53 protein-coding genes (1 of these 53 running past the window's edge) are annotated in these 57140 nt (G+C 68.7%); 33 read left to right on the top strand and 20 right to left on the bottom strand.

What is annotated here, in order from left to right; all coding sequences use genetic code 11:
• The 4 genes in view from A5727_RS05085 to A5727_RS05070 are tightly spaced (at most 34 nt apart) and all read left to right on the top strand, a layout consistent with a single transcriptional unit that may run on beyond the window.
• Positions 1 to 1752, top strand: the 3' portion of a protein-coding gene (locus A5727_RS05085; RefSeq protein WP_068245530.1) for a GAP1-N2 domain-containing protein. 774 nt of this gene lie to the left of the window's left edge; only the last 1752 of its 2526 coding nucleotides appear in the window; its start codon lies beyond the left edge, outside the window; the stop codon is at positions 1750 to 1752.
• Positions 1752 to 2696, top strand: a complete 945-nt coding sequence (locus tag A5727_RS05080) for a vWA domain-containing protein (RefSeq protein ID WP_068245525.1) — start codon at positions 1752 to 1754, stop codon at positions 2694 to 2696. Before A5727_RS05085 ends, A5727_RS05080 begins: the two co-directional genes overlap by 1 nt.
• Complete coding sequence (locus A5727_RS05075) at positions 2693 to 3850, top strand: hypothetical protein (protein ID WP_068245524.1); 1158 nt, start codon at positions 2693 to 2695, stop codon at positions 3848 to 3850. The genes A5727_RS05080 and A5727_RS05075 overlap by 4 nt, the downstream gene beginning before the upstream one ends.
• Before the next feature lie 34 nt (positions 3851 to 3884).
• Positions 3885 to 4802 (top strand): sensor domain-containing protein, encoded by a 918-nt coding sequence (locus A5727_RS05070; RefSeq protein ID WP_082949607.1) that lies wholly within the window; start codon positions 3885 to 3887, stop codon positions 4800 to 4802.
• A gap of 3 nt (positions 4803 to 4805) precedes the next feature.
• Here A5727_RS05070 and A5727_RS05065 read toward each other — a convergent pair whose 3' ends face one another.
• Entirely contained in the window at positions 4806 to 5852 is a 1047-nt protein-coding gene (locus A5727_RS05065) for a DUF8017 domain-containing protein (protein WP_157521226.1), read from the bottom strand.
• Between the two features lie 298 nt (positions 5853 to 6150).
• On the opposite strand from A5727_RS05065, the gene A5727_RS05060 reads away from it, so the two are divergent.
• Together A5727_RS05060 and A5727_RS05055 are read left to right on the top strand one after the other, a co-directional pair.
• Positions 6151 to 7884 (top strand): serine/threonine-protein kinase PknH/PknJ, encoded by a 1734-nt coding sequence (locus tag A5727_RS05060; protein WP_068245574.1) that lies wholly within the window; start codon positions 6151 to 6153, stop codon positions 7882 to 7884.
• A gap of 27 nt (positions 7885 to 7911) precedes the next feature.
• On the top strand, positions 7912 to 8382 hold the full coding sequence (locus A5727_RS05055) for an Rv0361 family membrane protein (RefSeq protein WP_068245523.1): 471 nt from the start codon (positions 7912 to 7914) through the stop codon (positions 8380 to 8382).
• 8 nt (positions 8383 to 8390) lie between these two features.
• Here A5727_RS05055 and A5727_RS05050 read toward each other — a convergent pair whose 3' ends face one another.
• Positions 8391 to 8861 carry an SRPBCC family protein gene (locus A5727_RS05050; RefSeq protein ID WP_068245521.1) on the bottom strand — a complete coding sequence of 157 codons (471 nt, stop codon included), beginning with the start codon at positions 8859 to 8861 and terminating at the stop codon, positions 8391 to 8393.
• A gap of 49 nt (positions 8862 to 8910) precedes the next feature.
• Here A5727_RS05050 and A5727_RS05045 point away from each other — a divergent pair, with 49 nt between their 5' ends.
• Positions 8911 to 9288 carry a DUF427 domain-containing protein gene (locus tag A5727_RS05045; RefSeq protein ID WP_068245519.1) on the top strand — a complete coding sequence of 126 codons (378 nt, stop codon included), beginning with the start codon at positions 8911 to 8913 and terminating at the stop codon, positions 9286 to 9288.
• Here the strand turns inward: A5727_RS05045 and A5727_RS05040 are convergent.
• Positions 9275 to 9673 (bottom strand): nuclear transport factor 2 family protein, encoded by a 399-nt coding sequence (locus tag A5727_RS05040; protein ID WP_068245515.1) that lies wholly within the window; start codon positions 9671 to 9673, stop codon positions 9275 to 9277. The two genes, A5727_RS05045 and A5727_RS05040, sit on opposite strands and share 14 nt — an antisense overlap.
• 50 nt (positions 9674 to 9723) lie before the next feature.
• On the opposite strand from A5727_RS05040, the gene A5727_RS05035 reads away from it, so the two are divergent.
• The gene (locus tag A5727_RS05035; RefSeq protein ID WP_502687656.1) at positions 9724 to 10671 is read left to right on the top strand and encodes a DNA-3-methyladenine glycosylase family protein; all 948 of its coding nucleotides are present in this window, start codon (positions 9724 to 9726) and stop codon (positions 10669 to 10671) included.
• Between the two features lie 95 nt (positions 10672 to 10766).
• Positions 10767 to 11318, top strand: coding sequence for a Dps family protein (locus A5727_RS05030; RefSeq protein WP_068245513.1), 552 nt, complete (start codon positions 10767 to 10769; stop codon positions 11316 to 11318).
• 23 nt (positions 11319 to 11341) lie between these two features.
• Here A5727_RS05030 and aqpZ read toward each other — a convergent pair whose 3' ends face one another.
• From aqpZ to A5727_RS05015, 3 genes are all read right to left on the bottom strand, one after another.
• Entirely contained in the window at positions 11342 to 12112 is a 771-nt protein-coding gene (gene aqpZ, locus A5727_RS05025; RefSeq protein WP_068245510.1) for an aquaporin Z, read from the bottom strand.
• 96 nt (positions 12113 to 12208) lie between these two features.
• Positions 12209 to 13615: a chloride channel protein gene (locus A5727_RS05020; protein ID WP_068245507.1), complete on the bottom strand. Its 1407-nt coding sequence runs from the start codon at positions 13613 to 13615 to the stop codon at positions 12209 to 12211.
• A gap of 28 nt (positions 13616 to 13643) precedes the next feature.
• Positions 13644 to 14546, bottom strand: coding sequence for a fumarylacetoacetate hydrolase family protein (locus A5727_RS05015; protein WP_068245504.1), 903 nt, complete (start codon positions 14544 to 14546; stop codon positions 13644 to 13646).
• A 34-nt stretch (positions 14547 to 14580) separates the two neighbouring features.
• On the opposite strand from A5727_RS05015, the gene A5727_RS05010 reads away from it, so the two are divergent.
• On the top strand, positions 14581 to 15024 hold the full coding sequence (locus A5727_RS05010; RefSeq protein ID WP_068245501.1) for a nitroreductase/quinone reductase family protein: 444 nt from the start codon (positions 14581 to 14583) through the stop codon (positions 15022 to 15024).
• Here A5727_RS05010 and A5727_RS05005 read toward each other — a convergent pair whose 3' ends face one another.
• From A5727_RS05005 to A5727_RS04990, 4 genes are read right to left on the bottom strand one after another with little or no spacing between them, the layout of a single operon-like run.
• Positions 15025 to 15285: an HPr family phosphocarrier protein gene (locus A5727_RS05005; RefSeq protein ID WP_068245498.1), complete on the bottom strand. Its 261-nt coding sequence runs from the start codon at positions 15283 to 15285 to the stop codon at positions 15025 to 15027.
• Positions 15286 to 15313: 28 nt separating this feature from the next.
• Positions 15314 to 17434, bottom strand: a complete 2121-nt coding sequence (locus A5727_RS05000) for a PTS fructose transporter subunit IIABC (RefSeq protein WP_068245494.1) — start codon at positions 17432 to 17434, stop codon at positions 15314 to 15316.
• Between the two features lie 41 nt (positions 17435 to 17475).
• Complete coding sequence (locus tag A5727_RS04995) at positions 17476 to 18468, bottom strand: 1-phosphofructokinase family hexose kinase (protein ID WP_068245484.1); 993 nt, start codon at positions 18466 to 18468, stop codon at positions 17476 to 17478.
• Positions 18465 to 19232, bottom strand: a complete 768-nt coding sequence (locus A5727_RS04990; protein ID WP_068245483.1) for a DeoR/GlpR family DNA-binding transcription regulator — start codon at positions 19230 to 19232, stop codon at positions 18465 to 18467. The genes A5727_RS04995 and A5727_RS04990 overlap by 4 nt, the downstream gene beginning before the upstream one ends.
• A 117-nt stretch (positions 19233 to 19349) precedes the next feature.
• On the opposite strand from A5727_RS04990, the gene ptsP reads away from it, so the two are divergent.
• Positions 19350 to 21038, top strand: coding sequence for a phosphoenolpyruvate--protein phosphotransferase (gene ptsP, locus A5727_RS04985; RefSeq protein WP_157521225.1), 1689 nt, complete (start codon positions 19350 to 19352; stop codon positions 21036 to 21038).
• Between the two features lie 169 nt (positions 21039 to 21207).
• On the top strand, positions 21208 to 22179 hold the full coding sequence (locus A5727_RS04980; RefSeq protein WP_068245472.1) for a pirin family protein: 972 nt from the start codon (positions 21208 to 21210) through the stop codon (positions 22177 to 22179).
• Here the strand turns inward: A5727_RS04980 and A5727_RS04975 are convergent, their stop codons facing one another.
• The gene (locus A5727_RS04975; protein WP_068245468.1) at positions 22180 to 24300 is read right to left on the bottom strand and encodes an FUSC family protein; all 2121 of its coding nucleotides are present in this window, start codon (positions 24298 to 24300) and stop codon (positions 22180 to 22182) included.
• 12 nt (positions 24301 to 24312) lie between these two features.
• Positions 24313 to 24873: a TetR/AcrR family transcriptional regulator gene (locus A5727_RS04970; protein WP_068245464.1), complete on the bottom strand. Its 561-nt coding sequence runs from the start codon at positions 24871 to 24873 to the stop codon at positions 24313 to 24315.
• Between the two features lie 266 nt (positions 24874 to 25139).
• Here A5727_RS04970 and A5727_RS04965 point away from each other — a divergent pair, with 266 nt between their 5' ends.
• From A5727_RS04965 to A5727_RS04925, 9 genes are all read left to right on the top strand, one after another.
• Positions 25140 to 25793, top strand: coding sequence for a TetR/AcrR family transcriptional regulator (locus A5727_RS04965; protein ID WP_068245461.1), 654 nt, complete (start codon positions 25140 to 25142; stop codon positions 25791 to 25793).
• Positions 25794 to 25884: 91 nt separating this feature from the next.
• On the top strand, positions 25885 to 26823 hold the full coding sequence (locus tag A5727_RS04960; protein ID WP_068245458.1) for a class I SAM-dependent methyltransferase: 939 nt from the start codon (positions 25885 to 25887) through the stop codon (positions 26821 to 26823).
• Positions 26824 to 27016: 193 nt separating this feature from the next.
• Complete coding sequence (locus tag A5727_RS04955) at positions 27017 to 28426, top strand: aldehyde dehydrogenase family protein (protein ID WP_068245454.1); 1410 nt, start codon at positions 27017 to 27019, stop codon at positions 28424 to 28426.
• Between the two features lie 49 nt (positions 28427 to 28475).
• On the top strand, positions 28476 to 29339 hold the full coding sequence (locus A5727_RS04950) for an SDR family oxidoreductase (RefSeq protein ID WP_068245453.1): 864 nt from the start codon (positions 28476 to 28478) through the stop codon (positions 29337 to 29339).
• Positions 29340 to 29346: 7 nt separating this feature from the next.
• The gene (locus A5727_RS04945) at positions 29347 to 30312 is read left to right on the top strand and encodes an NADPH:quinone oxidoreductase family protein (protein WP_068245452.1); all 966 of its coding nucleotides are present in this window, start codon (positions 29347 to 29349) and stop codon (positions 30310 to 30312) included.
• Positions 30313 to 30798, top strand: a complete 486-nt coding sequence (locus tag A5727_RS04940) for a DUF456 domain-containing protein (RefSeq protein WP_068245451.1) — start codon at positions 30313 to 30315, stop codon at positions 30796 to 30798.
• A 119-nt stretch (positions 30799 to 30917) separates the two neighbouring features.
• On the top strand, positions 30918 to 31460 hold the full coding sequence (locus A5727_RS26805) for a hypothetical protein (RefSeq protein WP_082949606.1): 543 nt from the start codon (positions 30918 to 30920) through the stop codon (positions 31458 to 31460).
• Entirely contained in the window at positions 31457 to 35920 is a 4464-nt protein-coding gene (locus A5727_RS04930) for a cation-translocating P-type ATPase (RefSeq protein ID WP_157521224.1), read from the top strand. Before A5727_RS26805 ends, A5727_RS04930 begins: the two co-directional genes overlap by 4 nt.
• Positions 35921 to 35934: 14 nt before the next feature.
• Positions 35935 to 36207, top strand: a complete 273-nt coding sequence (locus tag A5727_RS04925; protein WP_068245436.1) for a hypothetical protein — start codon at positions 35935 to 35937, stop codon at positions 36205 to 36207.
• A gap of 55 nt (positions 36208 to 36262) precedes the next feature.
• Here A5727_RS04925 and A5727_RS04920 read toward each other — a convergent pair whose 3' ends face one another.
• From A5727_RS04920 to A5727_RS04905, 4 genes are all read right to left on the bottom strand, one after another.
• Positions 36263 to 37069 (bottom strand): tyrosine-protein phosphatase, encoded by an 807-nt coding sequence (locus A5727_RS04920; protein ID WP_068245431.1) that lies wholly within the window; start codon positions 37067 to 37069, stop codon positions 36263 to 36265.
• A complete protein-coding gene (locus tag A5727_RS04915; RefSeq protein ID WP_068245566.1) occupies positions 37066 to 38283 on the bottom strand; it encodes an acyl-CoA dehydrogenase family protein in 1218 nt (405 codons plus the stop codon). Before A5727_RS04915 ends, A5727_RS04920 begins: the two co-directional genes overlap by 4 nt.
• A 124-nt stretch (positions 38284 to 38407) precedes the next feature.
• Positions 38408 to 39829, bottom strand: coding sequence for a Re/Si-specific NAD(P)(+) transhydrogenase subunit beta (gene pntB, locus A5727_RS04910; protein WP_068245428.1), 1422 nt, complete (start codon positions 39827 to 39829; stop codon positions 38408 to 38410).
• 51 nt (positions 39830 to 39880) lie between these two features.
• Positions 39881 to 41428, bottom strand: a complete 1548-nt coding sequence (locus A5727_RS04905; protein ID WP_068245425.1) for a Re/Si-specific NAD(P)(+) transhydrogenase subunit alpha — start codon at positions 41426 to 41428, stop codon at positions 39881 to 39883.
• A 234-nt stretch (positions 41429 to 41662) separates the two neighbouring features.
• On the opposite strand from A5727_RS04905, the gene A5727_RS04900 reads away from it, so the two are divergent.
• Positions 41663 to 42943 carry an MFS transporter gene (locus tag A5727_RS04900; RefSeq protein ID WP_082949605.1) on the top strand — a complete coding sequence of 427 codons (1281 nt, stop codon included), beginning with the start codon at positions 41663 to 41665 and terminating at the stop codon, positions 42941 to 42943.
• Here A5727_RS04900 and A5727_RS04895 read toward each other — a convergent pair.
• On the bottom strand, positions 42906 to 43865 hold the full coding sequence (locus tag A5727_RS04895) for an oxygenase MpaB family protein (RefSeq protein WP_068245417.1): 960 nt from the start codon (positions 43863 to 43865) through the stop codon (positions 42906 to 42908). The two genes, A5727_RS04900 and A5727_RS04895, sit on opposite strands and share 38 nt — an antisense overlap.
• Positions 43866 to 44099: 234 nt before the next feature.
• Here A5727_RS04895 and A5727_RS04890 point away from each other — a divergent pair, with 234 nt between their 5' ends.
• Genes A5727_RS04890 through A5727_RS04880 form a run of 3 tightly spaced genes read left to right on the top strand, consistent with a single transcriptional unit; the run spans position 44100 to position 46765 of the window.
• Positions 44100 to 44963: an ABC transporter permease gene (locus A5727_RS04890; protein WP_068245411.1), complete on the top strand. Its 864-nt coding sequence runs from the start codon at positions 44100 to 44102 to the stop codon at positions 44961 to 44963.
• Positions 44964 to 44970: 7 nt separating this feature from the next.
• A complete protein-coding gene (locus A5727_RS04885; protein WP_068245409.1) occupies positions 44971 to 46008 on the top strand; it encodes a taurine ABC transporter substrate-binding protein in 1038 nt (345 codons plus the stop codon).
• The gene (locus tag A5727_RS04880; protein WP_068245407.1) at positions 45992 to 46765 is read left to right on the top strand and encodes an ABC transporter ATP-binding protein; all 774 of its coding nucleotides are present in this window, start codon (positions 45992 to 45994) and stop codon (positions 46763 to 46765) included. The genes A5727_RS04885 and A5727_RS04880 overlap by 17 nt, the downstream gene beginning before the upstream one ends.
• A gap of 76 nt (positions 46766 to 46841) precedes the next feature.
• Here A5727_RS04880 and A5727_RS04875 read toward each other — a convergent pair whose 3' ends face one another.
• Both A5727_RS04875 and A5727_RS28045 read right to left on the bottom strand, forming a co-directional pair.
• Positions 46842 to 47615: an HAD-IIA family hydrolase gene (locus A5727_RS04875; RefSeq protein WP_068245405.1), complete on the bottom strand. Its 774-nt coding sequence runs from the start codon at positions 47613 to 47615 to the stop codon at positions 46842 to 46844.
• A 9-nt stretch (positions 47616 to 47624) separates the two neighbouring features.
• Positions 47625 to 47738, bottom strand: coding sequence for a hypothetical protein (locus A5727_RS28045; RefSeq protein WP_502687657.1), 114 nt, complete (start codon positions 47736 to 47738; stop codon positions 47625 to 47627).
• A 134-nt stretch (positions 47739 to 47872) separates the two neighbouring features.
• Here A5727_RS28045 and A5727_RS04870 point away from each other — a divergent pair, with 134 nt between their 5' ends.
• Both A5727_RS04870 and A5727_RS04865 read left to right on the top strand, forming a co-directional pair.
• Complete coding sequence (locus A5727_RS04870; protein ID WP_068245401.1) at positions 47873 to 48514, top strand: TetR-type transcription factor C-terminal domain-containing protein; 642 nt, start codon at positions 47873 to 47875, stop codon at positions 48512 to 48514.
• Between the two features lie 27 nt (positions 48515 to 48541).
• Positions 48542 to 48979, top strand: a complete 438-nt coding sequence (locus tag A5727_RS04865) for an SRPBCC family protein (RefSeq protein WP_068245397.1) — start codon at positions 48542 to 48544, stop codon at positions 48977 to 48979.
• A 19-nt stretch (positions 48980 to 48998) separates the two neighbouring features.
• Here A5727_RS04865 and A5727_RS04860 read toward each other — a convergent pair whose 3' ends face one another.
• Positions 48999 to 49697 carry a GntR family transcriptional regulator gene (locus A5727_RS04860; RefSeq protein ID WP_068245394.1) on the bottom strand — a complete coding sequence of 233 codons (699 nt, stop codon included), beginning with the start codon at positions 49695 to 49697 and terminating at the stop codon, positions 48999 to 49001.
• Between the two features lie 127 nt (positions 49698 to 49824).
• Between A5727_RS04860 and fadD5 the strand changes: the two genes are divergently transcribed.
• The 6 genes from fadD5 to A5727_RS04830 all read left to right on the top strand — a co-directional run.
• The gene (gene fadD5, locus A5727_RS04855; RefSeq protein WP_068245561.1) at positions 49825 to 51420 is read left to right on the top strand and encodes a fatty-acid--CoA ligase FadD5; all 1596 of its coding nucleotides are present in this window, start codon (positions 49825 to 49827) and stop codon (positions 51418 to 51420) included.
• Positions 51421 to 51702: 282 nt separating this feature from the next.
• Complete coding sequence (locus A5727_RS04850) at positions 51703 to 52500, top strand: MlaE family ABC transporter permease (RefSeq protein ID WP_068245391.1); 798 nt, start codon at positions 51703 to 51705, stop codon at positions 52498 to 52500.
• A gap of 1 nt (position 52501) precedes the next feature.
• The gene (locus A5727_RS04845) at positions 52502 to 53371 is read left to right on the top strand and encodes an MlaE family ABC transporter permease (RefSeq protein ID WP_068245558.1); all 870 of its coding nucleotides are present in this window, start codon (positions 52502 to 52504) and stop codon (positions 53369 to 53371) included.
• 4 nt (positions 53372 to 53375) lie between these two features.
• Positions 53376 to 54608 carry an MCE family protein gene (locus tag A5727_RS04840; RefSeq protein ID WP_286150023.1) on the top strand — a complete coding sequence of 411 codons (1233 nt, stop codon included), beginning with the start codon at positions 53376 to 53378 and terminating at the stop codon, positions 54606 to 54608.
• The gene (locus tag A5727_RS04835; protein WP_068245388.1) at positions 54605 to 55645 is read left to right on the top strand and encodes a virulence factor Mce family protein; all 1041 of its coding nucleotides are present in this window, start codon (positions 54605 to 54607) and stop codon (positions 55643 to 55645) included. Before A5727_RS04840 ends, A5727_RS04835 begins: the two co-directional genes overlap by 4 nt.
• Positions 55642 to 57140 (top strand): MCE family protein (locus A5727_RS04830; protein ID WP_068245551.1); only part of this gene is annotated, 1499 nt, incomplete at its 3' end. The genes A5727_RS04835 and A5727_RS04830, both read left to right, overlap by 4 nt.

The raw sequence follows: 57140 nt of genomic DNA, 5'->3' as shown, positions 1-57140 counted from the left end.
GCGGCCACCATGTCGCTGGGCGAACTCGGTGTGGAACCGCACCGGACGGCAGGCGGCCAACACATCGAGGTCACCGCGTGGTCGGCGATGGCTCAAGTGGCGCTTCTGGATTCGTCCTCGGCCCGACGACTGTTCCACGACATCGACCACTACGCCGCGGCGGCGGGCGACGAGGGCCTGCATCCGGCGTGGCCGATGGCGATGGCCGTGGTCGCACGCGCGGAGTTCGCCGACGCCGCGGAGGAGGCCGCAGTGGTCATCGCGGCGCATTCGCCGCGCGGGGCGGCACTGGATTCGCCGGTGGGTCGCACGCTGTCGGCGGTGGTGGCCGACCGCGTCGGGGTCAGCACCGCTGATGCGTGGCGTGCGGTGCAGCAGGAGGTGGGCGGTGCCGCCGGCGAGATGATCGCTCGGATCTACCTGGCCCGAGCCGTCACCGATCCGGTCTGGCTCGATCAGATGATCCGAATACCGCATGCGCCGTACACCTTCCATGGTCGTGCGGTGCCCCCGGAGCTGTCGAGCGCACTCGAGCAGGGCCTCGCTCAGGCGCGCGACGCCGGTCCCGTGAGGGTGCTGCGACTGGCGGACCTGACCATCCGCGCGGGCATCGCCGACGACGCGATCCGGCGCAGCCTGGCCCACGAGGTGGTCCCAGCACTCATCGACGGGGACGTCGGCGCGGGGGTGGCGCGTCGTCTCGGCGATCGGATCGACGTGCAGACCAGGCTCCTGCTGGCCGAACAGCTGTTGCGGAGCAGGACCGCGCCCGACGGAGAGGTCGCGGTGCCCTCGGACGTCGTGGACTGGTTGGCGTTCGGCATCGAGGCGCCCACAGCGTCGCAACTGTGGACCGCCCAGGCGTGGGACGGTGTGTGGCTGCGCGCCGCCGTCAGAGGCGTGTGGTCCCTGCAACAGGGCGTGGAGTCATCGCGCCAGACAGCCGGTGATCGCCGGGCTGCGTTGTGGTGGCTGCGGATCCATGATTCACCGAAGTTCGATGCGCTGGCCGGGGCCCGGGTGTGGGACCCCAGAGACCTCCTCATGGTCGCAGGGGACCATCGGCTGACGCGACGCGTGGTGCTTCCGACCCTGATGGGCACCGCGGACTCGGCGGGGCTGTCCGAACTGTCCGCCGCGGTGATCGAGGCGCACCGTGACGACACGGCGGTGGCCTGGGCAGCGCTGCGGGGCACCGACCTCACGACCTGGGTGCAGCAGGGGTATGTCGAGACTCACCAGCGTGCGTACTGCCCGCTGTGGGAGGCCGAACTCACGGCGCAACGTCCGGGCGCGCTGCATGAGGATGCCGCGGTGCGACTGTTGGCGCTGTCGATGGTGGCGCTGGTGGGGCATCAACCCCACCCGGCAGGCTGCGATCGCCTGGCGGCGCTGCCCGCGTGTGCGGTCGCCGCGGTCTCCCGGGTCTGCGCGTTGGTGGACTCCGGGGTGGTCAGTGCCCCGGTGCTGGTGGCGGTGAGCCTCATGCAGGACGATCCAGCGCCGACCGACGGAGTCGGCACCGCGTCGGTGGCAGCGCTGCTTCGGCAGGCTGCCGCGCATATCGTGACCACTGACGAATTCACCGACACCGAAGTCGATTCCGCGGCTGCGCTGATGGCGCAGTGGACGGGTCAGGACTCCGGCGGCGCGCTGCGCCGCCACCGCAAGATGATCGGCAGGCTGGTGCACGACGTCGAGCGCACCGCGCCGCTTGCCGTCGACACCGCCGTGACACCCCGGAGCCGTTGATGCCCATCTACGTTGTCGGCGCGCGCAATCAGCGCGTGCACATACCCCACCAGCCGATCTCGGTGTCGATCACCGGTGCGGTCTCCGGTGTTGAGCTCGAGATACGCTGTGCCGCAGAACAGCCCGTGATCCGTAACTCCGCCCACCACGCGGTCCTGCCGCGCCTGATCTCCGGGTTGTCGGTCGCGGTGCGACCCGTCGGTGCGCCCAGGTTCGCGCCCGGCACCGCGATCCACCTCACGATCGCCCCCGACAACCCAGCCGAGGTCGATCCCGTGCAGGTGGTGTTCGACCCCGTCGACGTCAGCGGCGACGCGAGCGTGGTCTTCGCGACGTTGACTCCGCGTGGTCAGCAGATCGAAGTCGGGGTCAGCGCGGTCGCCGATCGTCCGCTGGGCCCGCTGGCCGCCGCGGCACGCAGTGCCGCCCGCAACGCGATCGGCCGCGGTCAGGCCGCGTCATCCGGGAAAGGACTGGTGCTGGCGATGGACGCGTCGGCGTCGATGCGGACCTGGTTCACCGACGGCACGGTGGCCGCGGTCGCCGACATCGTCGTGGGAGTGGCCGACGCCGTCGGAGCCGGCGAGGTCTCGGCGGTCTACGTCGGCGCTGACGTCGCGGGCGTGCCACCGGTTCCCGGCGCCGAACTGTCGGCGGCGGTGCGCGCCGCGCAGCCTCGATGGTGTGCCGGTGCGCGGTGGTCCCGGTTGTCTCCTGGCCCCGCCCGCACCGTGGTGTGCACGGACTTCGCCACCGAGGCTGTGCGACAGTCGTTTCCCACGATCACCCTGTCCAATGACCACCGACAGGACGCCGCGGGTGGCCCCCGGTTGCCGTCGCCGCCGCCCGGTCATGACGCCGCGGCCGCGATGCTGGCGAATCCGGGCGTGATCGAACGCGTGGTGGTGCCGTTGGCGTTGGCGCTGCAGGCGAGGCCGATGTGACGAAGTGTCCCCGCTGCTTCAGCGTCCTCAGCCCGGTCGAGCATCTGTGGACGTTGCCCGCGCAGGCCGGCGGACAGCGCTACCACGACGATGTCGGTTCGGCCTACGCCGGCGCACCCGTCGACTGCGGCCCGTTCTACACCTGGACCCGACCGCCGGGCTACAACGGTCCTCCGCCACCGGCCTTCGAGGCGAGTCGGGCCCTGCAGGGCCCTGCCGTCGAGGTGTGCCCGGTGTGTCATTTCGAACTGCCCGAGGGATGGCGGGAGGGGCACGCGATCTGCATCGCGATGGCGGGTGCCCGCGCCACTGGGAAGAGCCTCTACATCGCCGTGCTGGTGAAACAGCTTGAACTGCTGTGCGAGCGGCTCGGGGTCGCGATGAGCCCGGTGACCCGAGCCACTGCGGCGGCCTACGCGGTCAACTACGAGAATCCCCTGTACGTCCAGCGCGGCCTGATCGCGCCGACGCCCACTGTGGCGACCCAGTCGAGCCATCAGCGCGAGCCGCTGATGTTCTCCCTCGGGATGTGGGGTGGGGTTCGCCGGTACCTCGTGCTGCGTGACGTCGCGGGGGAGGACATGGAGTCCGGTGACCTGCGGACGCCTGCGTTCCGGTTCTTCGCCAACGCCGACGGCGTCTTCTTCATGTTCGATCCGCTGCGGGTCAAGGCGATTCGTGATCAGTTGCAGGACCTGCTGCCCGCGCAGATGTTCGGCGGCGGCGATCCGCGGGCGGTGCTGAACAACGTCCTGATGGCCATCGGGCCCGGGCAGCCCAGGCTTGCGGTGATCCTGTCGAAGTTCGACGCCCTGCGGGTGTTGCGCGGCGTGGAGGGCTCCGACTGGAGTCTGATCATGTCCAATTCCGGTGCGGCATATCTGCGGGACACCTCCGACCAGCCTCGCTACGACATGGCTGACGGCGCGCTGCTGCATGAAGAGGTGCGCAGTCTGCTGACCCGGCTGCACGGGGGATCGATCGTCGCCGCCGTCGAGAACCCGTCGACCGGACGACCTCTGGCACATCGGTATTTCGTGGTGTCGGCGCTTGGGCAGCCGCCGAGCGGCAACCGGCTGCACTCGCGCGGAATCGCGCCGTTCCGCTGCGCCGATCCGGTGCGGTGGATCACGTCGAGCTTCGGAGTGCTGTGACCGGCCGGACCGGGAGTCGTCAGGGAGGACGGGCATGACGGGTGTGGGGGGCGGCGCGGACACGCCACGTGATCCGTTCGGGGGCGCACCGTTTGCCGGTGATCCGTTCGCGCCGCCGCCGAATCCTCCGCAGGGTCAGCGCCCGCCCGGGCCGACACAGGAACCGCCGCGGCGTGGTCGGCCCCGGAAGCTGTTCGGGGTGCTGATCGCGGTCGTGGTGGCCGCCGTCCTGGCGTTGGTCGCCTGGCTGGTGTTCGGCCGCGGCGGTGGTCCGGCCACCGGCACAGCCGAACCCGATACGACGTCCGCCCCGTCGACTGAGATCACGGCCACCACAACCACCGCCACGCGGCCTCCGGCACACACGACCGTCCGCACCGCGGCCCTTCCGCCGCTGCTGCTCGGTCTTGAGGAGATCAAGGAGATCACCGGAAACACCGGACTGGTGGATGCCGGTGTCACGACCCGCGTCGAGGCGCCGCCGGCCACTGTGGCCACGTTCGACCCGCCGGAGTGCATGAGCTCGTTCGGGGCGCACCTGCCCCCCGCCTACGAGAACAGCGGGTATGTGTCGGTCTACGCCAAGAACCACATGCAGCAGCCCACCCCGTCGATGCAGGTCGCCGAGGGAGTCACGGACTTCGCCGACCCGGCGGCCGCGCAGCGGGCGCTCACCGGCTATGTCGATCTGTGGCGGGGGTGTGCCGGCAAGAGGTTCCAGTGGACGCATGTGGCCCAGGGCGAGTTCTCGATGTGGACCCTGGGCGCACCGGAGGACGCGGGAGACGGGGTGACCACCCTGCGGTCGAACAACGACGCCTCGCCGGTGTCGGTGACCAGGGCGGTCGCGGCGAAGAACAATGTGCTGGTGGATGTCTGGATCATCGGCAGCGCGGTCTCCGGGGAAGCGGCCACGATCGCGAAGAGAATCGTGGCGCGCATCCCCGCGTGACGGTCAGGCGGGTTCGGCGGCGCGCAGCGTTCCGACCATCTGGTCCAGCAGGCCGGCGTCCGGTGAGCCGGGCGCATCCTGGCTGAGCGCCACGATGAACAGCACGCTGCCCTCCTGGCCCGGCACGGTCGTGGCGAGCATCGAATGCAGGACCTTGGGTGCATGGCAGCTGTCGGCCTCAATTCCGGTCACCGTGGCGACGATCTGCACGGCGGGCGCCCCGGCGACCGTCAGGTTGCGGGGCGGGCTCAGCGAGACCTGCGGAACCACACCGTTCTTCGAGGTGTAGATGTCGGAGACGAGCGTGGCCTCCGAGCGCACGGCCTCGTTGATGTCGGTGATGTTCTTGGACCCCGGCACGCCCGCGTCCGCCCAGGTGACGTCGCAGTTGAGGTCCGCGGTCGGCAGTGTCGCCGCTCCACTCATCATGCGGATCGGGCAGTATCCGAAAGGCCCGTCCGGGCAGGGCTTCTCCCAGCCGATCAGCGCGCCGCACTCGTGCACGGTCCAACCCGGGGGCACGTCGTAGAGCAGACCCCGTGGGCTCACCACCGTGGACCAACCCGCCGGTGTGCTGGGCCCCGGCCTGCCCTTGAATCCTTCGCAGGCGCCTGCGGGTGCGACCGTCTTCGTCGGGGTGGGAGACGGTGTGGTGGTCGTCGTCGTGGTGGTGGTGGGCGCTGTGGTGGTCGGCGCCGTCGTCGTGGTGGCCGCGGTCGTGACGGCGTCGTTGTCGCCCGAGTTCAACTGCCACAGCAGGGTCGACACCAGCACCGTGATCACCGCGACGACCGCGATGGTGCCCACGATCCACGGGGTGTTGCTGCGCCGCGGAGGAGGTCCGCCCAGGGGCGGGGCCTCGCCGTACTGCCCCCAGCCCGGTTGCGGATACCCCTGCGGCGGATACCCCTGCGGTGGTGGTCCCTGCGGTGGTTGGCCGGGTGTACCGAACGGGTTGTGGCCGTAGGGCGGCGGCGGACCTCCATGCTGGAATGGATCCCCGCCCTGAGGCGGGCCGCCCGGCGGATTCCACTGCGGGGGATAGGTCATGGAAGTCCTCTCTTGCTGCTGCCGAACCTAGCCGTAGTCCTCGGGTCCCACGCGGTTCCGCAGAAACTGTAGCATCTGCTACGGTTTAATGGAGCGGATGCGGGTGAATCGCTACAGTTTTTGACGCTGCCGAAGATCGGGGAGGCGTGCACGAGCCGGAAAGCGGGCGAGGAGACCGTGCGCCGAGTGTGTTCCACCCACGCTGCCTGCCGGTGCGCTCGAGATGGCCCGGATACTCTCATCCCGACGGCGTGGCCCCCGTCGGGGACATGCCGGGCAGCGAACGCTGAGGGGGATGATGCTGACCGAAGGCTCCGAGGTCGCCGGGTACCGGATCGAACGCATCCTGGGGACCGGAGGCATGGGCGCGGTGTACCTGGCCGCCCATCCGACCCTGCCGCGGCGCGACGCGCTGAAAGTGCTGTCCGCGGAACTGTCCCGGGATCCCGATTTCCGCACGAGGTTCACGCGTGAGGCGGACGTCGCGGCCTCGCTGGACCTGCCGCAGATCGTGGCGGTCTACGACCGGGGGCAGACCGACGATGCCCAACTGTGGATCGCCATGCAGTACGTCGACGGCACCGACGCCGACGCCGCGCTGCGGGCCGGGCAGATGACTCCCGAGCGTGCGGTCCACATCATCGGCGAAGTGGCCAAGGCGCTCGATTACGCGCACGCGCGCGGCATCGTGCACCGCGACATCAAGCCCGCCAATTTCCTGCTGTCCGGTCAGGCCGGCCCGGATGAGCGGGTTCTGTTGGGAGACTTCGGGATCGCGCGAGCCTTCGACGATGTCGGTCTCACCGCGACTGGGCTGGTGATGGCCACCATCGCCTACGCCGCGCCCGAGGTCATCTCCGGGGAGGCCTTCGACGGCCGTGCCGACATCTACTCCCTGGGCTGCACACTGTTCCGGCTTCTGACCGGCCAGGCGCCGTTCGCGGCCACCAACGGACCCGCCGCGGTGATGAAGGCGCACCTGATGAACGAGCCTCCCAGGGTCACCGACGTGGTGCCGACTCTGCCCGGGGCCTTCGACGACGTCATCGCCGTCGCGATGGCCAAGGACCCGTCGGCCCGGTTTCCGACGGCGGCGGCCCTGGCCGCCGCCGCGACCGAGGCGCTGCGGAATCCGGCCACGGCCCGCCGGCTCCCGTCCCCGCCCGCAGCACCCGCGCCGGGTCCCGAAATCATCTCCTACCCGCACACCACCGGCGGTGCACCACCGGTGTTCACCGCGCCGCCGGTCTACACCGCCCCCGGCGTGCCCTTGCCGCCGCGGCGGACTCGCCGGGGAGTCGTCATCGGCGCGCTGGCGGGTGTGGTGGTGCTGGTCGCGGGCATCGGCACCGCGGTGGCGGTGTGGCCCGACTCCGGTGGTGCCGACGCGGATGCGCCGCTTGGCTCAGAAGAGACTGCCGCCGTGGCGAATTCAGCTCCACTGGCCGAGGTGGCACCCGATCAGCTGCGCCCGCTGCTGTTGACCGCCAGCGAGATTCCGGGCAACACCGGTGAGCAGGCCGTCGTGCTCGAGACCGACGGCGACCAGCTGCTCGACGATTCCGCGATGATCGACAATCAGGCCTGCCTCGGAGCGTGGGCCCCGGCCCAGCAGTCCGTCTACGGCGGCAGCGGGTACTCCGGTGTCGCGGTCCAGAGCCTGCGGGCACTCTACGAGAAGCCGTGGCGCAACGGTGTGGTGCAGGCCGTGATCGCCTTCCCGACGGCCGACGCGGCCGGGGTTTCGCTGCAGCTGCAGCGCCAGAAATGGGAGCGACAGTGTGCTGGCACCACGGTGACCGTCACCCCGGCGGGCGAACCGGGGCAACCCTGGCAGTTCGGTCAGCCCGTCAACCGGACCGGGTCCTACACCATCGACGCCACCCCGCCCGGATCCGACGTCACCTGCCAGCACGCCCTGTCGACGCGCGCCAACGTGCTCATCGACGTCAAGCGATGTGGGCCGATGGGCAGCACCGACGTCAGCGCGCTGGTCGCCGCGATCGCGGCGAAGATGCCTCGGCAGCAGTGAGATCGGTGGACACAGGAGGTTCTGCACATGCTTGGCGCTCGTGACTTCGCGGTGGCGCTCATGGTGGGCGCAGCCGCGCTCGCCGGATGCAGCAGGGAGGTCGCCCCAGACCCGGTGCCGGCCGAGGCGACCACGACGACGGCGCCCGACGAATCGTCGACCACCGCCGCACCCACGACGGTCGCCGCTGCATCGGACTCCGACCTGATCACCAAGGCCGTGATGGATTTTCAGGACGCCTACAACACGAAGAAGTGGGACACCTATCTGAGCCTGATGTGCACGGCGATGCGCGATCAGTTCGTGGGCCCGGTGATCGACACCCTCAAGACCACTCGCGATGCGCAGGGCTTGACCAACGTCACCGTCACCGACGTGCAGATCGACGGCGACACCGGCACGGCCACCCTGGACGCTCAGAACGAGATGCTGGGCCGCAGGACCATCGAACTGCGCGTCGCACGGGAGAACGGCTGGAAGGTCTGCATGCCGTACTGAGCCGGGGGTCAGCCCCGTTCGGCGTATGCCTTGAGCCGCTCCAGGGTGGCCTTGATGTGATCGGCATTCGCCGAGACCCGGTCGCGCACGCCGGTCGCGAGCTCCCCGATGCCCTTGAACCAGCCCGGGCGACGGTCCCATGTGCTTTCGGTGACGGTGCAGCCCTGTTCCGTCGGGGTGATCTCGTAGCGCCAGTGCGCGATCGGAATGACCAGACTTTTCACGTCGAAGGCGAAGACCCGGCCCGGCTCGGCGTCGGTGACCGTGCACGTCGTGGTCCAGGACCGGTTGCCGCTGCGGTTGGTGCCCTTGAACACGGCACCGGGCTGGGCGGAGTCACCCTTGTGCCACTTCATCGCGACGGTCTCCTCGGCCAGTTCGGCCATGGTGGACAGGTCGGTGATGACGCTGTAGACGGCGGCCGGGGGAGCGTCGATGGTGACATCGGCCGACGCTGCCGGCAATCCCTGTGATGCCATGACCTGAAGTCTAGGGAATCACGGAGGTGACGAGGTGTTGTCTGTGAACATGACCGAACGAACCATGCGCGAGCCCAGCGCGCAGCACCCCATCACCATCACCCCGACCGCCGGCCACGTGGTCGTGCGGGTGGGGGCAGCGGTCGTCGCCGACTCCCATGCGGCCCTGACCCTGCAGGAGTCCACCTATCCGCCGGTGCAGTACATCCCGCTGGCCGACGTCGACCGGACCCACCTGACGAGCTCGGAGACCACAACCTACTGCCCGTACAAGGGCGAGGCGGGATACCTGAGCTTCACCGGGCCCGATGGCGTGCAGCCAGACCTCGTCTGGTTCTACGAGCGCCCGTATCCCGCGGTGGCCGCGATCGCCGGGCATGTGGCCTTCTACCCGGATCGGGCCGACATCACCGTCACTGGGGAATGACGCCGAAGGCCTCCGCGATCTGACGGGTGTCGCTGTACTCGCGCAGCGACGTGATGAGGCCGTCGCGCGTTTCGAAGATGAACACGCACGGGCTGTCGTAACGCACCCCGGTGGCCGAGACGGCGTCGGGTTGAGCTTCGATGACCACGTTCTCGCCCTCGTTGAGGCAACTGATCAGGTCGAACGAGATGGGACCGACCGTCCTGGCCCATTCGGCGATGCGGCGCAGTCGAGCCTTGTCACACGTCTCCCGGGTGCTGTTGCTCCAGTAGGTGAACTCATCGCTGAGCAGTGCGAAACCCTCATCGAGGTCGCCGTCGCCGGAGAGGATCTGGACGAACGTCCACGCGAGTTCGGCCTGCGGATCATCGAACGGCGTGGTCACGGGAGACCATCCTGTCGCCTGTGCGCGGGTGCCGTCAACGCCGGACTACCGTGTGCCGGGTAGACATCGATGCGACTGGACCCAGCGGGGACGCCGAGACCACCGTCGAATTCGCCGGTCCGGTGAGCCCGGGGTCGACGTTGTCGCCATGGCGGCGAGGCCCGCTGGACCCCACGTTCCAGATCACCCCCGATCGGGCGATCTGGCGCACCAGCCTGTTGGCCTCGGGTCCCGTCACGGCACGCGTCGCCCGCAGAGGGGTGACGGCCGTCAGGGTTCAGGCGTGGGGCCCGGGCGCGGTTCAGTTCGTCGCGGAGGCGGCCGCCCTGCTCGGGGCCGACGACGACTGGTCGGATTTCGTCCCCACCCACCCGGTCGTCGCCGAGGCGGCGCACCGGGCCGCGCATCTGCGGCTGGGCCGCACCGGACGGGTGCTCGAGGCGCTGATTCCCGCGATCATCGAACAGCGCGTGCCGGGGGCCGACGCGTTTCGGGCGTGGCGGGTGCTGCTGAACCGGTACGGCACCCCCGCACCCGGTCCCGCGCCCCACCGGATGCGGGTCTTCCCGCCACCGCAGGTGTGGCGGCGGGTGCCGTCGTGGGAGTTCCATCGGGCCAACGTCGATCCCGGGCGTGCGCGCACGATTGTGGCGGCGGCGCAGCGCGCCGACTCCCTGGAACGGCTGGCAACCCGCTCCGCCGAGGACGCGCGGGCGGCTCTGACGTCGCTGCCCGGCATAGGCGTGTGGACCGCCGCTGAGGTGGCTCAGCGCGCGTTCGGCGACGCCGATGCCGTGTCGATCGGCGACTACCACGTTCCCAAGATGATCGGCTGGACGTTGGCCGGCCATCCCGTCGACGACGACGGCATGGTCCGACTGCTGGAGCCCATGCGTCCGCACCGTCATCGTGTCGTGCGCCTGCTCTACGAAAGCGGGCTGGCGTCAGAACCCAGGCGCGGTCCGCGGCTCCCGGTGCAGGACATCCGGTCCCTGTAGCCCACGTCATGGTTGGCCCCTCGGTGAGGTGGGTATGCGGCTGACGACCACCGCGACGTACCGCGGCGTACCGCGACGTCTGAGAAGGAGTGACAATGACGAGCCAGTTCACCGTCCCCGGCATGACCGACAAGCAGGGTGCTCAGGTGGCAGAGTTGCTGCAGCACCAGCTCTCCACCTACAACGATCTGCACCTGACGCTCAAACATGTGCACTGGAATGTGGTGGGGCCCAACTTCATCGGTGTTCACGAGATGATCGATCCACAGGTCGAACTGGTGCGCGGATACGCCGACGAAGTCGCCGAGCGCATCGCCACCCTGGGCTTCGCGCCGGAGGGCACGCCCGGCGCCATCATCCGCGACCGCTCGTGGGATGACTACTCCGTGGGCCGCGACACCGTGCAGGCGCACCTGGCCGCGCTGGACCTGGTGTACAACGGCGTCATCGAGGACCTGCGCAAGGCCATCGCGGAGACCGAGGACCCCGACCCGGTCACCCAGGACATGCTGATCGGGCACGCCGCCGAACTCGAGAAATTCCAGTGGTTCGTTCGCGCGCACCTCGAGAACGCCGGCGGCAAACTGACCCATGAGGGTAAGTCGACGGAGAAGGGTGCCGCCAGCAAGGCGCGGTCGGCCAAGTAGCTCACCGGCTGTTCAGCGCCCGGTCAGCGCGGCCCCTCTTCGAGGAGGTCGTCGCGGACTGGGCGCTGAGCCAGTTGGTCGGTGCGCCCGAACAGCAGTGGATAGGCGACGCCGGCGATGGCGGCCCCCACCAGCGGCGCCAGCCAGAACACCCACAGCTGCGCGGGGGCGCCGTCGCCGTTGAAGAACGCGACGCCCGTGCTCCGGGCGGGGTTCACCGAGGTGTTGGAGATCGGGATCGAGATCAGGTGGATCAGGGTCAGCGTCAGGCCGATCGACAGACCCGCGAATCCCTTGGGCGCCCGGTCGTCGGTGGACCCGAGGATCACCAGCAGGAAGATCGCCGTCAACACGATCTCGGCGATCAGCACCGCGCCCAGCGAGTAGCCACCAGGGGAGTGGGCGCCGTACCCGTTGGCGGCCATGTTGCCGGTGGCCTCAAAGCCGTCCCGGCCGCTGGCGATCACCCAGATGATCAGGCCGCCCACCAGGCCGCCGAGCACCTGCACCACCCAGTACCCGGGTACCGCACGCCATTCCACGCGTCCGGCCAGCGCCGCACCCAGGGTCACCGCAGGGTTGAAATGCCCACCGGAAATGGTCCCGAACGCGTATACGCCGGTCAGCACGGTCAGACCGAAGGCCAGGGCGACCCCCAGGAAACCGATTCCGACGGAGATGTCGTCGGAGAGGAATTTAGCCGCGAACACCGCGCTGCCGCAGCCGCCGAGCACCAGCCAGAGCGTGCCGATGAACTCCGCGCTGAGTCGATGGAACATATTGGGTGTGGTCATGAAAGCTCCTTTGTTTTCGGAGGTGCCCTCATGCCCACGGTGGTAAACCCCGGGCCCCGAACCCGTCATCGTTGGTTCGTGTCCGGATCGGGACGCTCAGCCGGTGGAGTCGGACGGAACCGGACGCAGGCCGGCGCGTTCGGCCGCGGCGGCCTCGCGATCGGCGCGCTGCGCCCGATAGATCGACACGTCGGTCCGGGAGATCAGCAGATAGGCGACCCCCACCGCGATCATCGCGCCCGGCAGCACTGAGAACGAGGCTGTCATCTCGGCGACCATGATCATCACCGCCAGTGGGGCGTGCGCCACGCTGCCGAAGCACGCCATCATCGCCACCACGATGAACACCGCGGGCCCGGCCGGCAGGGCGGGAGCGCCCGCCAGATCGGCCACTCGCCAGATCGCCGCCCCGACAAAGCATCCGATGACGATGCCGGGGCCGAAGATGCCGCCGGAACCGCCGGTGCCGATCGACAGCGAGGTGGCCACGATCTTCGCGACGGGCAGCACGAGCACGATCCACAGCGGAATGGACCGCAGGGTGTCCTCGGCGGCGGCCATCTGCACCCAGCCGTACCCGCTCGACAGAATCTGCGGGATGGCCAGCGCCAGGAGGCCGACCAGCAGCCCGCCGATCGCCGGACGCAGCACCGCTGCGCCGCGGAACCGGAAGCGCGACGAGAGCGCCGCCGTGCCGTAGAAGACCCGCGCATACAGGTACCCGATTGCGGCGGAGGCGATTCCGATCAACAGGAACCACGGGATCTGCGCGGGATCGAAGACGTGGTCGTCGACCAGGCTGCCGAACAGGGGATCGAAGCCCAGGATCGCCCCGCTGACCGCGTAGGCCACGCCGGAGGCGATGAAACCGGGTACCAGCGCGCGGTAGTCGAAGTCGCGCCGGTAGATGATCGAGGCGGCCAGCACGGCGCCGCCCAGCGGGGCGCCGAAGATGGCGCCGATACCGGCCCCGATGCCCAGCGACACCGCGACACGGCCGTCCTCGTCGCTCAGGTTCAACCAACGGGTCAGCAGCGACCCGAACCCCGCGGAGATGTGGGCCGTCGGCCCCTCGCGGCCGCCGGAACCGCCCGAACCGATGGTCAACGCGCTGGCCACCATCTTCACCAGGACGACCCGGCCGCGGATCGCCCGCGGATCGGTGTGCACGGCCTCGATCGCGTCATCGGTGCCGTGGCCCTGGGCCTCGGGGGCGAAACGCGCGACGATCGAGGCCGAGGCCACCGCGCCGAGCGTCGTCACCAGCGGAATCGCCCACGGTCGGGTGAACCCTCCCGACCCGGCGCTGCCGCCGTCGCCGAGGGCGGTGGGCGGGTCATAGTCGGCGAGCCCGCCGAGCAGAAGGTCGGTCGTGTACTTCAGCGCGAGGTAGAACACCACCGCGCCGAGTCCCGCGATCACACCGATGATGACCCCGAGGATCAGCCACTTGCGCAGGGGCCCCGAGTTGCGGACGAAGGCGCCGAACTCGGCTTTGGGCATGGTGCGGAATGTTACTGCGTGCAGGCCGTCAGCGAATCACGTGCCGGACGTCACCGATGCCGTCGAGCACCAGATGGAGCTCGTCGCCGGGTTTGACCCAGTGACCGGTCTCCATGCCGGATCCGCCCGGCAGCGTGCCCAGTGCGAACAGTTCGCCGGGCAGAAGCTGTTCGTCGCGGCTGGCATGCGCGAGCACATCCCCGACGCTCCACTGCAGTCCTGCGCTGCTGACGGTGCTCACCGGGGCGCCGTTGATGTGCACCGAGCCGGTGAGCTCGGTCAGGCGGGGCAGCACGTCCTGCGCCGTCACCGCGGTCTGCGACATCGACGACAGGAAGTGCTTGGACTTCTGCGGACCCATTCCGCTGTCCATCTCGGCGCGCTGCACGTCACGCGCACTGAAATCATTGACCAGCACGAAGGCCCCGATCGCCGAGACCGCATCGGCAGGGGTGGCGTTGTACAGCGGCGCCTTGAGCACGAAGCCGACCTCAAGCTCGAAATCCAGCCCCCGGGTGTAGCTCGGGATGGTCACCGGGGTGCCGGTCGGCACGATCGTCATGGCATTCGACATGTAGTAGATCGGCTGGCGGTAGAACAGCCGGCGTGGCCGGAACGCGGGAAATGTTGCCCTGGTGATCTTTTCGTAGGTGTTGGTGATTCGGGCGGTTCCGGGGTAGAACCGGTTGACCATGCCGCGCGCGGCGTCGATGTTGTGACGTTCGGAGAGCAGGAAGTCGCGGAAGGACAGTGGGGAGAACGGCAACACTGCGTCGGTGTCGAGCAGGTGCCGGTCAGCGGTGGCCATCTCCCACTCGGCACTGAACGGTGAGGGGCCAAGGGGTGAGGGTCCGGCCAGGGCGCGCCAGGTGCCCGCGTCCTCGTACTGGAGCTCCAGACCAGTGGTGGTGCGAACCCTGCGCAGCCTCATTTACGCATTCTCGCAAGCGCGCTAGCGTCGTGTGATGCCGAATTCTGATCGCGTCGCCGAGACCGGCGCCTGGGTGCTGGAGCATGGCCACCGTCTGCTGCTCAAACTCACCGGGGGCAGGTTCCCCCGGACTGTCATGGGGATGCTCACCCTCGAACTTCACACCGTGGGCCGGAAGTCGGGAAAGCCCTACGCGAACCTTCTGACCAGCCCGATCCACGATGCCGACCGCATCGTGGTGGTGGCGTCGAAGGGCGGGCACAGCGACCATCCGGACTGGTACAAGAACGCGCTGGCCCATCCGGACGTCCGCGTCACGGTCAACGGCGCCGACGAGGCCATGCACGCCCGAGCGGCGACCCCGCAGGAACGCGCCGAGATCTGGCCGCAGGTGGTCAAGACCTATAAGGGCTACGAGGCCTACCAGCGCAACACCGAACGCGAGATCCCGCTGCTGATCCTCGAACGGTCGCGCTGACTACTCGGCGTCGAGGTCCTTCTCGACCAGAGCCGCGATGGCGTCGACCGCCGCGGCGTCCTCCGACTCGACCGTGACCTGGGCGCCCTTGGCCGCGCCCAGCGTCATGATCATCAGGGCCGAACCGGCGTCCACCGGTTCGCCGCCGTCGGACGCGAGCGTCACGGGCACACCGGCGTTGACGACGGCTTCGGCGATGATCGCGGCGGGGCGGGCGTGCAGGCCGACGGCGGATCCGACGGTGACGGTCTTGCTGGGCATCAGTAGCTCCTCCTGTGCTGGGTGAACGTCAGACGGTGGCCACGGCGGCCGAGTCGGACCTGGTTGCGGTGAACTGTTTTGCCGCGATGACGGCGACTGCGGCGACCACCGTGCCCGCGGCAAGGGCCAGCAGGAACCACAGTAGGTGTCCGATCGCGAAGAACACGAAGATTCCGCCATGTGGGGCCCGCAGCGTGACACCGAAGGCCATGATCAGCGCCCCGGTCACCGCGCCACCGGCCATCATCGACGGGATCACCCGCAGTGGATCGGCCGCGGCGAACGGAATCGCCCCTTCGGAGATGAAGGACGCGCCGAGAAGCCAAGCGGCCCGGCCGTTCTCGCGTTCGGGTTCGGTGAAAAGCGCCGGCCGCAGAGTGGATGCCAGGGCCATTGCCAGCGGCGGCACCATGCCGGCGGCCATCACGGCCGCCATCACCTGATATGACCCCGTGGTCGCGGCCGCCAGGCCGGCGGTGGCGAATGCGTAGGCCGCCTTGTTGACCGGACCGCCGAGGTCGAAGCACATCATCAGGCCCAGGATGACACCGAGCAGCACCGCCGACGTGCCCGTCAGGCCGTTGAGCCAGTTGGTCAGGCTGGTGTTGACCCAGGCCAGCGGACGGCCCAGCAGCAGGAACATCGCCAGACCGACGATCAGCGAGGCGAACAGCGGGATGATCACCACGGGCATCAGGCCGCGGAACCACTGCGGCACACTGAACCGGCTGATCCACAGCGCCGCGAAGCCCGCGATCACACCGCCCACGATGCCGCCGATGAAGCCGCCGCCCACGAATCCCGCCACCGCGCCCGCGGTGAAACCGGGCGCCAGGCCAGGGCGGTCGGCGATTGCGAACGCGATGTAGCCCGCGAGCGCGGGCACCAGGAACCCGAAGGCCAGGCCGCCCAGGCTGTACAGCACCGCGCCCAGATACGTCATGAGCGGGTTCAGCGGGTCAAGCCAGGAGGGCAGTTCACGCAACGGATCCGGAAGGTTGGTCAGTGAGTTGGTGGTGGCGATCAGGTTTCCGAATGACGTGCTCCCGCCGTCGGGCGTGTTGGCCACCTCGTAGCCGGCCAACAGGAAACCCAACGCGATCAGCAGGCCGCCTGCGGCGACGAACGGAATCATGTAGCTGACGCCGGTGAGCAGGATCTGCCGCGTGCGGGTGCCCCAACCGACGTCGGATGAGCCCTCGGTGGCGGCGGCCCCCACGCCCGTGCCCTCGACCCGCGCGGCGTTCGGGTTGCCTGCGGCCGCAACGGCTTCGGCGATCATCGCATCCGGTTCGTTGATCGCGCGTTTGACACCGGACGCGACGACGGGCTTGCCCGCGAACCGTCCCCGGTCCTTGACCCCGACGTCGGTGGCGAAGATGACGGCGTCCGCGCCGGCGATGGTTGCGGCGGGCAGCGGTGTGCTGCCCGACGAACCCTGCGTCTCGACCACGAGGTCGACGTCGGCCCGTTCTGCGGCGAGTTTCAGCGCGTCGGCGGCCATGTAGGTGTGGGCGATGCCGGTCGGGCAGGCGGTGATGGCGACGATGGTCCTTTTGGCCAGCTTCGCCGGCGTGGTCCTCTCGTCCGGCTTCGCCGGCGTGGTCCTCTCGTCCGGCGTCGCCGGCGTGGTCTGCTCGGCCGGCTTCGCCGTGGGCTCTGGGGCGGTCACCGGTGCGGCGGGGGCCGGGTTGATCACACCGTCGACCAGGTCCACCACGTCATCGGCCGAACCGGCTTCGCGCAGTGACGCGACGAACTCGGGTCGCACCAGCGCACGCGCCAGGCTGGAGAGCAGCTTCATGTGCTCGGCCCCACCGGATTCGGGGGCGGCGATCAGGAAGACCAGGTCAGCGGGACCATCCGGCGCGCCGAAGTCGACCGCCGGCGAGAGCCGGGCGAACGCGATGGTCGGAGTGTCGACGTAGGGGGAGCGACAGTGCGGAATGGCGATGCCGCCCGGCAGGCCCGTGGCCGACTTGGCCTCCCGCGCCATGGCGGCGTCCCGCAGGCCGGTCGGGTCCTGGGTGCGTCCGGCGGCGGCGAGAAGACCGGTCAGACGGCCGATCACGGCCTCCTTGTCCGGGCCTGCGTCGACATCGAGCAGCACCAGATCGGTCGTCGTGATCGGCTGGCTGGAAGTGGTCATGGGTGCACCTCGGTCTGGTCGGTGGATCGGTGGGTGTGGTGCTACAGCAGATTCGGCGCGATGGACACCACGCGCACGGCGTCGAGGTCGATCTGTGCCGGCGCAGGCAGCGCGGACCCCGGGAGTGCCGCGGCGGCGCTGCCGTAGGCCACGGCCATCTGCAGCCGCCTGGGGGCCTCGGAGCCGGCGATGTCCGCGCGGACATAGCCCGCCAACGACGAATCCCCCGCCCCGACCGTGCTCTTCGGTGTGATCGGCGGGGGCGTGGCCAACCACGCTCCGGTGCGGTCCACGAGCACTGCGCCGGCGGCGCCGAGCGTCGCCAGCACGGTTCCCACCCCGCGGTTCACCAGGTCGGTCGCCGCGTTGACCACAGGTGTCGGATCACCGTGGCGGACAGCATCTTCGAGCATCTCGGCGCTGGCGCCCGCCAGTCCGGCGAGTTCCTCGGAGTTGGGTTTGATCAGGTCGGGTGCGGCTCGGTCGAAACCTGCGGCCAGCGCGTCCAGTGGTCCCTCCGAGGTGTCCACCGCAACCCGGCACCCCAGCCCTGCCAGGCGCGCCACGACGTCGGCGTACCACGTGTCGGGCATACCCGGGGGCAGTGACCCCGACATCACGACCCATGCGGCGCGTTCGGCGCTCGCGACGACGGCGTCGGTCAGCGCCGTCAGCGCGGCGGCGTTCAGGGCCGCCCCGGGTTCGTTGAGTTTGGTTGTGGTCCCATCATTCTCGGTGATCGTGAGGTTGGTTCGGACGGAGCCTTCGACCGGGACCGCGGTGTACCGGACGCCGGTGGACCGCAGTGCGGACAGGAACGGATCGTCATCCGCGGCGGGCAGCACCGCAAGTGCGTCGACGCCGGCAAGGGTCAGGGCGCGGGCGACGTTGACGCCTTTGCCGCCGGCCTCGTTGGACACCGACGTGACACGCAGCACCGCGCCCCGTGTCAGCGCGGTCGGCAGGGTCACGGTGCGGTCGACACTGGGATTGGGCGTCACCGTGACCACCGTCGCCTCGGATGAACTGCTCATGCCACGACCACCTCTATTCCGTTGTCGGTGAGTGCTTTCCGGTCGGAGTCACTGATCTGGGAGTCGGTGATCACGGTGTCCACGCGCTCGATCGCGGCGAAGCTGATGAACTCCTCGTGCCCGATCTTCGAGGAGTCCGCCGCGACGACGACGTAATTCGCGCACTTGACCATGGCCCGCTTCACGGCGGCCTCGTCGCTGTCGGGGGTGGAGGGGCCGTGTCCGACGCTGATGCCGTTGGCGCCGATGAAGGCGACGTCCACGCGCAGCGTGTCCAGGCCGCGCAGCACAGGTTCACCGACGGTGGCCTGGGTGAGGCCTCGGACGCGGCCGCCCAGGAGGTGCAGGGTCACCGACGGCATCACGGCCAACCGTGCGGCGATGGGCACCGAGTTGGTGACGACCACCAGGTCGCGATCCGGGGGGAGCAGTGCTGCGATCCGAGCAGTGGTGGTGCCCGCGTCGAACAGGATGCTGGCCCCCGACGACGGCAGGAAGTCGACCGCCGCGGCAGCGATCGCATCCTTGAAGGTCGCGCGCGTGCCCTCGCGTTCGGACACTCCCGGTTCGACGACGTGCAGCGCCCGAGCGGGAACCGCTCCACCGTGGACACGGCGCACCAGGCCGGCCCGGTCGAGAACCGCCAGGTCGCGGCGCACGGTCTCGGTGGTCACGGCGTAGGTCTCCGCGAGCTCGGCCACCGAGGCGCGCCCCTGCGCCAGCACGAGCGACGCGATGGCCTGTTGGCGTTCTTCGGGATACAACGTCGCGACTCCGTTTGTGTGGTTATTCGCCGGTGATGTGCCGTTCGATCTGTTGATATGTGTTGTTTTACGCTTGATTGTGTTGACTTGTCAATGATTCGCTGTAATCTAGTTCACATGACCTCGACTGAGCGAGCCACCTCACTCTCAGTGTTGACCGGCGTTCCCGTGGTTCCCGGTGTCGCCTATGCGCCGGTCATCCGGCCGGGAAGGCTGCCTGACGTCGAGCAGCTGGTCACGGCGGATGAAGTCGCCGAATCCGCTCGAGACGAGGAGGCGGCACGGTTCCTCGCGGCCGTGGGGGCCGTCGCGGAACGCCTGCGTGAGCGCGCCGCGCACGCCACCGGCGCGGCGTCGGAGGTGCTGGGCGCCACGGCCCAGCTGGCCACCGACCGGGCCTGGCTCGGCGCGGCGGAGAAGCGGATACGGCAGGGCGTTCCGCCGGTGAAGGCCACCGCGGAGGCCGTGCAGCAGTTCGTCGAGATGTTCACCAAGATGGGCGGCCTGATGGCCGAGCGGGTGACCGATCTGCGCGACATCCGCGACCGCGTGATCGCCGAGTTGAGCGGCCTGCCCGAACCGGGGGTGCCTCTGCCGGACGTGCCGTCGGTGCTGGTGGCGCAGGATCTCGCCCCAGCCGACACTGCGGGCCTGGACCCCGCCCTGATCGTCGGTCTCGCGACGACCCTTGGCGGGCCCACCAGTCACACCGCGATCATCGCGCGCCAGTTGGCGATTCCCTGCGTCGTCGCGATCACCGGACTCGACGACGTGCCCGCGGGAGCCCGCGTGCTGCTCGACGGAACGCGCGGGACCGTCGCTGTCGACCCGGATTCCAAGACCGCCGAAGCCGCGGTCGCGGCCGCGCGGGATGCCGCCGAGGCGGCGGCGAGTTGGCATGGGCCGGGCGCCACCGCCGATGGTCATCCCGTCGGGGTGCTGGCCAACGTGCAGGACGGCGCCGCGGCCCGTGCCGCGCGTGACACCCCGGCCGAAGGGGTGGGCCTGTTCCGCACCGAACTGTGCTTCCTCAACGCCGAGTCCGAACCGTCTGTCGATGAGCAGGCCCGCATCTACGGTGAGGTGCTCGAGGCGTTCTCGGGGCACAAGGTGGTCATCCGAACGCTGGATGCCGGGTCCGACAAACCCCTGAAATTCGCCGGTCACCCCGATGAGGCCAACCCCGCACTCGGCGTGCGCGGCATCCGGGTGTCCTTCAACAATCCCGCGCTCCTCGACAACCAGTTGGCGGGTATCGCCGCTGCCGCCGAGCGCACCGGCAACGCGCCGTGGGTCATGGCACCCATGATCGCGACCCCCGACGAGGCCAAGGACTTCGCGGCGAAGGTGCGCGCGCATGGACTCGTGCCGGGGGTGATGATCGAGGTGCCGGCCGCGGCTCTGCTGGCCGACCGCATCCTCGAGCACGTCGACTTCCTGTCGATCGGCACCAATGACCTGGCGCAGTACACCATGGCCGCCGACCGGATGTCGGCTGACCTCGCGACCCTGACCGATCCGTGGCAGCCCGGGGTCCTTCTGCTGGTCGCCATGACCGCCAAGGCCGGGGCCGCGGTGAACAAGCCCGTCGGCGTGTGCGGGGAAGCCGCGGCGGACCCGCTGCTGGCCTGCGTGCTGACCGGCCTGGGCATCACCTCGCTGTCCGCGGCGTCGGCCGCGGTTTCGGCTGTTGGGGCGAAGCTGGCCACGGTCACGCTCGAGCAGTGTCAGCGGGCGGCCGAGGCCGTGCTCGCGACGTCGAGTGCCGCGCAGGCCCGCGCCGCGGCGCTGACAGTGCTCGGCTGAGCACGTGCCGGCGCCGACCGTGCGGGATGTCGGCGCTCGGCGGGCCGTTTCTCACTCGATATCCTGCACAGTCGGTGGTGGGGGGTCCGAGGGCTCGACGCCCGGGCCTTGAGGAATAACCGGACTGCGGTCCGGTTATATGGGGTGACTCTGAACAAGGAGGTGCCCAATGCCCGCCATCACAGCCGACACATTGACCCTGCCCCGCCTGCAGGCCCCCGCCGTCGGAGACACCGAACGCCCCGTGCGGTCCGTGACCACGGGTCCCCGAGGCTTTGAGGGGGAGGGGTTCCCCGTCGTGCGTGCGTTCGCCGGCGTCAGTGCCGCCGAGCTCGACCCGTTCATCCACATGGACCAGATGGGTGAGGTGGAATACCAACCGGGCGAGCCCCGCGGCACCGACTGGCACCCGCACCGCGGCTTCGAGACGGTGACCTACATGATCGACGGCCGATTCGCCCATCAGGACTCGCACGGAGGCGGTGGTCTGATCTCCGACGGCGCCACGCAGTGGATGACCGCGGGGTCGGGTGTCCTTCACATCGAAACCCCTCCCGCCGAACTCGTCGAGAGCGGCGGGCTGTTCCACGGCATCCAGTTGTGGGTCAACCTGCCCAAGGCGGACAAGTTCGCCGCGCCGCGCTACCAGGCGATCGAGGGTCAGCAGGTCGGACTGCTCGCGTCCTCCGATGGGGGTGCCCTGATCCGCGTCATCGCCGGTGAGCTCGACGGCTTGGTGGGCCCCGGGATGACACATACACCGATCACCCTGGCGCACGCGACCATTGAGCCGGGCGCTTCGGTGAATCTGCCGTGGAACCGTGACTTCAACGCACTGGTCTATGTGCTGTCGGGCCGTGGATCGGTGGGACCCGTGGGGCGCCCGATCCAGCAGGGGCAGCTGGCCGTGCTGGGCCCGGGCGACCGCATCACCGTGGCCGCGGACCCGGGTCAGGATTCGAATCGGCCGGCCATGGAGGTGTTGGTGTTGGGCGGCAGGCCCATTCGCGAGCCGGTGTTCGCCTACGGGCCGTTCGTGATGAACTCCAAGTCCGAAATCATCGAGGCGCTGGAGGATTTCAACGCCGGCAGGTTCGGCGCCATCCCGCCCGACGCCCTGAAGCCCCACCGGATGCCCTGATCATTTCGGCGCGGGGTAGAGCAGCTCGAGTTCGCCGATGTTCGCTGCCACCGTCACCAGTGGCAGCGCATCGGCGACGGGATGGGCCGCCTGCGACGACTCTGCGCGCAGTGCGCAGACGAAATCGTGGACGAGGGCCGTGGCGGGCAGCGGCTGGTCGGATGCCCCCGACATCCGGTCGGCCACCAGCGCGGCGTGGGTGTCCAGCACCTCCCGGGTGCGTGGATAGGAACCGGGCGACGGGGGTGCCGGGATGTCGGTGATCAGGTCCGCCGCGGCCCGCAGCCGGATCGCGCGGTTGGCCCGCCGGATGACCGGAGCGTGGTTGTCAGCCGGCCCACCGCTGTCCGAAAGGTATTGCCTCACAGCGCTGTCCACGGTCCGCGAGGCCGTCAGCGCCTGATGGCTCAAGGCCTGCACCGCGGCCTCCGAGGTGTCATGGGTGATGCGGCTGACCGCGGTGCGCAGGTACCGAGTGCCCACGGTGTACGCCGCGTCGATGGCGGCCGAGACGGCGCGGCCGGTGCCCCGCGGCCACAGCAGCAGCGAGACCACCAGACCCACGATTCCGCCGACGACGATGTCCTCGATGCGCACCAGGCCCACCTGCCATCCCGTCGGGTGGATCAGGTTGAAGACGATGAGAACCAACATCGTGAACGCGGCCTGACCGGCGGCGAACGACGCGACTTCGGGCACGTAGGCCGCGATGAAGGCCGCCATCGGGAGCACCACCCACAACACCAGCGGATCGACGCCCAGCAGTTCGATGAGCACTGCGCCGATCACGAACCCGAGCACCGTGCCCAGCACCGCGCGCATGACTTTGGTGCCCGTGGTCAGCGCGCTGCTTCGCAACACCGACAGGGCCGCGAGCACGACCCAGAAGCCATGCTGCACAGGGAAGATGTGTGTGGTCGCGACGGCCGCGGCCAGGCCCAGACCAGTGCGCAGGCTGTTGCGGGCCACCACGGCCCGCGTCGCCACATATCCCGACGGGATCGTCGTCACGGCCTGGGTCTCCGACAGCACGCGATCCGCGGCACCCGTCTCGGGAAGCTGGCGGCCGAGCACCCGCATGACGACGGGACGGGCGTCCGCCGCGGCCGCGGCGGCGATCACCCGCCCGGTGGCCCCGACCGTCGCGCCGAACGTGCGCCGGCCCAACAGTCGCGCCCCCGCGGCCGCGGCCGCGGCATCGTCGGGCTCGCGCAGGATTTCGCGCAGGTCCTCGCGGTACCGGCCCCGGGCGACGGCGCGCAGATCGGCCAGCGCGTCGTCGAGTTCCGCCCGGCTCGCGGTCCGATCTGCCACGCGCGTGATCCGCAGCAGTCGAGCGCAGGCGTGCAGCACTCGCACCGAGGGGGCCGCCATCGCCCCGAGTGCCGCGGCGGTCTCGGAGTGGACCCGGTCGCTCAACCAGCCGAGGTCGTCGACCACGCGGACGAGTGCGCGACTGCCCGCGGTCAGGCCCACCGGGCGGTAGTCGCTGCCGAGATAGTGCGCGTAGAGGGCGTTCATCGCGGTGTTGACGTCGCGGTCGGTGGCCCGGCCCTCCAGCCGCGCCGCCAGGGTGGCGCAGACCTCGGCCGCCCCGCGGCGCAGCTCGTCGAAATGCCTTGGCGGCAGCAGAAACAGCGAGGCGGGCACGCAGACCGCCACGGCGATGCACCAGCCCAGCAGCCGCTCCTCGATGGGTCCGGGCGGCGTGCAGACCGGCAGCACGAACGTCATCAGGGTGGCGCGCTGGCCCGCGGCGATCGCGCTGCTGAGCACGCCGGCGAAGGTCACCAGCACGCCCAGGACGAGCATCGTCAGCACCGCGAGCCAGGCGTGCGGTGAGATCAGTGTGCCGAGGGTGATCAGGACCGCGCCGAGCACTGCCAGCCCCGCGTAGGCGGTGGCCCGTCCGTACCGGTTCCCCGGGAAGTCGGCGGCAATCAGCAGTGCGATGGACCCGAAGATCGCGAACAGCGGAGTCTGGTCGCCGCCGGCCGCGAAGCCGACCGCCGCCGCAACCGGGATGACCAGCCCGGCCCGCGCGGCGCGACGCAGCGCGTCGAGTTCCGGGTCACGATCGCGGACATGCTCGAGCAGGCGCCGCGGTGTCGGAACCTGCATCGAGGACGACCGTCACTCCGGCAGCGCGGAGAATCGACCCTCGTCGAGGGCGTCGAGCAGCTGGGCACTGATCCACGCCAGGCCGTCGGTGTCCGGCGGCAGGGTGGACTGTTCGTAGCCGACCAGGACGTAGACCATCGATTTCGCGAACAGTTCCGCCTGCCGTGGGTGGCCCAGTATCTCGGTGGCCGCCTCTCGGATGAACTCGAAGCGCTCGCGGTCCACGTGCTCCTGGATGGTGCGGACCTTCGGGTCGATCGAACTCCACGTTCGGATCGCGGCTTCGGCGCTGTGAGGCAGGGCCAGGCCGGTCGCGACGACTCCGTCGATGCGCCGACGCGGGTCCGATTCCTCCTGCAGCGTGGTGATGCGCTGACCGGTGAGGTCGTGCTGCCAGTGTTCAACCAGCTCGGTCGTGAAGGCCGACCAATTCGCGAAATAGTGGTAGAAGGACCCCGTAGTCACCCCCAGCCGGCCACACACTTCGGCCAGCTTCAAACCCCCATAGCCAAGGTCGGCCAACACGTCGAGTCCCGTTTGGAAGTACGCCTCCCGTGAAACGACGGTAGCCATGCTCGAACGATAGTTCGCAAACGCTCACCAGTACACGCACGCTGCCGTGTCGAGCCGACGAGCGAAAGAATCCGGTCTCCGGGCATCACCGTGCCAGCGAACTCTGCCGCTGCGCGGTTCGCGTCAAATACCGAATTCGTTGGCAAATCTTACTCACGTTGCCGAAATTGTCGGGCCTTCCGGGCAACGACAGACGGATTCGTCGGCTTGTGGGCCCGGCAATAATCCGGAAATTCACAGGCGGCGAGGTGTGGCACAATTTGACTGTGCCGCATACCGCCAGTCGAGGCCCAGGTCGACCCCCCGCAGCGAAGGCGGCGGAGACGCGTGAGCGCATCTTGCGCGCCGCTCGCGAGGTTTTCAGCGAACTCGGATACGACGCTGCAACCTTTCAGGCAATCGCGATCCGCGCCGATCTGACGCGCCCGGCGATCAATCATTATTTTGCCAGCAAACGAATTCTGTTCAGCGAAGTCCTTGAACTCACCAATAGGAGCGTTGTCGCCGCCGGCAGTGAGCGGGCGCAGGCGGCCACGTCGCTGGTCGGCAGGCTGCAGGCGTTCATCGCCGCCGCCGTGGCGGCCGACTCCCATGACCGCTCGGCGGCGGCCTTCCTGGTCACCGCGGTGCTCGAGTCGCAGCGGCATCCGGAGTTGAAGCAGAGTCAGAACGACGCCTTGGACAGCTCGCGTCAGTTTGTGAAATGGGCTGTCAAAGAGGCGATCTCGTCCGGTGAACTGACCGTGGAGACCGACGTCGACGCGGTGGTCGAGATGCTGGTGGCGGTCCTGTGGGGGATGGGCTTCTATGCCGGCTTCGTCGGCGGTCATGAGGAACTCGAGAGCATCACCGAGCAGCTGTCGCTGCTTCTCGAGCAGCGGTTGTGGCAACTGCGGCCGGACCCGACGGTCGCCGACTGACGCCTCGCGAAAGCGGCGGGCACGGACAGCGACGGATAGTTTGCCTAAGTTTATTGGGTAGACTGGCTCATGAACACCTTGGGAGGAATTCATGAGCACTCTTCGCACCCACGACGACAGCTGGGACATCGCCTCGAGCGTCGGCAGCACCGCAGTGATGGTGGCTGCCGCCCGGGCCGCCGAGTCCGAACTGCCTGACCCGCTGATCTCGGATCCCTACGCTCGCCTCCTGGTCGACGGAGTCTCGGGGCTGTCCTGGCAGAACCTGCTCGAGGAGGAGGTCATCGCCAAGGTCGCCGAGGTCGACCTCGAGGCCGCCGGGCTCTTCCGACACATGCGCAACTACCAGGCGGTGCGCACGCACTTCTTCGATGCGTTCTTCGTCGAGGCCGCCGAGGCGGGCATCCGCCAGATCGTGATCCTGGCCTCTGGACTGGACTCGCGCGCGTATCGCCTGCCGTGGCCCGCGGGGACGCGGGTTTTCGAGATCGACCAGCCCAAGGTGCTCGAGTACAAGGCCGCCCGGCTGGCCGAGCACGGCGTCGCCCCCGCCGCCGAGTGCATTCAGGTCGCGATGGATCTGCGCTTCGACTGGCCCACGGCCCTCAAGGACGCGGGCTTCGATCCGCAGCAGCCGACGGCGTGGCTGGCCGAGGGCCTGCTGATGTACCTGCCGGGTGAGGCTCAGGACCGGTTGTTCGAGAACGTCGGTGAGCTCAGCGCTCCCGGCAGCCGGATCGCCGCCGAAACCGCCGGAAAGCAGTCGATGGAGCGCCGCGAGCAGATGAAGGAGCGGTTCGAGAAGCTGGCCGAGACCGTCGGCATCGAGCGGCCCGAGATCGACATCGCCGAGCTGGTCTACGACGACCCCGACCGTGCCGATGTCGCCGAATGGCTCAACGCCCACGGCTGGAGCGCGACCGCATTGAAGTCGACTGACGAGATGCGCAGGCTCGGCCGCTGGCAGGAGACCATGTCCTCGGCGGAGAACGACGACGCATTCTCGACCTTCGTGGTCGCCCGGCGCTGATTCGTCACCCCTCTTCCGCGGCGTCGACCGAGCGCGCTGCCCGGCACGATTTCCCACACTCGACGTCCGCGCCTGACTGCGCGCTCGTCCGGTGCCGGGCGGTTCGCGGACCGGGTGCTATACCGCCCAACCGGATGGTTGGCTACCATGGCGCCCAGGACTGCAGGCTCCGCAACGCCAGGAAGGGCACGCCGTGACCACAGACTTCTCCGAAGCGCCATCGAAGGCCTCGGACACCCCGGACATCCCGGCCGTCGTCGCCGGCCTTCGCAAGACCTTCGCCTCCGGGCGCACGCGCGACATCGAATGGCGTAAGCGGCAGCTTCTCGCGCTGGAGAAGCTCATGGTGGACAACGAACCCGCCATCGCCGAGGCCCTGGCCAAGGACCTCGGCCGCTCGCCGTTCGAGGCCTGGCTGGCCGACGTCGCGAGCACCGCCACCGAGGCCAAGGACGCGGCCAAGAACGTCGCCAAGTGGACGAAGCGCAAGTACAGGCTGCTCGAGTCCTCCCAGCTGCCCGGACGGGGTTGGGTCGAGTACGAGCCCTACGGCACCGTGCTGATCATCGGGGCCTGGAACTTCCCGTTCGCCCTCACGCTCGGCCCGGCCGTCGGTGCGCTGGCCGCGGGCAACACCATCGTCCTGAAGCCGTCCGAGGTGGCCCCGGCGTCGTCGGCGCTGATGGCCGAACTGGTGCCGCGCTACCTCGACCGTGACGCCGTCGTCGTGATCGAGGGTGACGGCGCGGTCAGCCAGGAGCTCATCGAGCAGGGCTTCGACCGTGTGTTCTTCACCGGCGGGACCGAGATCGGCCGCAAGGTCTACCAGGCCGCCGCCGCGCACCTGAGTCCGGTCACCCTCGAACTGGGCGGCAAGAGTCCGGTCATCGTGGCCGAGGATGCCGACGTCGAGGTCGCCGCCAAGCGCATCGCCTGGACCAAGCTCATCAACTCGGGCCAGATCTGCATCGCGCCGGACTACGTGCTGGCCCACGCCAGCATTCGTGATCAGCTGGTCGACGAGCTCAAGAAGGCCGTAGCCAAGTTCGAGGCCGAGAACCGGGGCGGCAAGCGGATCGTCAACGAGCGGCACTTCGCGCGCTTGACCAACGCACTGTCGGCGACCAAGGGGCAGGTGGTGGTCGGCGGCCAGTCCAACGCTGACGCCATCGAGATCCACCCGACCGTCGTGGTGGATCCCGCGCTCGACGAGCCGCTGATGACTGACGAGATCTTCGGGCCCATCCTTCCGGTGGTGACCGTCCAATCTCTGGATGAGGCAATCAGTTTCGTCAATTCGCGGCCCAAGCCGCTGGCCGCCTACCTTTTCACCAAGTCCAAGGCTGTCCGCGAGCGCGTGGTCAAGCAGGTGCCTGCGGGCGGCATGCTGGTCAACAGCCTGCTGTTCCATTTCGCGACGGCGAAGCTTCCGTTCGGCGGAGTCGGCCCGTCGGGCATGGGCGCCTACCACGGCAAGTGGGGCTTCGAGGAGTTCAGCCACCGCAAGACCGTGATGACCAAGCCGACCCGACCCGACGTCACGGCCATGATCTATCCCCCGTATACAGAGAAGGCGTGGAAGTTGGCCCGTCGAATCTTCTAGGGCCGATGCCCGCCCCAGCTGTGTGTAGAGGATTCGAGAAAGGAAGCTCATGCCCGGAGTTCAGGATCGTGTCGTCGTCGTCACCGGCGCGGGTGGCGGTTTGGGGCGTGAATACGCCCTGACGCTGGCCAAAGAGGGCGCTGCGGTCGTGGTCAACGACCTCGGTGGCGCGCGCGACGGCACCGGTGCCGGGTCGGCGATGGCCGATCAGGTGGTCGAGGAGATCAAGGCCGCCGGTGGCCGCGCCGTCGCCAACTACGACAGCGTCGCGGAGTCCGAGGGTGCCGAGAACATCATCAAGACGGCGCTCGACGAGTTCGGCAAGGTCGACGGCGTGGTGAGCAACGCGGGCATTCTGCGGGACGGCACGTTCCACAAGATGACCTACGACAACTGGGACTCAGTGCTCAAGGTGCACCTGTACGGCGGATACAACGTCGTGCGTGCCGCGTGGCCGCATTTCCGTGAGCAGGGCTTCGGTCGAGTCGTGGTGGCCACGTCCACGAGCGGCCTGTTCGGCAACTTCGGTCAGGCCAACTACGGTGCCGCCAAGCTCGGGCTCGTCGGTCTGATCAACACCCTGGCCCAGGAGGGCGCGAAGTACGACATCAAGGCCAACGCGGTCGCCCCGATCGCCGCGACCCGGATGACCGAGGACATCCTCCCGCCCGAGGTGCTCAAGAACCTCACGCCGGAATACGTCGCACCCGTGGTCGCCTACCTGTGCACCGAAGAGGTGCCGGACACCGCGTCGGTGTTCATCGTCGGCGGTGGCAAGGTGCAGCGCACCGCGCTGTTCCAGAACGAGGGTGTCACGTTCACCGCGCCGCCCTCGGTCGATGACATCGCGTCGCGCTGGTCGGAGATCGACGACCTGTCCGCCGCCAAGCAGGCATCGTTCAACCTGCGTTGATGATTCGATGAAAGCCTGTGTGGTACAGGAGCTTTCGGGGCCGTCGGGCATGTCCTTCACGGACGTGCCCGACGTCGTTCCCGGGCCCGGCCAAGTCCTGGTGGACGTGCGCGCCGCAGGCGTGTGCTATCCCGACCTGCTGTTGACCAAGGGTGCCTACCAGCTTCGCCTGGAACCGCCGTTCACCCCGGGCATGGAGATCGCCGGCGTGGTGGCCGCTGCACCCGCGGACTCGGGACTGACTGTCGGCGACCGGGTCTCGGCCTCATGCGGCATCGGTGGTTACGCCGAGCAGGTGGCCGTCCCGGTGGCCGCGGTGACGCCGAGTCCGGCCGAGCTCGACGACGCCGAATCCGTGTCGCTGCTGGTCAACTACAACACCATGTACTTCGCCTACCAGAGGCGCGCGGCGCTGCGGGCGGGGGAGACGGTGCTGGTTCTCGGGTCGGCGGGGGGCGTCGGTACGGCCGCGATCCAGATCGCCAAGGCGATGGGCGCGAAGGTCATCGCGGTTGTACACCGCGCGGGCGCGGTCGAATTCGTCGAGTCCCTGGGGCCCGACGCTGTCATTCCCCTGACCGACGGATGGGCCAAGGCCGTCATGGACGCCACCGACGGCCGCGGCGTGGACGTCGTGGTCGACCCGGTCGGCGGCGAACCGTTCGACGACGCCATCCGGACCATGGCCACCGATGGGCGCCTGCTGGTCATCGGATTCGCCGCGGGCGGCATTCCGACGGTCAAGGTCAATCGCCTGCTGCTGCGCAACGTCGGCGTGCTCGGCGTGGGTTACGGCGAGTACATCCGCCGCCATCCCGAAGCCGCCGTCGAGGTGGCCAAGGGGCTGGCGGATCTGGTGTCCGCGGGCCTCAAACCCCCTCCGCCCGTGCGATACCCACTGTCGGAGGCCGCTGCCGCGTTGCAGGCCCTCGACGACGGCGGGGTCTACGGCAAGCTCGTCCTCGAGCCGTAGATGAGCACCCTCGGGCTGGTCCTGGTCGCGCTGGCGATCGCGGTGGGACTGGCCGGCATCATCGTGCCGATTCTGCCGGGCGGCCTGCTGGTGATCGGCGCGATCACGGTGTGGGCGATCGTCGAGGGCGGCGTCGCGGCCTGGGTGACGCTCGGGATCGCGTGGACGCTGTACCTGGCCGGAGAGGTGATCAAGTACGCCTGGCCGGTCAAACGGATGCGGCAGGCGCAGGTGCGCACGTCGATTCTGGTGATCGGCGTGGTGTGCGGAGTGATCGGGTTCTTCGTGATCCCCGTGATCGGCCTTCTGATCGGTTTCGTGCTGGGGGTCTTCGTCGCAGAGTTGGCCTCTCGCCAGGACGCGCGTCGGGCGTGGGTCTCCACAGTGCACGCGCTCAAGGGAGTCGCGCTGTCGGTCGGCGTGGAGCTGACCGCCGCGTTGCTGTCGACGGTGACGTGGGTCGTCGGTGTGCTCGTCACAATGTGACGGCGGTGCCGGTCTTCCGTTGAGTTTCCTTACGGTTCGCCGATAAGCGCATGAAGCGCGGGCAGAAGGAGTAGGCCAGAGGAGTAACGAGGGATTCGGTCGACGAAAGGGAGGCCGAGATGAACATCGTCTCTGGAGCCGCACAGATGGCCAGTCGTACGGCGGACGCCACCACGGCCGTCGCCGGCGCTGTCGGGGGTGCCGCGGTCAACGGTGTGATCGGGGGAGTCAAGGGTGTGGGCGCCGGAATCCGCAACGGGATGAGCGAAGGCAGTCACTCCTCTGCGGCCGCCGCGCTCACGTTGGCTGCGGTGGGTGCTGCGGGTCTGATTGAGTGGCCGCTGCTGTTGACTGTCGGCGGGACGGCGCTCGTCGTGCACGAGCTCAACAAGCGCGCGCAGGACGGGCAGGGCGACAGGACGCCGAGCCGTCCGGCTTCGACGTCCTCATCGGGGGCCGCGTCATCGGCGGCCGCACCGCGGGCCGCATCTCCGCGGTCGACGCCGCGGCGGGCAGCGTCATCGAATTCGTCGACGCCGTCGAAGCCGGCCAAGCGTTCGGCCTCCACGGCCGCCGCCAAGAAGACCGCCACGTCCGCCGCCAAGAAGACAGCCCGGCGACCGGCAACCCGACGGACCGGAGCGGCGACCCGCTCCCGGTGATCACCGCTCTCGGCCGGATGATCCATGCCGCAGCCGCATTGGCCGCGGCTCCCGTGGTGCAACCCGTTCAGACGGTGGTCGCCGCGGCCGTGGAGATGGTCGGTGGGCCACCGGCTCGTCGGAGCTGGCAGGGTGCCGATCGGTGCTGGATCGAGGTGCGGGGGCTCAACACCGACGACGGCCCTCGGATCGGGTCGGCAGTACTGCGGCGGCTGCGAGCGTGTCCCGGTCTGCGCTGGGCTCGGCTGAACGTTCCGCTGTCGCGCGTCATCATCGAACTCGACGACACCCACCTCGACGCGCCGGATCTGTCCCGGTTGTGTGAGCTGGTGGCCGAGGGCGAATCCGAGGCGGTACCCGCAGCATCTCGGCGGGTGGCCGGCGATCGGCCCACCGATCTGCCGGGTGACGGAATCCTGCTGGCGCTCAAGGGCATTGCTGTGCTCGCCAGTGGCGTCGGGCTGGGCACGGCGGTGGCCGGCCGAATGCTCGCCCTGCCAAGGGCGCCGGCCGGTGTGATCGCGGTGTTCAACGCCCTCGACTACCAGCCGACGGTGCGGGCAGTCGTGGAGGCGCGGCTGGGTCAGCAGGCCGCCGACGCTGTCATCAGCCTCGGCGCAGCCACCGTCTATGCGCTCACCCAGGCGCCCGCAGCGGTCGCGGTGGAGCTCGTCCGCCATCTGTCGCAGCTTGCCGAGGCGGCGGCGGCCGCGGCGGCCTGGCGGGAGATTGAACCCGGGTTGGCGGCCGATGCTGAATGCGCAACGGTCACCCCCGTCGCCCCCCGCCCCTGTCCGCTGCCCGACGGCGTCGTCGAGCGCCACATCGAACGTTGTGCGCGGGCCCAGGAGGCGGTCGCCGCGACCGTCGGCCTGCTGACCCGGGATGTCGGCGCGGCGGCGACCGGTGCGGTCGTGACCGCACCCAAGGCCGCGCGCTGTTCCCGGGAGGCGTTCGCCAGCACGCTGGTACGCGGCATGGCCGACCGTTTGGACGGAGTAGCGTTGCGGCCCAATTCATTTCGACTTCTCGACCGGGTCGACGCGGTGGTCGTCGATCCTCGGGTGCTGGCGGTCGATGAGCTGAAGGTGGGCGAGTTTCGGGACGTGGACGACGCTGATCGCGCCGCGGTGTGGCAGTGGGCCCAGGGGGAGCTGGGCGCGGGCCGGCTGGGTGCGGGCTGGCAGTCGGTGCCGCCGTCGTGCGGCACAGCGAAACGCAACGGTGCGCCCCGGCCACGGGTGCTGGTGCGCAACCGGCATGACCCGCTCGCCTACAGCGTGCTGACCGAGATCCGTCGAGCCGGAGCTCACGCGGTGTCGCTGGACCTCGACGTGCTCGGCGACCTGCGCTCATCGCTCGACGATCTCCACCCCGGTGGCGCCGACATCGACGCGGAGTTGGCCGAGGCGGTGGCAACGCTGCAGCGCGGCGGGCGCACCGTGGCGGTGCTGTCGGCCGACGCGCCGCGCGCGCTCGCCGCGGCTGACTTCGCGGTCGGGGTGCTCGGCCGCGACTCCGTGACGCCCTGGAATGCCGATGTCCTGGCCGCCGACCTGATGGCGGTGTGGCGGATTCTGCATGTCCTGCCCGCTGCGCGCCGGGCCAGTGAGCGCGGCGTGGAACTGGCCACCGGCAGCACGATGCTGGGTGCGCTGCTGATGGTCCCGGGAGTCCGCGGGCGGGGCCCCGGCCCGGTGACCGTGGGCGGCGCGGCGGGCCTGCTGAACGGATTCTGGCTGGCCCGCGGCGCCCTACGGGACCCACAGCCCAAGCCGCACTCGGTCGAAGACTGGCATGCGATGACGCCGGAGCAGGTCTTCGAGTGCCTGGCTGACCTGTCCGTTCGCTCGACGGTGCCGCGCCAGGCAGAACGTCGAGACTCCGCTGCACACCGGATGCCGCAGATCCTCATCGAGCTCGGCGCCGCGCTGCGCTCGGAACTCTCCGATCCGCTGACCCCGGTGCTGGCGGTCGGCTCGGCGGCCAGCGCCCTGCTCGGGTCGCCGGTCGACGCGATTCTGGTCGGCTCGGTGCTGACGGGCAACGCGATTCTGGCCGCCACCCAGCAGGTCCGCGCCGAACGACTGCTGCGCCGGCTGCTGTCCGTCCAGGATCCGCCTGCCCGCAGGGTGGTCGGTGGCAGCGCCGACGGGAGCGTCCCCGACGCCCATGACAGTCACGACTACGAGAGCGTGCCCGCTGGGGCACTGCGGCCGGGGGACGTCATCGAGGTCCGGCCGGGGGAGGTGGTTCCGGCCGATGCCCGCGTCCTGACGGCCGTCGACGCCGAGGCCGACGAGGCCGCGCTGACCGGCGAATCCCTGCCCGTGCCAAAACAGGTCGCGGCCACGCCTGGGGCGGTGCTCGCGCAGCGACACTGCATGATCTATGCGACCACGACGCTGGTCGCCGGCTCCGTCGTCGCGGTGGTGACCGAGGTGGGCGGGGGAACGCAGGCACGCCGCGCCGCCGACATGGGACAGGGCAGCGGCCAGTCGGTCGGCCTGCAGACCCAACTCCGCGACCTCACCCAACGTGCGCTGCCCTACACCATGGCCGGGGGTGCCCTGGTGAGCGGGTTGGGTCTGCTGCGGCGGCTGCCGGTGCGCGATGCGGTCGCCAGTGGCGTCGCGGTCGCGGTGGCCGCGGTCCCCGAGGGACTCCCGCTGGTGGCGACCCTGGCGCAGCAGGCCTCGGCGCGGCGGTTGACCGGAGCGGGAGCGTTGGTGCGCACCCCGCGTTCGGTTGAGGCGCTGGGCCGGGTGGACGTGGTGTGCTTCGACAAGACCGGCACCCTCAGCGAGAACCGGCTGAGGGTCGCGAGGGTCTGTCCGGTGGGTGGTGTGGCTTCCGAGGAGGCGGTCCTCGACTGTGCCGCGCGAGCCACCCCGCCCAAGAACGGAGCGCATCACGAGCACGCCACCGACACCGCGGTGGTGCAGGCGGCGGCCGCCCACCCGATTCCGGCCGGGACCGGCAGCCATCTGCCGTTCCGGTCCGGCCGGAAGTTCTCGGCTGCGCTCTACGGTGACGAGCTCGCCATCAAGGGGGCGCCGGAGGTGGTGCTGTCCGCCTGTGTGGACCTGGATCCCGCGGTCGGTGCGGTGGTCGACGAGATGGCCCGTGACGGACTTCGCGTGCTGGCGGTCGCCCGGCGCACCCTGACCCGGGCGCAGGCCCAGCGGGGTCGCGCCGATGCCGACGACCTGGCCGCGCTGTGCCGACGACAGCTGCGTTTCGTCGGACTGTTGGGGTTGTCGGACACCCCGCGGCCCGAGGCTGCCCAGGTGTTGAAGTCGTTGCGGCAGAGATCGATCGGCGTCCGGCTCATCACCGGAGACCACCCCGTGACCGCCAAGGCGATCGCTGCCGAGCTGGGTCTGCGGGTCGGCTCCGATCAGGTGATCAGCGGCGAGGAATGGGTCGCGATGCCGCGCCGCAGCCAGGAACGCGCCGTGCGTGAGCGGCAGGTGTTCGCCCGGATGGCGCCCGAGCACAAGGTGCAGATCGTGCAGACGCTGGAACGCATCGGCAACGTCGCCGCGATGGTCGGCGACGGGGCCAACGATGCCGCCGCGATCCGGGCGGCCACGGTCGGGATCGGGGTGGCCGCGCGCGGCAGCGACCCGGCCAGAAGCTCGGCCGATGTGCTGCTGCTCGACGCCCAGATCGGCGCTCTGATCGACGCGCTGGATGAGGGCCGGCAGTTGTGGCGCCGGGTCCAGTCCGCGGTCGCGGTGCTCATCGGCGGCAATGCCGGCGAAGTGGCATTCGCCATCGCGGGCAGCGCCCTCACTGGTCGATCACCGCTCAACACCCGGCAACTGCTTCTGGTCAACATGATGACCGATGCGCTGCCGGCCGCCGCACTGGCCGTCAGCCCCACCACCGGCGGGCTGACCGGCGCCGGCCGCGGTCTCGACGAGACGGAGTTGTGGCGGACCGTGGCGATCCGCGGCGCCGCGACGGCGGGTGCGGCCACCGGTGCCTGGCTGGTGTCGGGGTATCCGGTGGCGCCACGGCGCGCAGCGACCGTCGCGTTGGTGGCGCTGGTGTCGACTCAGCTGGCCCAGACATTGATCGACTCGCACAGCGCGCTGGTGATCGGGACCGCCGCCGGGTCTCTGGCGACGCTGGGTGTGCTGATCAGCATTCCCGGCGTGAGTCAGATGCTCGGCTGCACCCCGTTGGATCCGGTGGGATGGCTGCAGGCGCTCACCGCGGCGGGGGTGGCCACCGGCATCGCCGCGGCCGCACCGAGGCTGGTGACGCGGTTCATCCCGGCGCCGCCGGAACCGGCTCAGTCGTCGACGTCGAGCACACCCCAGCGCCACAGCACGGCGTACAGCTCCCGCAACGGGACGACCAGGGCACCGGCGACGGCGTCGGTCAACGGATCAGAACTCACGCCCCTCACGGTGCGGGCGCCACGCGTCGAAACGTCGACGACGACGTGACGGGAAGGTGACCAATGGTCGAAGACTCGAAACGGGGGCAGGGACACCGCGACGCGGTGCAGGTCGTGCGCACTGCGCAGGGGTTCACCATGACGTTGCCGGTGATCGGTCGGGTGCGGGTGCCACCGCCCGAACAGCTGGCCTTCTACTGTGCGCTGGGGGTCCTCGCGGCGGTGGAGATCATCGACTGGCCGGTCGCGCTGCTCATCGGCGCCGGACACCTGATGGCGCAGGACGACCACAACCGGATTGTGCAGGAGGTCGGTGAGGCGCTCGAGGACGCCTGATCGACCATGATTTCGGCGCGCATTCCGGCGCTGGGCGCCTGCTACCGCGCCGAAATCACCCGCGAAGTGCGGTGCGCAGGCGCGCGAGGTCCTCGTCGCTGACCGACGTCGAGCGCACGTAACCCTCGACCGAGCCGAAGTCCGCCTCGATGGTCCGCAGCGCCGCCTCCAGGTACTCCGCGCGGACACCGAGCACGTCATCGGAGAGCCGGGCCTCGGTGAATTCGCGTGCCTCATCCGGGATCTCGCCATTGAAACGTTTGGCGATGCGCTCCATGATCAATTCCCGCAGGCGCGGCGCCGCGGCATTGCTGGCCAGGTAGTCGGCCATCACCGTGTCCCGGTCGAGGCCGGCGGCCTCAAGGATCACCGCGACGGAGAATCCCGTGCGGTCCTTGCCGGCAAAGCAGTGCGTCAGCACCGACGATCCGCCCGCCAGCAGCGTGACCATGCGATTCACTGCCCGCGCGGCGCCAGGTGCCTTCGCGAAACGCGTGTACTCCTCGGTCATGTAGCGCTGTGCGGCGTCGAACACCGACTCCTCGTCGGGCTTCTCGGTCATCAGGCGCGAAAAGGCATTCTCGTGCGGGGCGTCACCGTCGATCGACACGACGACCTCGACGAACGGCAGCAGATGTACGACGACCCCATGGGGGACCAGGTCGGCACCGTGCTTCTCGACCTCGATCGCGGTGCGCAGATCCGCGACGTCGGTCACACCGAGCGCGCGCAACTGCTGCACGCCCGTGTCGTCGAGTTGGCTGAGCTCACCGGCGCGGAAGAGCCGTCCGGGAGCGATGGCCTGCGACGTCGACGTGGAGACGTCGCGGAAGTTCCAGCCCCCGGACAGTTCCTTCGTCACTTGGGCGTGACCGCCGCGGCCAGTGGGCTCTTCTCGGCACCCAGTTCGTGGCGCGCGATGGTGCGCAGGTGCACCTCGTCTGGGCCGTCGAAGATCCGCATGGCGCGCTGCCAGCCGTACATCCGGGCCAGCACCGTGTCGTCGGAGACGCCTGCGGCGCCATGGGTCTGGATGGCGCGGTCGATCACGTTGCAGGCCATCTGGGGAGCAACGGCCTTGATCTGCGACACCAGTCCGTGCGCGGCCTTGTTGCCGTGCTGGTCGATGGTCCAGGCGGCCTTGTGGCACAGCATGCGGGCTTGATCGATCTCATTGCGGGACACCGCGATCGCGTGCTGCACCATGCCCTGCTCGGCCAACGGCTTGCCGAACGCGATGCGGTTCTGCACCCGGTCGACCATCAGTGCCAGCGCGCGCTCGGCGACACCGATGGCGCGCATGCAGTGGTGAATGCGGCCGGGGCCGAGACGGGCCTGGGCGATCGCGAAGCCCATGCCCTCCTCCGCCAGCAGGTTGGTGGCCGGGACGCGGACGTTGTCGTAGACGATCTCGGCGTGACCGTGCTGGTCCTGCCAGCCGAACACCGACGTGGAGCGCAGGATGTTGACGCCGGGGGTGTCGGCGGGCACCAGGATCATCGACTGCTGCTGATGGCTGGCGGCGTCGGGGTTGGTCCGGCCCATGACGATCAGCAGCCTGCAGCGCGGATCGTTGGCACCCGAGGTCCACCATTTGCGTCCGTTGATGACGTAGTGGTCGCCGTCGCGGACGATCTCGGTCTGGATGTTGCGGGCGTCGCTGGAGGCCACCGCGGGCTCGGTCATCGAGAACGCCGAACGGATCTCACCAGCCAGCAGCGGTTCGAGCCACTGCTTGCGCTGCTCCTCGGTGGCGAACAGGTGCAGGGTCTCCATGTTGCCGGTGTCGGGGGCGGCGCAGTTGATCGCCTCCGGGGCGATCTCGGTGCTCCACCCGGAGATCTCTGCCAGCGGCGCGTACTCGAGGTTGGTCAGGCCGGACACCGAGGGCAGGAACAGGTTCCACAGGCCCTGGGACTTGGCGATCTTCTTGAGTTCCTCGACGACCGGCGGGACCGTGAAATCCTTGTGGCCCTTCTCCTCGCGGTACTCGTCGTAGGACTTCTCGGCGGGGAAGACGTGCTCGACCATGAACTCAGTGAGCCGCTTGTGGTAGTCCTGCCCCTTCGCCGACATCGCGAAATCCATCCGACTGGCCTCTCGTTCCGACCTGCTCCCAACCGATTGGTTGGGAGCTGTGCGCTCCACGATATTGCAGTGCCGAAATGGCTTGACGGGGGGCCGACCCTCGGCGGCTGTTCTACAGCGCGGCCAGGATTGCGTCGACGCGGTCTTTGGCGTCGCCGAAGAGCATCTGGGTGTTGTCGCGGAAGAACAGCGGGTTCTGCACGCCGGCGTATCCGGAGGCCATGGAGCGTTTGAACACGATGACGTTGTCGGCGTCCCAGACGGTGAGCACCGGCATGCCGGCGATGGGGCTGCTGGGGTCCTCGGAGGCGGCCGGGTTGACGGTGTCGTTGGCGCCGATGACCAGGACGACGGAGGTGCCGTCGAAGTCGTCGTTGATCTCGTCCATCTCCAGCACGATGTCGTAGGGGACCTTGGCTTCGGCGAGCAGCACGTTCATGTGTCCGGGCAGGCGGCCGGCGACGGGGTGGATGCCGAAGCGGACGTCGATGCCGCGGTCGCGCAGCTTGCGGGTCAGGTCGGCGACACCGTACTGGGCTTGGGCGACGGCCATGCCGTAGCCGGGGGTGATGATCACCGATTTGGCCGAGGTGAGCAGCTCGGCGGCGGCTTCGGCGTTGATTTCGCGGTGTTCGCCGTAGTCCTTGTCCTCGCTCGGGCCCGCTTCGATGCCGAAGCCGCCGGCGATCACCGAGATGAACGAGCGGTTCATGGCCTTGCACATGATGTAGGACAGGTAGGCACCGGAGGAGCCGACGAGTGCGCCGGTGATGATCAGCAGGTCGTTGCCGAGAAGGAAGCCGGAGGCGGCTGCGGCCCAGCCGGAGTAGCTGTTGAGCATCGAGACCACGACGGGCATGTCGCCGCCGCCGATGGAGGCCACCAGGTGCCAGCCCAGCAGCAGGGCGAGCACGGTCACCGCGACCAGCAGCCACAGCGAGGGGTCGATGACGAACCACACCGTCAGCGCCAGGAAGGCCACCAGCGCGCCCACGTTGAGGAGGTTCTTGCCCGGCAGCATCATCGGTGCGGACTTGATGCGCGCCGACAGCTTGAGGTTGGCCACGATCGAACCCGTGAAGGTGACCGCGCCGATGAACACACCGATGACGACTTCGGCGGAGTGGATGCCCAGCATGCCCTCACCGGCCAGCTTGGCGGCCTCGGCCCCGCCTGCGTCACCTTCGACGTGCAGGTAGCCGTTCCAGCCGACCAGGACCGCGGCCAGACCGACGAAGCTGTGCAGCAGCGCGATGAGTTCGGGCATGCCGGTCATCTCGACGACCTTGGCCCGCCACAGCCCGATCGCGGCGCCGACGGCCGTCGCGCCGATCAGCAGCGCCAGTCCGAGGGGTTCGATGTGCCGGGCCAGGGCGAGGGCGATGGTGGCGATCAGCGCGACCGCCATGCCGGTGATGCCGAAGGTGTTTCCCGCCCGTGACGTCTCGTGCTTGGACAGTCCGGCCAGCGCGAGGATGAACAGCAGGGCCGCGACGACGTAGGCCGCGGTGGCGGCGGTTTCCAGAGTGAACATGAATCCGTTCCGAAAAGTGGGAGTGGAGGCAGACGGCTGGCTGCGGGTGAATCAGCTGCGGGAGAACATGGCCAGCATGCGGCGCGTGACCGCGAAACCGCCGAAGATGTTGATGCTGGCGAGCAGGATCGCCACGAACGCCAGTGCGGTGATCGTGGTGCCGCCCGATCCGATGCCGTGCCCGATCTGCAGCAGCGCACCGACCACGATGATCCCGGAGATCGCATTCGTCACCGACATCAGCGGGGTGTGCAGCGCGTGGTGCACATTGCCGATCACGTAGTAGCCGATCACGATCGCCAGCGCGAACACCGTCAGGTGCACCTGCAGCGCGGTCGGTGACAGCGCGATGAGTGCGAACAGCACGGCCGCGGCCGCGAAGGTCAGCCCGAGCCGGCGTCCGGTCGACATGGGCTCCTTGACCGGCTTGGCCACCACGGGAGCGGCGGCGGCAGCGGCGGCGGGTGCGGCAGAGACCTGCACCGGCGGCGGCGGCCAGGTGATCTCCCCGTCGCGGACCACGGTCACCGACCGCTGCACGACGTCGTCGAAATCGAGGGTCAGCTGGCCGTCCTTGTTGGGGGTCAGCAGCTTGAGCAGGTTCACCAGGTTGGTGCCGTACAGCTGGGAGGCTTGGGCGGGCAGCCGACCGGCCAGGTCGGTGTAGCCGATGATCGTCACGCCGTTGTCGGTGACCACGGCCTGGTCCTTGACCGTGCCCTCGACGTTGCCGCCGTTGGCCGCGGCCATGTCGACGATCACGCTGCCCGGCTTCATCGAGGCCACCATCTCGGCGGTGATGATGCGCGGCGCGGGCTTACCCGGGATCAGCGCGGTGGTGATGATGATGTCGACGTCGCCAGCCTGCTCGGCATACAGCTTGGCCTCGCGGGCCTTGTAGTCCTCGCCCATCTCCTTGGCGTAGCCGGTGGCCGACACCTCGGCGGCGGCCGGGTCGACCGCCAGGTACTCCCCGCCGAGGGAGGCGACCTGGTCGGCGACCTCGGGGCGGGGATCGGTGGCACGCACGATCGCACCCAGGCTGCCCGCGGCGCCGATGGCGGCCAGGCCGGCCACCCCGGCGCCCACCACGAGCACCTTGGCCGGCGGCACCTTGCCCGCCGCGGTCACCTGACCGGTGAAGAACCGGCCGAAGGTGTGCGCGGCCTCGACGACGGCGCGGTAGCCGGCGATGTTGGCCATCGAGGACAGCACATCCAGTGACTGTGCGCGCGAGATCCGCGGGACGGCGTCCATGGCCAGCGCGGTGATCGGGCGGGTGGCCAACTGCTCGACGAGCTCAGGCCGCAGCGCCGGGGACAGCAGGCTGATCAGCGTCGCCCCGTCCCGCAGGGCCGCGATCTCGCCGTTGTCCGGTGCGTTGACCTTGAGCACCACATCGCATGCCAGGGCCGCCTCGGCCGATCCGATCTCGGCACCCGCCTCGCTGTAGGCGCCGTCGGAGAAACTCGCGGCGGCTCCCGCGCCGGATTCCACCAGCACGGAGTAGCCGAGCTTGATCAGCTGCGCGACCGTCGCGGGGGTGGCCGCGACACGCGTCTCCCCAGGCAGGGACTCGCGCGGTATCCCGATGATCATCGTTTCTCAGATCCGATCTCGTTGGCTCAGGGCGGGGTCAAAGATGCAAGTGTAGGAGTACCGCCCGCGAGGTGGCGCATGCCGTTACCCTCGGTACCGGTCTGTATCGGTGCAGTACTGCGCGCCCGAGACTGGGCGAAGAACGTCCACCGATTGGCGGACAACGCAATTCCTCCGGCGGTTCCACCGACTGTCGGACGCGCCCTTGCGGGGGATCGCGAGACCATCATCTCCATGACTGAAGTTACGGCGGCACCCGCCCCCTCCCCGTCGTTGCGCCGGATCTCGATGGCCAGCTACGTGGGGTCGGCCATCGAGTTCTACGACTTCTTCATCTACGGCACGGCCGCCGCGCTGGTGTTCCCGACGGTGTTCTTCCCCGAACTCAGTCACGTGATGGCCACGACCGCCGCATTGGGCGCGTTCGCCGCGGCATTCCTGGCCCGGCCCATCGGGGCGGCGGTGTTCGGCCACTTCGGCGACCGGATCGGTCGCAAGCAGACGCTGGTGGTGACGCTGCTGCTGATGGGTGTCGCCACCGTGGGCGTCGGCCTGATCCCCAGCACCGCATCGATCGGTGTCGCCGCGCCCCTGCTGCTGATCACGCTGCGGCTGATCCAGGGCTTCGCCGTCGGCGGCGAATGGGCCGGTGCGGTGCTGCTCAGCGCGGAGAACGCACCGGCCCATCGGCGTGGCTTCTACGGGATGTTCACCCAGATCGGGCTCGGCACCGCGGTGGTGATGGCGAACCTGGTGTTCCTCGTCGTGCACTTCGGACTCGGTCAGGACAGCGAGGCGTTTCTGCAGTGGGGTTGGCGCATCCCGTTTCTGCTGTCGGCGGTGCTGATCGCGACCGCGCTCTACATTCGGTTGCGCGTCGAGGAGTCGCCGGTGTTCGACGAGACGCCGGCCGATCCCGGCGCGCCGATCGCCGCCCTGGTGCGACGGCAGGGCCGCCAGATGCTGCTGGCCGCCGGCGTCGCGGTGTGCGCACCGATGCTGGTCTTTCAGGCCACGACGTTCTTCACGCACTACGCCACCGATCATCTGAAGTTCTCGATGAACTTCGTCCTCTTGATGGGTGTGATCGGCGGGCTGTGCGAGGTGCTGCTGGTCATCGCGTCGGCGATGCTCAGCGACACCTACGGTCGCAGGCGCATCCTCGCGATCGGGTTCGCCGTCGCGGTGCCGTGGTCGTTCGTGCTCTTCCCGTTGGTCGAGACGGGCAGTCAGGTGGTGTTCGGTGTGGCAATCGTGGCCACGTATGCGCTGATCGGTGTCTGCATGGGGCCGATGGCGGCGTTCCTGCCGGAGATCTTCGCGCCGCAGTACCGCTACTCCGGGGCCGCGTTGTCCCACACTCTCGGTGCGGTGATCGGTGGCGCGCTGCCACCGGTGATCTCACCGATGCTGCTGAACTCCTACGGCGGAGGGGCCTTGGCGGTGATGATGGGCGCGCTCGCGACGGTCAGTCTCGTCAGCGTCTTCGCGCTGCCTGAGACCGCGGGTCGCTGACCGGCGCCGAGCGCGGCACCCGGCCCAGTTCGCGAAGCCAGCCCCTACGGGCGGCCTTGTGCCAGCGCAACGATGCCGGGACGGTGCGCCACCCCGACCTGATCGCGGTGCGCACCGCGCGGTAACTGTGTTCGTCCGCCCGTCGCCACCGAATTCCGAACCGCTCCCGGACGATCGGCGGCAGACCGCCGAAGATGACCAGCCGCATCGGCGGGGCGAGCGCGAGGCGGACCGGGAGGCTGGGCAGCAGCCGGTCCGTGAGCGGCTTCATCATCGGATGAGCCGGATAGTCCGGCGACACACTCATGTCGGGAATGGCTGGGCGACCGATGAATTCGATGAGGTAATCCGATGCCGGATTGGGTTGCAGCACTTCACCGCAGTAGCGCTCGTACTTGCGGTTGAACTCGGCCAGGGTCGGCGGCAGCACCGACTCGGTCATCCCGTAGCGCCGATACCACTCGCAGCCCTCCGCATAGAGCTGCTCCCGCTCGGCGTTGGTGAGCCGGTGGGTGTCCCAGTGTTCGGCCAGCCGGTGCACCATCATCTGGAAGGTCGCATGCGCCCACCAGTAGGTCTCGGGTGTCAGCGCGTGGTACCGCTGGCCGGAGGGCAGGACGCCCTTGATGTCTCGGTGGAAGTCGCGCACCCTCGCGCCGGTCTCCGACGCGGCGGGCCCGTCGTACACGGTGCCCAGAATGCCTGGCAGGGAACGGAACACCCGGTCGACGGGATCATCGAAGAAGTTGGAGTGATCGATCAGACCCTGACCGATCGCGGGGTGCATGGTCTGCATCAGCCCGGCCGTGCCTCCCTCGAACGCGATGCGCATGTCCCCGGCCCAGCGCCACAGCAGGGACGCCGGTCCCAACTCGACTCGGCGTGACTGAACGTCGCTGCGCGAGCTGACGTCTGAGGCCATGACCCAATGCTGGCACGGATTCGCGCGTCGCGCCGCAGAGATGGACACCGCATCGCACGGCACGCGCGTGCCGTCAAGACGAAGCGGCATTTAGATTCACGATGAATCGGACTGTTGCCGCAGGTGTCGCGGGCGCGGTACCTGTGTCCGGTGAAGAAGACGTCGGGGCACTGCTGTTGTCGCTGAAGGCCGGTCACTCGTCCCGCTTTGCCCTCAGCCCCAGAAGGAACCCCCGTGTCCGTCTTCGTCGACATCACGCCGCCTGACGCCGTCAGCACGCCGGCGCGCGTCGGCGCACGCCAGAATCCCCTGAGGGGGCGGCTGACCAGGGCCGCGCTGCCCGTGCTGTCGGTGCTGGTCTTCCTGGCCGGCTGGCAGATCGCCGCGGTCAGCGGCGTCTGGAACCAGACCTTCGTGCCCTATCCGGCCACGGTGTGGCGGGCATTCCTGGACATCTCGAGCACGCACGACGGTGTGCGCGGGTACGCCGGCTACCTGTTGTGGGAACACCTCTACATGACGCTGCGGCGAGTGTTCGCCGGCGTCCTCATCGGCGTCACGGTCGGTGTGCTGCTGGGGCTGGTGATGGGTTCGGTCAGTTGGATGCGCAGCGTCCTGGAGCCGTGGCTGACCTTCCTGCGCGCGCTGCCGCCCCTGGCGTACTTCTTCCTCCTGGTGATCTGGCTGGGCATCGACGAGGCCCCCAAGATCACGCTGCTGGCGCTGGCGGCACTGCCCCCCGCCGCGGTCGCCACGACGGCCGCCGTCGTGGCTGCGCCGATCGGCCTGCAGGAGGCCGCCCGCGCGCTCGGCGCCAGTCGCGCCGAGGTGATCCGCGACGTCGTGGTGCCCTCGGCGCTGCCCGAGACCTTCACCGGCATCCGCCTGGCCGTCGGCATGGCCTACTCGTCGGTGGTCGCCGCCGAACTCTTCAACGGCATCCCCGGTGTGGGTGGCCTGGTCAAGGACGCCAGCAACTACAACAACACCCCCGTCGTCCTGGTCGGAATCTTCGCCATCGGGTTCTCCGGCCTGGTCATCGACGGTCTGCTTCGCGCCCTGGAGAGGCGCGCTGTTCCCTGGATCGGAAAGGTGTAGAAAAGATATGAAGATCACGTCCCTGGTCGCCGCCATCGCGGCGAGTTCACTTGCTGTGGTGGGCCTTTCGGCCTGCTCGGTGGACAAGTCGGAGCGAAGTGCCGACAAGCCGACCATCCGCATCGGCTACCAGACCTTTCCCAGCGGCGATCTGATCGTCAAGAACAGCAGGTGGCTTGAAGAGGCACTGCCGGACTACAACATCAAGTGGACCAAGTTCGACTCCGGCGCCGACGTCAACACCGCGTTCGTCGCCAAGGAACTGGACTTCGGGGCGCTCGGATCAAGCCCGGTGGCTCGTGGCCTGTCCGAACCGCTGAACATCCCCTACAAGGTCGCGTTCGTGCTGGACGTCGCCGGTGACAACGAGGCGCTCGTGGCTCGCGACGGCAGCGGCATCAACACCGTCGCCGACCTCAAGGGCAAGCGCATCGCCACGCCGTTCGCCTCCACCGCGCACTACAGCCTGCTGGCCGCGCTGTCCCAGAATGGGCTGTCCGCCAAGGATGTCCAGCTCATCGACCTGCAGCCGCAGGCCATCCTGGCGGGTTGGGAGCGCGGTGACATCGATGCGGCGTACTCCTGGCTGCCGACCCTGGACCAGCTGCGCAAGACCGGCAAGGACCTGATCACCAGTCGCGAGCTGGCCCAGGCCGGCAAGCCGACGCTCGATCTGGCGACGGTGTCCACCGAGTTCGCCGAGGCGCACCCCGAGGTGGTCGATGTCTGGCGTCAGCAGCAGGCCCGTGCGCTCAACACGATCCACGACGAGCCCGAGGTCGCGGCCAAGGCCATCGCCGCCGAGATCGGGCTGACCCCTGAGGATGTCGCGGGCCAGCTCAAGCAGACGGTGTTCCTGACGCCGGCCGAGGTGGTCTCGCAGGACTGGCTGGGCACCGAGGGCAAGCCGGGCAACCTCGCGGTGAACCTGCAGAGCGCTTCGCAGTTCCTGGCCGACCAGAAACAGATCCCCTCGGCCGCACCGTTGGAGGTCTTCCAGGAGGCGATCTACACCAAGGGGCTGCCGGGTGCCATCACCCAGTGACGCCCATGGTGCTCTGCGCATCAACAGCGTGGAGCACCGCTACGGCGATGTGACGGCGCTGGGCCCCGTCGACCTCGAGGTCGAGCCGGGCGCGTTCCTTGTGCTGGTGGGCGCGTCCGGCTGCGGCAAGAGCACGCTGCTGCGGCTGATCGCCGGGTTCGAATCCCCCACCCAGGGCCAGGTCGAGGTGTCCGGGCGCACGCCCACGCCGGGCGTCACCGCCGGTGTGGTGTTCCAGCAGCCGCGGCTGTTCCCGTGGCGTTCGGTCGGCGGGAACGTCGACCTGGCACTGAAGTACGCCAAGGTGCCGCGGGACCGGCGGGCTCAGCGTCGGGCCGAGCTTCTCGAGCGGGTCGGCCTCGAGGGCACCGCGCACCGCAGGATCTGGGAGATCAGCGGCGGGCAGCAGCAGCGCGTCGCGATCGCCAGGGCGCTGGCGGCCGAGACGCCGCTGTTTCTGCTGGACGAGCCGTTCGCGGCGCTGGATGCGCTGACGCGCGAGCGTCTGCAGGAGGACGTCCGGCAGGTCAGCGCGGCGTCGGGACGCACGACGGTGTTCGTCACGCACAGCGCCGACGAGGCGGCGTTCCTGGGGACGCGCATCGTCGTGCTGACCCGTCGGCCCGGCACGGTGGCTCTTGACCTGCCCGTCGACCTGCCGCGTACGGGAGTGGATCCCGACGAACTGCGGCGCTCGCCGGAGTACACGAAGCTTCGCGCCGAGGTGGGCAGGGCGGTCAAGTCGGCCGCGGCCTAGTGCGTGCCAACCAGCGCGGGCGTGGGTGCGAAAGTGTCTGTGCTGCTGGTGATTCAGACGGTTTCGGGGCGGCCCGTCACACCAGATCGATGACCTCGGCGATCGACGGCAGCACCCGGCCGGGGCGGAACGGGTAGCGCTCGATGTCGGCCGCCCGCGTCGAACCCGTGAGCACCAGGATGGTGTCGAGGCCGGCTTCGATGCCGGCCACCACATCGGTGTCCATCCGGTCGCCGATCATGGTCGTACTCTCCGAGTGCGCCTCGATCCGGTTCAGTGCGCTGCGGAACATCATCGGGTTGGGTTTGCCGACGAAATAGGGTTCGCGGCCGGTGGCCTTGGTGATCATGGCGGCGACGCTCCCGGTCGCGGGCAGCGGGCCCTCCGCCGAGGGTCCCGTGACGTCGGGGTTGGTCGCGATGAACCGTGCCCCGTCGCCGATCAGCCGGACGGCGCGGGTGATCGCCTCGAACGAGTAGGTGCGGGTTTCGCCGAGGACGACGAAGTCCGGATCGACGTCGGTCAGGGTGTAGCCGACCTCATGCAGTGCGGTGGTCAGGCCGGCTTCGCCGATGACATAGGCCGACCCGCCGGGGAGCTGGTCGTTGAGGAACGTCGCGGTGGCCAGCGCCGAGGTCCAGATCGCCTGCTCGGGGACCACGAGACCGGTACGGGCGAGCCGCGCGGCGAGATCGCGCGGGGTGTAGATGGAGTTGTTCGTCAGAACCAGAAACGGCCGCGCCTTCTCCATGAGGCGGGCCAGGAACTCCGCGGCGCCGGGCAGCGCCCGGTCCTCATGGACCAGCACACCGTCCATGTCGGTGAGCCAACACTGCGAGATCGAGCGCACTCCCGCGATTTAGACCGGCGGGTATGCCGGGGGCGGATAGGCGCCGCGCAGCGCCCACGGGAGCCACGAGAAGAAGTACTCGATCTCGTCGCTCGCGTCGTAATCCGGGTTCGGATCCATCAGCCAACCTCCCAGTCACCGGTGTGAGCAGTCTAACCACGCGGGCACCGACGCAGTACTTATCGGCGGCATTGCATAAACTAGCCAACTAGTTGATTGGGAGGCTGGGGACCCCGGCCGGGACAGAGAGATCAAGTATGCCGCCTGAGAACGGTTTGAGCCGCCGCGAGGAGCTCCTGGCCGTGGCCACCAAGCTGTTCGCGGCGCGGGGCTACCACGGAACCCGGATGGATGATGTGGCCGACGTCGTGGGCCTGAACAAGGCGACGGTGTACCACTACTACGCCAGCAAGTCACTGATCCTGTTCGACATCTACCAGCGCGCCGCCGAACGCACGCTGGCCGCGGTGCACGACGATCCGTCGTGGTCGGCACGTGAGGCGCTCTACCAGTACACCGTGCGCCTGCTCCAGCAGATCGCGGAGAACCCCGAGGGTGCCGCGGTGTACTTCCAGGAGCAGCCCTACATCACCGAGTGGTTCACCGAGGAACAGGTGGCCGAGATTCGGGAGAAGGAAGCCCTGGTCTACGAGCACGTGCACGGCGTGATCGACCGCGGGATCGCCAGCGGCGAGTTCTACGAGTGCGACTCGCACGTCCTGGCACTGGGCTACATCGGGATGACCCTGGGTGCCTACCGCTGGCTGCGCCCCTCCGGCCGCCGCAGTGAGAAGGAGATCGCCGCCGAGTTCAGCACCGCGCTGCTGCGTGGTCTGATCCGCGACGAGAAGATCCGCGTCGAGACCCCGCTGGGCGAAGGGTCGGTGGCTCGGGCCTGACGGTGCGGGCACTCCTACACTCTTCGCATGCCTATCGTGAGCAAGACCGTCGAGGTGGCGGCTGACGAGAACGTCATCCTGGGGATCGTCGCCGACTTCGAGGCCTACCCGCAGTGGAACGAAGAGGTCAAGGGCTGCTGGATCCTGCACCGGTACGACGACGGCCGGCCCAGCCAGCTGCGACTCGACACCCTGATCCAGGGCAATGAGGGCACCTACATCCAGGCGGTGTACTACCCGGCGCCCAATCAGATCCAGACCGTCATGCAGCAGGGGGAGCACTTCTCCAAGCAGGAGCAGCTGTTCAGCGTGGTCGGCATGGGCCCGACGTCGCTGCTGACGGTCGACATGGACGTCGAGACCACATTCCCGGTGCCCGCGATGATGGTCAAGAAGGTGGCCAACGATGCCCTCGAACATCTTGCGGACAACCTGAAGAAGCGTGCGGAGGAGCTCGCGGTCTAGTTCTGAGACCGGGGTGGAGCTACTCCCAGATCCCGGTATTCTCCAGCATGCTGGTCAACCGCGTGACGCCGTCGGTGAACTGCCATTCGGTCAGCTCGGTCACGGCGGACAGATCGCGTTCGCGCAGCGCGCCGATCAGCTTGCGGTGGTGTTCGACGGCGTCGGTGCCCCACGTAGGGTCACCCGCGTAGACCCGCGGCGGCATGTAGCGCGACACATGCAGCAGGAACCAGGCCAGCTTGATCCGGCCCGCGCTGCGGTTGAGCGCGCGGTGGAACTCGAACTCCGCGCTGATGACGGCGTCGACGTCGGCGGCCTGCACCGCCTCGGCGAGCGTGGTGGTGAGGCTTTCGAGATGGTCGATCTGCTCGTCGGTGATGTGTTCGACGGTCGAGGACGCCAACTCCTTGGCGATCGTGGCCTGCAGCCAGAAGATGTCCTCGACGTCCTGGCGGTCCAGGGGCACCACGACGTGCCCGCGGTGGGGTTCGAGTTCGACCATGCCCTCACCGCGCAGCGTCAGCAGAGCCTCGCGGACGGGCGTGATGCTCACGCCGAGCTGGGCCGCGGTCTCGTCGAGGCGGATGAACGTGCCGGGCCGCAGGGTGCCCGACATGATCTCGGCGCGCAGGTGTGCGGCCACTTCCTCCGACAGCTGCTCGCGGCGCAGTTTTGGCCGCGGCAGCGCGGTCCGCTGCGATCTGGCCGGTGCGTTCACAGTGTGGTTCTACATCCTTCAGGCTTGTCTGGTGCGATTTGACCTCATAGTGTGACCAGGACTACCCAATGTTTGATCAAATGTAATATTCGCGCAAGTCCGCAGATCCGAAGTGAGGGGAACGACGTTGACCGCGCAGCTGGCTCATGGTGTGGGTGCCCAGACGCCCACCGAACAGCCCTACCTGGCCCGTCGGCAGAACTGGAGCAACCAGCTGTCACGACACGCCCTCATGCAGCCCGAGGACACCGCCATCCGATTCATGGGCAAGAGCATCACGTGGGCCGAGCTCGACCGTCGAGTCAGCGCGCTGGCCGATGCCCTGAGCCGTCGGGGTGTGTCCTTCGGCGACCGCGTCATGGTCCTGATGCTCAACCGCCCCGAATTCATGGAGACCGTGCTGGCCGCCAACCGGCTGGGGGCCATCGCGGTGCCGGTCAACTTCCGGCTCACCCCACCGGAACTCGGGTTCCTGGTGCAGGACTGCGAATCCCGCGTCGTCGTGACCGAGCCCCTGCTTGTCCCCGTCGCCAGCGCGGTGCGTGAGATCGCGCCGCTGGCCGAGACGGTGATCGTCGCCGGCGCCCCCACCGAAGGTGACCTGCTGGGGTACGAGGACCTGATCGCCGAGAAGGGCGACGCCCATCCGGTGGCTGACATCCCGAACGACCACCCCGCGCTGATCATGTACACCTCGGGCACCACGGGCCGGCCCAAGGGGGCGGTGCTGACCCACGCCAACCTGTTCGGGCAGACCATGACGGCGCTGTTCACCAACGGTGCCGACCTGAACAACGACGTCGGCTTCATCGGCGTCCCGCTGTTCCACATCGCCGGCGTGGGCAACATGCTGACCGGCCTGACGCTGGGACACCCGACGGTGATCCACCCGCTCGGCGCCTTCGACCCGGGCCAGCTCCTCGACGTGCTCGAAGCCGAACAGGTGACCGGCATTTTCCTGGTGCCCGCGCAGTGGCAGGCCGTGTGCCAGGCCCAGCGGGCGCAACCGCGCGATCTGAAGCTGCGCGTCATGTCCTGGGGCGCGGCACCGGCGTCGGACACGCTCCTGCGCGATATGGCCGAGACGTTCCCGAACACCAAGATCCTGGCGGCCTTCGGCCAGACCGAGATGTCGCCCGTGACGTGCATGCTGCTGGGTGAGGACGCGCTGCGGAAGCTGGGCTCGGTCGGTCGGGTGATCCCGACCGTGGCGGCCCGAGTCGTCGACGACAACATGAACGACGTCCCCGTGGGTGAAGTGGGCGAAATCGTCTATCGCGCACCCACACTGATGGCGGGGTACTGGAACAACCCGCAGGCCACCGCGGAGGCGTTCGCGGGCGGGTGGTTCCACTCGGGCGACCTGGTGCGCCAGGACGAGGAGGGCTACGTCTGGGTTGTCGATCGCAAGAAGGACATGATCATCTCCGGTGGAGAGAACATCTACTGCGCCGAGGTGGAGAACGCGCTGGCCGCCCATCCGGCGATCGTCGAGGTGGCGGTGATCGGGCGCGTCGACGAGAGGTGGGGCGAGGTGCCGGTGGCCGTGGCGGCCGTGTCGGATGAGTTGGCGCTCGCCGATCTCGAGGACTTCCTCAACGAACGACTGGCCCGCTACAAGCACCCGAAGGCGCTCGAGATCGTCGACGCACTGCCGAGGAATCCGGCCGGAAAGGTGCTGAAAACCGAACTGCGGTCGCGGTTCGCCACCGGCGGAGAATGATGTTTTGGGGCGGATCGGTGCGGATTGGGTTCGAATTCAGCGCTTTCCGGGTTGACCGGACCCGATTGACGTAGGCGAAGAAAACGCCGAGGTCACAATGGGGGGTTCATTCCCGCGGATGGGCCACCCCGCCGCACCAAGATCAGGTACATTCCTGTGGTCCGCCTTACTACTCCCGAGTAGGGAGGCGGCCGTCACGTATCTGGGGCGGGGGGCAGGAGGGGGCGTGGAGTTCCGCGTAGCGTTGCAGCGCCACACGGCCGTCCGGGTGAGGGCGGCTCTGTGACGGCGTCGACGGGCGGACTCACCGGCTACGTGCGCGACCAGCTGCGCACACCCCTTGAGTTGGTGGGCGGGTTCTTCCGCATGTGCGTGCTCACCGGAAAAGCGGTCCTGCGGCCGTTCGAATGGCGCGAATTCATCGAGCAGAGCTGGTTTCTGATGCGGGTGGCGTTCCTGCCCACCGTCGCCGTCTCGATTCCGCTCACAGTGCTGATCATCTTCACCCTCAACATCCTGTTGGCGGAGTTCGGCGCCGCTGATGTGTCCGGCGCCGGGGCCGCGCTCGGCGCGGTCACCCAGTTGGGGCCGCTCGTCACGGTTCTCGTCGTCGCCGGCGCGGGGTCGACGGCCATCTGCGCCGATCTGGGCGCCCGGACCATCCGCGAGGAGATCGACGCCCTGGAGGTGCTCGGCATCGATCCCATCCACCGCCTGGTGCTGCCGCGGGTGGTCGCCTCGACGTTCGTCGCGTTTCTGCTCAACGGCGCGGTGATCACGATCGGCCTGGTGGGTGGGTTCATCTTCGGCGTCTACATCCAGAACGTCTCGGCGGGTGCCTACGTATCGACGCTGACGCTGATCACAGGGCTTCCCGAGGTGCTCATCTCGGTGATCAAGGCGCTGACCTTCGGATTGATCGCGGGCCTCGTCGGCTGCTATCGCGGCCTGACGGTCGCGGGCGGCGCGAAGGGGGTCGGCACGGCCGTCAACGAGACCCTGGTGCTGTGCGTGGTCGCGTTGTTCGCGGTCAACGTCGTGCTCACCACCATCGGTGTCCGGTTCGGAACGGGGCGCTGACGTGTCGACGACCCAAGTCCTGCGAAGTCGCTTCCCCCGGGCCTACAGCGACGTCACGAGGTTCGTGGGATGGCCTGGGCGGTTCCTCGACACCCTCGGCCACGTCGCATGGTTCGTCCTGACGGCGGTGGGGTCGATCCCGCACGCGCTGCGCAACTACCGCCGTGAACTCCTGCGCCTGATCGCCGAGATCGGCATGGGCACCGGGGCCATGGCAGTGATCGGCGGCACGGTCGCGATCATCGGATTCGTCACGCTGTCGGCGGGTTCGCTCATCGCCATCCAGGGTTTCGCCTCGCTGGGCAACATCGGCGTGGAGGCGTTCACCGGGTTCTTCGCGGCCCTGGCCAACGTCCGCGTCGTGGCGCCCATCGTGACGGGTCAGGCCCTGGCGGCCACCGTGGGTGCCGGTGCCACAGCCGAACTCGGCGCCATGCGCATCAGCGAGGAGGTCGACGCGCTCGAAGTCATGGGCATCAAGTCGATCTCGTACCTGGTCTCGACACGGATCCTGGCCGGCGCCGTGGTCATCATCCCGCTGTACGCCATGGCCATCCTGTTGTCGTTCTTCTCCGCCCAGTTGGTCACCACGGTCTTCTACGCGCAGTCGGTCGGCACCTACTCGCACTACTTCAACACGTTCCTGCGCGTCGACGACGTCTTCTGGTCCTTCCTCGAAGTGATCATCATGTCGATCATCGTGATGCTCAACCACTGCTACTTCGGCTATTTCGCCAGCGGCGGTGCCGTCGGCGTGGGAGAGGCGGTCGGCAAGTCGATGCGCACCTCGCTGGTGGCCATCGTGGTGGTCGTCCTGTTCGCCTCGTTGGCGCTCTACGGCACCGACCCGAACTTCAATCTCACGGTGTAGCGCGATGACGACCAACATGGACCAGGTCCGGATGGGGGAGAACAAACCCCGCACTCCGCCATACAAACTCGCGGGTCTGGTGCTGCTGCTCATCACCGCTCTCGTGGCCACCGCGCTCTACATCCAGTTCCGCGGCGGCTTCGAGCCCAAGACCGAGCTGACCCTGGTCTCAGACCGAGCCGGTCTGGTGATGGACCCGGGGTCGAAGGTGACGTTCAACGGTGTGCAGATCGGCCGCGTCGCCGAGGTGAACCCGATCGACCAGGACGGCACCACGCGGGCCAGGCTGACGCTCGACGTCAATCCCCGCTACATCGACCTGATCCCGGCCAATGTGGTCACCAACATCCAGGCCACCACAGTGTTCGGCAACAAGTACGTGTCCTTCACCTCGCCGGATGATCCCGATCCGCGGCGGATCAGCTCGGACGACGTGATCGACGTGACCGGAGTGACGACCGAGTTCAACACGCTGTTCGAGACCATCACCTCGATCGCTGAACAGATCGACCCGGTCAAACTCAACCTGACGTTGTCGGCCGCGGCCCAGTCGCTCACCGGTCTGGGCGACAAGTTCGGTCAGTCGCTGGTCAAGGGCAACGCGATCCTCGACGACATCAACCCGAAGATGCCGCAGATCCGTTACGACGTACAGCGATTGGCCGACCTGTCCGACGTGTACACCGCAGCGTCGCCGGATCTGTGGAATGCGCTCGAGGGCGCGGTGACCACGGCCCGCACCTTCAACGCGCGGCGTGCCGACCTCGACGCGGCCCTGCTGGCGGCCACCGGGTTCGGCCAAACCGGCGCCGACGTGTTCGAGCGGGGCGGACCCTATCTGATCCGCGGCGCGGCCGACCTGGTGCCCACCGCTCAACTGCTCGACACCTACAGTCCCGCACTGTTCTGCACCGTGCGCAACTACGCCAGCGTCGCGCCCAAGGTCGCCGATTCGCTTGGCGGAAACGGCTATTCGCTGAACACCAACACCACCTTCCTCGGCGCCGAGAACCCCTACGTGTATCCCGACAACCTGCCGAGGATCAACGCGCGCGGCGGCCCGGGCGGCGCACCGGGGTGCTGGCAGTCGATCGACCGGCACCTGTGGCCCGCCCCGTATCTCGTGATGGACACCGGTGCCTCGATCGCGCCCTACAACCATCTCGAACTCGGCCAGCCCATCCTCACCGAGTACGTCTGGGGACGCCAAGTGGGGGAGAACACGATCAACCCATGAGAATCACCGGAACCGCAATCAAACTCGGCGCCTTCTCGCTGGTGCTGCTGCTCTTCACGGCGATCATCATCGTGGTCTTCGGCCAGATCCGATTCGACCGCACCAGCACCTACACCGCGGAGTTCAAGACGGCGAGTGGACTTCGCGCCGGCCAGTTCGTCCGGGCCTCGGGCGTGGAGGTCGGCAAGGTCGAGGACATCGAACTCGTCGACGGCGGGCAGCGTGTCAAGGTCACCTTCAACGTCGACCGGAACCTGCCGCTCTACCAGTCGACGACCGCCCAGATCCGGTATCAGGACCTGATCGGCAACCGCTACATGGATCTTGCGCGGGGGCAGGGCGAGGGCGCGGACCAGATCCTGCCGCCCGGCGGGTTCATCCCGCTGTCGCGGACCACCCCGGCGCTCGACCTCGACGCGCTCATCGGCGGGTTCAAGCCCGTGTTCCGCGCCCTGGACCCGGAGAAGGTGAACACGATCGCGCAGTCGATCATCACGGTCTTCCAAGGCCAGGGCGGCACGATCAGCGACATCCTCGACCAGACCGCTCAGCTGACGTCGGCGCTGGCCGACCGGGATCAGGCCATCGGTGAGGTGATCGACAACCTCAACACCGTGCTCGCCACGACGGTCAAGCATCAGAAGCAGTTCGACGAGACCGTGGTCAATTTCGAGAAGCTGATCACGGGGCTGAAGAACCGCGCCGACCCGATCGCCGACTCCACCGCGAGCATCAGCAACGCCGCGGGCACACTGGGTGACCTGCTGGCCGACAATCGGCCGATCCTCCACGACACCATCGCCCGCCTCGAGGGCATCGCCCAGCCGCTTGTCGACGAGCAGGCGCAGGTCGACGACATCTTGACGAAACTGCCCACGTCGCTGAAGATCATCGGCCGCGCGGGCGGCGTCTACGGTGACTTCTTCAACTTCTATCTGTGCGACCTGACCCTCAAACTCAACGGTGCCCAGCCCGGTGGACCGGTCCGCACCGTGAAGGTGTTCACCCAGCCGACCGGCAGGTGCACGCCGCAATGAGGACTCTGGAGGGGTCGAACCGGATCCGCAATGGCCTGGTCGGGATCGTGATCGTGATCCTCGTGATCGGGGTGGGCCAGAGCTTCTCCAGTGCGCCGATGTTGTTCGCGCAGCCGGTCTACTACGGTGCCTTCACCGATTCGGGTGGGCTGCTCACGGGCGACAAGGTGCGCATCGCGGGCCTCGATGTCGGCACCGTCCAGTCGGTGGCCATCGACAATGACCATGTCGTCATGGGATTCACGTTGGGCGGCAACCAGATCGGCACCGAAAGCCGGCTGGCCATTCGCACCGACACGATCCTGGGCAAGAAGGTGCTCGAGGTCGAACCGCGTGGCAGTGAGATTCTGCGGGCCAGCGGTCAACTGCCCGTCGGGCAGAGCACCACGCCGTACCAGATCTACGATGCGTTCTTCGACGTCACCAAGGCCGCGGGCGGCTGGGACATCCAGACCGTCAAGCGGTCACTGAATGTGTTGTCGGAGACCATCGATCAGACCTATCCGAACCTGAGCGCCGCACTCGACGGGGTGGCCCGGTTCTCCGACACCATCGGCAAGCGCGACGAACAGTTCAAGAAACTGCTGGCCAACGCCAACAAGGTGGCCCAGGTCCTCGGCGATCGCAGTGGGCAGGTCAACGACCTGCTGGTCAACAGCAAGACGCTGCTGGCCGCCGTCAACGCCCGCGGGCAGGCCATCACGAACCTGCTGTCCAACGTGCAGCTGGTGTCGGCGCAGTTCCAGGGTCTGGTCAACGACAACCCCAATCTCAACCACGTGCTCGAACAGTTGCGCGTGGTCACCGACCTTCTCGTCAAGCACAAGTACGACCTGCAGGAAGTGCTGATCACGCTCAGCAAGTTCACGGCCTCACTGGCCGAGGCACTGGGGTCGGGACCCTACTTCAAGGTCATGGTGGTCAACCTGCTGACCGGCCAGGTGCTCCAGCCCTTCATCGACGCGGCGTTCAAGAAGCGGGGAATAGACCCGGAGCAGTTCTGGCGCAACGCGGGTCTGCCGGCGTTCCAGTTCCCCGACCCGAACGGGCAGCGGCAGGCCAACGGGGCGCCGCCACCGGCGCCGCCGGTGCTGGAGGGCACTCCCGACCATCCGGGCCCCGCCGTCCCACCGGGTTCGCCGTGCTCGTATACGCCTCCCGCAGACGGTATCCCGTCGCCGGCCAACCCGCTGCCGTGCGCGGGCCTGACGGTCGGCCCGTTCGGCGACAACCCCTACGGGCCCAACTACACCGGACCGGACGGCGTCCTCACGTCACCGCCGAACCCGAACGCACCGCCGCCGGCGCCCGGTCTGCCGATCGCCGCCGAACCCGGAGCGCCCGCGCCCACCCTGCCGGGTGCCCCGGTGCCCATCCAGGAGGGCCCGATCAACTCGCGGACGGTGCCGTTGGGCCCGGCCCCGGGGCCGGGGCCGGCTCCGGTCGCCGTCCCGCCCCGGGCCCCCCCGCCCGGGGGGGCCCCCCCCGGGGCCCG

The organism is Mycobacterium sp. ACS4331 (assembly GCF_001667265.1).
Classification (GTDB): Bacteria; Actinomycetota; Actinomycetes; order Mycobacteriales; family Mycobacteriaceae; genus Mycobacterium.
This window is presented reverse-complemented; position numbering and strand designations above follow the sequence as displayed.

What these genes read in the sequence shown, in the direction of transcription:
- A5727_RS04900 (WP_082949605.1), top strand. Translation starts at nt 41,663, where the DNA reads ATGACTGAAGTTACGGCGGCACCCGCCCCCTCCCCGTCGTTGCGCCGG.
- A5727_RS04940 (WP_068245451.1), top strand. Translation starts at nt 30,313, where the DNA reads ATGAGCACCCTCGGGCTGGTCCTGGTCGCGCTGGCGATCGCGGTGGGA.
- A5727_RS05010 (WP_068245501.1), top strand. Translation starts at nt 14,581, where the DNA reads ATGCCGAATTCTGATCGCGTCGCCGAGACCGGCGCCTGGGTGCTGGAG.
- aqpZ (WP_068245510.1), bottom strand. Translation starts at nt 12,112, where the DNA reads ATGACCACACCCAATATGTTCCATCGACTCAGCGCGGAGTTCATCGGC.
- A5727_RS04945 (WP_068245452.1), top strand. Translation starts at nt 29,347, where the DNA reads ATGAAAGCCTGTGTGGTACAGGAGCTTTCGGGGCCGTCGGGCATGTCC.
- A5727_RS05000 (WP_068245494.1), bottom strand. Translation starts at nt 17,434, where the DNA reads ATGACCACTTCCAGCCAGCCGATCACGACGACCGATCTGGTGCTGCTC.
- A5727_RS04895 (WP_068245417.1), bottom strand. Translation starts at nt 43,865, where the DNA reads ATGGCCTCAGACGTCAGCTCGCGCAGCGACGTTCAGTCACGCCGAGTC.
- A5727_RS04980 (WP_068245472.1), top strand. Translation starts at nt 21,208, where the DNA reads ATGCCCGCCATCACAGCCGACACATTGACCCTGCCCCGCCTGCAGGCC.
- ptsP (WP_157521225.1), top strand. Translation starts at nt 19,350, where the DNA reads ATGACCTCGACTGAGCGAGCCACCTCACTCTCAGTGTTGACCGGCGTT.
- A5727_RS05015 (WP_068245504.1), bottom strand. Translation starts at nt 14,546, where the DNA reads ATGAGGCTGCGCAGGGTTCGCACCACCACTGGTCTGGAGCTCCAGTAC.
- A5727_RS05045 (WP_068245519.1), top strand. Translation starts at nt 8,911, where the DNA reads ATGACCGAACGAACCATGCGCGAGCCCAGCGCGCAGCACCCCATCACC.
- A5727_RS05055 (WP_068245523.1), top strand. Translation starts at nt 7,912, where the DNA reads ATGCTTGGCGCTCGTGACTTCGCGGTGGCGCTCATGGTGGGCGCAGCC.
- A5727_RS05070 (WP_082949607.1), top strand. Translation starts at nt 3,885, where the DNA reads ATGACGGGTGTGGGGGGCGGCGCGGACACGCCACGTGATCCGTTCGGG.
- A5727_RS05080 (WP_068245525.1), top strand. Translation starts at nt 1,752, where the DNA reads ATGCCCATCTACGTTGTCGGCGCGCGCAATCAGCGCGTGCACATACCC.
- A5727_RS05030 (WP_068245513.1), top strand. Translation starts at nt 10,767, where the DNA reads ATGACGAGCCAGTTCACCGTCCCCGGCATGACCGACAAGCAGGGTGCT.
- A5727_RS04960 (WP_068245458.1), top strand. Translation starts at nt 25,885, where the DNA reads ATGAGCACTCTTCGCACCCACGACGACAGCTGGGACATCGCCTCGAGC.
- A5727_RS04905 (WP_068245425.1), bottom strand. Translation starts at nt 41,428, where the DNA reads ATGATCATCGGGATACCGCGCGAGTCCCTGCCTGGGGAGACGCGTGTC.
- A5727_RS05050 (WP_068245521.1), bottom strand. Translation starts at nt 8,861, where the DNA reads ATGGCATCACAGGGATTGCCGGCAGCGTCGGCCGATGTCACCATCGAC.
- A5727_RS04995 (WP_068245484.1), bottom strand. Translation starts at nt 18,468, where the DNA reads ATGAGCAGTTCATCCGAGGCGACGGTGGTCACGGTGACGCCCAATCCC.
- A5727_RS04970 (WP_068245464.1), bottom strand. Translation starts at nt 24,873, where the DNA reads ATGGCTACCGTCGTTTCACGGGAGGCGTACTTCCAAACGGGACTCGAC.
- A5727_RS04835 (WP_068245388.1), top strand. Translation starts at nt 54,605, where the DNA reads ATGAGAATCACCGGAACCGCAATCAAACTCGGCGCCTTCTCGCTGGTG.
- A5727_RS05060 (WP_068245574.1), top strand. Translation starts at nt 6,151, where the DNA reads ATGCTGACCGAAGGCTCCGAGGTCGCCGGGTACCGGATCGAACGCATC.
- A5727_RS26805 (WP_082949606.1), top strand. Translation starts at nt 30,918, where the DNA reads ATGAACATCGTCTCTGGAGCCGCACAGATGGCCAGTCGTACGGCGGAC.
- A5727_RS05065 (WP_157521226.1), bottom strand. Translation starts at nt 5,852, where the DNA reads ATGACCTATCCCCCGCAGTGGAATCCGCCGGGCGGCCCGCCTCAGGGC.
- A5727_RS04865 (WP_068245397.1), top strand. Translation starts at nt 48,542, where the DNA reads ATGCCTATCGTGAGCAAGACCGTCGAGGTGGCGGCTGACGAGAACGTC.
- A5727_RS04840 (WP_286150023.1), top strand. Translation starts at nt 53,376, where the DNA reads ATGACGACCAACATGGACCAGGTCCGGATGGGGGAGAACAAACCCCGC.
- A5727_RS04915 (WP_068245566.1), bottom strand. Translation starts at nt 38,283, where the DNA reads ATGTCGGCGAAGGGGCAGGACTACCACAAGCGGCTCACTGAGTTCATG.
- pntB (WP_068245428.1), bottom strand. Translation starts at nt 39,829, where the DNA reads ATGTTCACTCTGGAAACCGCCGCCACCGCGGCCTACGTCGTCGCGGCC.
- A5727_RS04870 (WP_068245401.1), top strand. Translation starts at nt 47,873, where the DNA reads ATGCCGCCTGAGAACGGTTTGAGCCGCCGCGAGGAGCTCCTGGCCGTG.
- A5727_RS05020 (WP_068245507.1), bottom strand. Translation starts at nt 13,615, where the DNA reads ATGCCCAAAGCCGAGTTCGGCGCCTTCGTCCGCAACTCGGGGCCCCTG.
- A5727_RS04975 (WP_068245468.1), bottom strand. Translation starts at nt 24,300, where the DNA reads ATGCAGGTTCCGACACCGCGGCGCCTGCTCGAGCATGTCCGCGATCGT.
- A5727_RS04950 (WP_068245453.1), top strand. Translation starts at nt 28,476, where the DNA reads ATGCCCGGAGTTCAGGATCGTGTCGTCGTCGTCACCGGCGCGGGTGGC.
- A5727_RS04885 (WP_068245409.1), top strand. Translation starts at nt 44,971, where the DNA reads ATGAAGATCACGTCCCTGGTCGCCGCCATCGCGGCGAGTTCACTTGCT.
- A5727_RS04925 (WP_068245436.1), top strand. Translation starts at nt 35,935, where the DNA reads ATGGTCGAAGACTCGAAACGGGGGCAGGGACACCGCGACGCGGTGCAG.
- A5727_RS05005 (WP_068245498.1), bottom strand. Translation starts at nt 15,285, where the DNA reads ATGCCCAGCAAGACCGTCACCGTCGGATCCGCCGTCGGCCTGCACGCC.